The 55,795-nt window shown below is 64.6% G+C and carries 55 protein-coding genes, 2 tRNA genes and 1 riboswitch (2 of these 58 only partly in view); of the genes, 31 read left to right on the top strand and 26 right to left on the bottom strand.

Features of this window, described 5'->3' with window-relative positions; all coding sequences use genetic code 11:
* Positions 1–267, top strand: partial view of a TetR/AcrR family transcriptional regulator gene (locus IG197_RS25225; protein WP_067960605.1) — the 3' portion only. Its footprint begins 387 nt before the window's first position; only the last 267 of its 654 coding nucleotides appear in the window; the start codon falls outside the window, past its left edge; the stop codon is at positions 265–267.
* A gap of 26 nt (positions 268–293) precedes the next feature.
* Positions 294–1,313 carry a ketol-acid reductoisomerase gene (gene ilvC / locus IG197_RS25230; protein WP_192315629.1) on the top strand — a complete coding sequence of 340 codons (1,020 nt, stop codon included), beginning with the start codon at positions 294–296 and terminating at the stop codon, positions 1,311–1,313.
* Positions 1,314–1,523: 210 nt separating this feature from the next.
* Here ilvC and IG197_RS25235 read toward each other — a convergent pair whose 3' ends face one another.
* Complete coding sequence (locus IG197_RS25235) at positions 1,524–1,829, bottom strand: PilZ domain-containing protein (protein ID WP_154383862.1); 306 nt, start codon at positions 1,827–1,829, stop codon at positions 1,524–1,526.
* A gap of 155 nt (positions 1,830–1,984) precedes the next feature.
* Positions 1,985–2,503: a BA14K family protein gene (locus tag IG197_RS25240; protein WP_192315631.1), complete on the bottom strand. Its 519-nt coding sequence runs from the start codon at positions 2,501–2,503 to the stop codon at positions 1,985–1,987.
* A gap of 164 nt (positions 2,504–2,667) precedes the next feature.
* Here IG197_RS25240 and IG197_RS25245 point away from each other — a divergent pair, with 164 nt between their 5' ends.
* From IG197_RS25245 to IG197_RS25255, 3 genes are all read left to right on the top strand, one after another.
* Positions 2,668–3,780: an endonuclease/exonuclease/phosphatase family protein gene (locus tag IG197_RS25245; protein WP_067960614.1), complete on the top strand. Its 1,113-nt coding sequence runs from the start codon at positions 2,668–2,670 to the stop codon at positions 3,778–3,780.
* Positions 3,781–3,789: 9 nt separating this feature from the next.
* Positions 3,790–4,503, top strand: coding sequence for a hypothetical protein (locus tag IG197_RS25250; protein ID WP_067960618.1), 714 nt, complete (start codon positions 3,790–3,792; stop codon positions 4,501–4,503).
* A gap of 98 nt (positions 4,504–4,601) precedes the next feature.
* Entirely contained in the window at positions 4,602–5,051 is a 450-nt protein-coding gene (locus tag IG197_RS25255) for a cupin domain-containing protein (protein WP_192315633.1), read from the top strand.
* 6 nt (positions 5,052–5,057) lie between these two features.
* On the opposite strand, the gene IG197_RS25260 is transcribed toward IG197_RS25255, so the two are convergent.
* From IG197_RS25260 to IG197_RS25270, 3 genes are read right to left on the bottom strand one after another with little or no spacing between them, the layout of a single operon-like run.
* Positions 5,058–6,269, bottom strand: a complete 1,212-nt coding sequence (locus IG197_RS25260; RefSeq protein WP_192315635.1) for an ABC transporter permease — start codon at positions 6,267–6,269, stop codon at positions 5,058–5,060.
* Positions 6,270–6,272: 3 nt separating this feature from the next.
* Positions 6,273–6,977, bottom strand: a complete 705-nt coding sequence (locus tag IG197_RS25265; protein WP_210328476.1) for an ABC transporter ATP-binding protein — start codon at positions 6,975–6,977, stop codon at positions 6,273–6,275.
* A 22-nt stretch (positions 6,978–6,999) separates the two neighbouring features.
* Complete coding sequence (locus IG197_RS25270; RefSeq protein WP_192315636.1) at positions 7,000–8,298, bottom strand: efflux RND transporter periplasmic adaptor subunit; 1,299 nt, start codon at positions 8,296–8,298, stop codon at positions 7,000–7,002.
* A 186-nt stretch (positions 8,299–8,484) separates the two neighbouring features.
* Here IG197_RS25270 and IG197_RS25275 point away from each other — a divergent pair, with 186 nt between their 5' ends.
* The 3 genes from IG197_RS25275 to IG197_RS25285 all read left to right on the top strand — a co-directional run bounded on the left by IG197_RS25275 (position 8,485) and on the right by IG197_RS25285 (position 9,863).
* On the top strand, positions 8,485–9,399 hold the full coding sequence (locus IG197_RS25275) for a PhzF family phenazine biosynthesis protein (RefSeq protein WP_067960631.1): 915 nt from the start codon (positions 8,485–8,487) through the stop codon (positions 9,397–9,399).
* Between the two features lie 102 nt (positions 9,400–9,501).
* Positions 9,502–9,577 (top strand) — tRNA-Lys (locus IG197_RS25280).
* Between the two features lie 210 nt (positions 9,578–9,787).
* Positions 9,788–9,863 (top strand) — tRNA-Lys (locus tag IG197_RS25285).
* 77 nt (positions 9,864–9,940) lie between these two features.
* Here the strand turns inward: IG197_RS25285 and IG197_RS25290 are convergent.
* Positions 9,941–10,426 carry a hypothetical protein gene (locus IG197_RS25290; RefSeq protein WP_067960634.1) on the bottom strand — a complete coding sequence of 162 codons (486 nt, stop codon included), beginning with the start codon at positions 10,424–10,426 and terminating at the stop codon, positions 9,941–9,943.
* Between the two features lie 238 nt (positions 10,427–10,664).
* On the opposite strand from IG197_RS25290, the gene IG197_RS25295 reads away from it, so the two are divergent.
* The 4 genes from IG197_RS25295 to IG197_RS25310 all read left to right on the top strand — a co-directional run bounded on the left by IG197_RS25295 (position 10,665) and on the right by IG197_RS25310 (position 14,759).
* A complete protein-coding gene (locus IG197_RS25295) occupies positions 10,665–12,719 on the top strand; it encodes an AI-2E family transporter (protein ID WP_154383869.1) in 2,055 nt (684 codons plus the stop codon).
* A gap of 214 nt (positions 12,720–12,933) precedes the next feature.
* Positions 12,934–13,206, top strand: a complete 273-nt coding sequence (locus IG197_RS25300) for a glycine zipper domain-containing protein (protein ID WP_067960641.1) — start codon at positions 12,934–12,936, stop codon at positions 13,204–13,206.
* A gap of 335 nt (positions 13,207–13,541) precedes the next feature.
* Complete coding sequence (locus IG197_RS25305; protein ID WP_157097064.1) at positions 13,542–13,694, top strand: hypothetical protein; 153 nt, start codon at positions 13,542–13,544, stop codon at positions 13,692–13,694.
* Between the two features lie 129 nt (positions 13,695–13,823).
* Positions 13,824–14,759, top strand: coding sequence for an LLM class flavin-dependent oxidoreductase (locus tag IG197_RS25310; protein WP_192315638.1), 936 nt, complete (start codon positions 13,824–13,826; stop codon positions 14,757–14,759).
* Positions 14,760–14,768: 9 nt separating this feature from the next.
* Here the strand turns inward: IG197_RS25310 and IG197_RS25315 are convergent, their stop codons facing one another.
* From IG197_RS25315 to cobA, 9 genes are all read right to left on the bottom strand, one after another.
* The gene (locus tag IG197_RS25315; RefSeq protein ID WP_067960647.1) at positions 14,769–15,218 is read right to left on the bottom strand and encodes an Rrf2 family transcriptional regulator; all 450 of its coding nucleotides are present in this window, start codon (positions 15,216–15,218) and stop codon (positions 14,769–14,771) included.
* A 183-nt stretch (positions 15,219–15,401) separates the two neighbouring features.
* Positions 15,402–16,424, bottom strand: a complete 1,023-nt coding sequence (locus IG197_RS25320; RefSeq protein WP_067960650.1) for a sulfate/molybdate ABC transporter ATP-binding protein — start codon at positions 16,422–16,424, stop codon at positions 15,402–15,404.
* Positions 16,421–17,329, bottom strand: coding sequence for a sulfate ABC transporter permease subunit CysW (gene cysW, locus IG197_RS25325; protein ID WP_192315639.1), 909 nt, complete (start codon positions 17,327–17,329; stop codon positions 16,421–16,423). The genes IG197_RS25320 and cysW overlap by 4 nt, the downstream gene beginning before the upstream one ends.
* A gap of 1 nt (position 17,330) precedes the next feature.
* Positions 17,331–18,152, bottom strand: a complete 822-nt coding sequence (gene cysT / locus IG197_RS25330) for a sulfate ABC transporter permease subunit CysT (protein WP_192315640.1) — start codon at positions 18,150–18,152, stop codon at positions 17,331–17,333.
* A gap of 181 nt (positions 18,153–18,333) precedes the next feature.
* Positions 18,334–19,320 (bottom strand): thiosulfate ABC transporter substrate-binding protein CysP, encoded by a 987-nt coding sequence (cysP, locus tag IG197_RS25335; protein WP_192315641.1) that lies wholly within the window; start codon positions 19,318–19,320, stop codon positions 18,334–18,336.
* Between the two features lie 191 nt (positions 19,321–19,511).
* Positions 19,512–20,522, bottom strand: a complete 1,011-nt coding sequence (cobT, locus tag IG197_RS25340) for a nicotinate-nucleotide--dimethylbenzimidazole phosphoribosyltransferase (protein WP_192315642.1) — start codon at positions 20,520–20,522, stop codon at positions 19,512–19,514.
* 24 nt (positions 20,523–20,546) lie between these two features.
* Positions 20,547–21,302, bottom strand: a complete 756-nt coding sequence (locus IG197_RS25345; protein ID WP_192315643.1) for an adenosylcobinamide-GDP ribazoletransferase — start codon at positions 21,300–21,302, stop codon at positions 20,547–20,549.
* Positions 21,303–21,306: 4 nt separating this feature from the next.
* Positions 21,307–22,620 (bottom strand): cobyrinate a,c-diamide synthase, encoded by a 1,314-nt coding sequence (locus IG197_RS25350; protein ID WP_192315644.1) that lies wholly within the window; start codon positions 22,618–22,620, stop codon positions 21,307–21,309.
* Positions 22,617–23,402, bottom strand: a complete 786-nt coding sequence (cobA, locus tag IG197_RS25355) for a uroporphyrinogen-III C-methyltransferase (RefSeq protein ID WP_192315645.1) — start codon at positions 23,400–23,402, stop codon at positions 22,617–22,619. The genes IG197_RS25350 and cobA overlap by 4 nt, the downstream gene beginning before the upstream one ends.
* 53 nt (positions 23,403–23,455) lie before the next feature.
* Between cobA and IG197_RS25360 the strand changes: the two genes are divergently transcribed.
* On the top strand, positions 23,456–24,571 hold the full coding sequence (locus IG197_RS25360; protein ID WP_246765243.1) for a cobalt-precorrin-5B (C(1))-methyltransferase: 1,116 nt from the start codon (positions 23,456–23,458) through the stop codon (positions 24,569–24,571).
* Here the strand turns inward: IG197_RS25360 and cobM are convergent.
* From cobM to cbiE, 3 genes are read right to left on the bottom strand one after another with little or no spacing between them, the layout of a single operon-like run.
* Entirely contained in the window at positions 24,538–25,302 is a 765-nt protein-coding gene (cobM, locus tag IG197_RS25365; protein ID WP_192315646.1) for a precorrin-4 C(11)-methyltransferase, read from the bottom strand. The genes IG197_RS25360 and cobM overlap by 34 nt on opposite strands.
* Positions 25,299–25,685, bottom strand: coding sequence for a cobalamin biosynthesis protein (locus IG197_RS25370; RefSeq protein ID WP_192315647.1), 387 nt, complete (start codon positions 25,683–25,685; stop codon positions 25,299–25,301). The genes cobM and IG197_RS25370 overlap by 4 nt, the downstream gene beginning before the upstream one ends.
* A complete protein-coding gene (gene cbiE / locus IG197_RS25375) occupies positions 25,682–26,914 on the bottom strand; it encodes a precorrin-6y C5,15-methyltransferase (decarboxylating) subunit CbiE (RefSeq protein WP_192315649.1) in 1,233 nt (410 codons plus the stop codon). Before cbiE ends, IG197_RS25370 begins: the two co-directional genes overlap by 4 nt.
* Before the next feature lies 1 nt (position 26,915).
* On the opposite strand from cbiE, the gene IG197_RS25380 reads away from it, so the two are divergent.
* Positions 26,916–27,683, top strand: coding sequence for a cobalt-precorrin-6A reductase (locus IG197_RS25380; protein WP_182573528.1), 768 nt, complete (start codon positions 26,916–26,918; stop codon positions 27,681–27,683).
* On the opposite strand, the gene IG197_RS25385 is transcribed toward IG197_RS25380, so the two are convergent.
* The 8 genes from IG197_RS25385 to IG197_RS25420 all read right to left on the bottom strand — a co-directional run bounded on the left by IG197_RS25385 (position 27,647) and on the right by IG197_RS25420 (position 37,685).
* Positions 27,647–28,411 carry a precorrin-3B C(17)-methyltransferase gene (locus IG197_RS25385; protein ID WP_154383879.1) on the bottom strand — a complete coding sequence of 255 codons (765 nt, stop codon included), beginning with the start codon at positions 28,409–28,411 and terminating at the stop codon, positions 27,647–27,649. The two genes, IG197_RS25380 and IG197_RS25385, sit on opposite strands and share 37 nt — an antisense overlap.
* Positions 28,408–29,160 (bottom strand): precorrin-2 C(20)-methyltransferase, encoded by a 753-nt coding sequence (locus tag IG197_RS25390; protein WP_182573479.1) that lies wholly within the window; start codon positions 29,158–29,160, stop codon positions 28,408–28,410. Before IG197_RS25390 ends, IG197_RS25385 begins: the two co-directional genes overlap by 4 nt.
* Complete coding sequence (locus tag IG197_RS25395; RefSeq protein WP_192315650.1) at positions 29,157–29,789, bottom strand: precorrin-8X methylmutase; 633 nt, start codon at positions 29,787–29,789, stop codon at positions 29,157–29,159. Before IG197_RS25395 ends, IG197_RS25390 begins: the two co-directional genes overlap by 4 nt.
* Before the next feature lie 2 nt (positions 29,790–29,791).
* Positions 29,792–31,309 (bottom strand): precorrin-3B synthase, encoded by a 1,518-nt coding sequence (gene cobG / locus IG197_RS25400; RefSeq protein WP_192315652.1) that lies wholly within the window; start codon positions 31,307–31,309, stop codon positions 29,792–29,794.
* On the bottom strand, positions 31,306–34,740 hold the full coding sequence (cobN, locus tag IG197_RS25405) for a cobaltochelatase subunit CobN (RefSeq protein WP_192315654.1): 3,435 nt from the start codon (positions 34,738–34,740) through the stop codon (positions 31,306–31,308). The genes cobG and cobN overlap by 4 nt, the downstream gene beginning before the upstream one ends.
* A 14-nt stretch (positions 34,741–34,754) precedes the next feature.
* Positions 34,755–35,792 carry a cobalamin biosynthesis protein CobW gene (cobW, locus tag IG197_RS25410; RefSeq protein ID WP_192315656.1) on the bottom strand — a complete coding sequence of 346 codons (1,038 nt, stop codon included), beginning with the start codon at positions 35,790–35,792 and terminating at the stop codon, positions 34,755–34,757.
* Complete coding sequence (locus IG197_RS25415) at positions 35,789–36,223, bottom strand: DUF1636 family protein (protein ID WP_192315658.1); 435 nt, start codon at positions 36,221–36,223, stop codon at positions 35,789–35,791. The genes cobW and IG197_RS25415 overlap by 4 nt, the downstream gene beginning before the upstream one ends.
* A gap of 36 nt (positions 36,224–36,259) precedes the next feature.
* Positions 36,260–36,463, bottom strand: a riboswitch (cobalamin riboswitch).
* Entirely contained in the window at positions 36,459–37,685 is a 1,227-nt protein-coding gene (locus tag IG197_RS25420) for a winged helix-turn-helix domain-containing protein (RefSeq protein WP_192315660.1), read from the bottom strand. It overlaps the preceding riboswitch by 5 nt.
* A gap of 343 nt (positions 37,686–38,028) precedes the next feature.
* Here IG197_RS25420 and IG197_RS25425 point away from each other — a divergent pair, with 343 nt between their 5' ends.
* The 17 genes from IG197_RS25425 to IG197_RS25505 all read left to right on the top strand — a co-directional run.
* Positions 38,029–38,394 carry an NADH-quinone oxidoreductase subunit A gene (locus IG197_RS25425; RefSeq protein WP_067960700.1) on the top strand — a complete coding sequence of 122 codons (366 nt, stop codon included), beginning with the start codon at positions 38,029–38,031 and terminating at the stop codon, positions 38,392–38,394.
* Entirely contained in the window at positions 38,385–38,966 is a 582-nt protein-coding gene (locus tag IG197_RS25430; RefSeq protein ID WP_067960703.1) for an NADH-quinone oxidoreductase subunit B family protein, read from the top strand. The genes IG197_RS25425 and IG197_RS25430 overlap by 10 nt, the downstream gene beginning before the upstream one ends.
* A gap of 6 nt (positions 38,967–38,972) precedes the next feature.
* Positions 38,973–39,578 carry an NADH-quinone oxidoreductase subunit C gene (locus IG197_RS25435; RefSeq protein ID WP_192315662.1) on the top strand — a complete coding sequence of 202 codons (606 nt, stop codon included), beginning with the start codon at positions 38,973–38,975 and terminating at the stop codon, positions 39,576–39,578.
* Between the two features lie 9 nt (positions 39,579–39,587).
* The gene (locus tag IG197_RS25440; RefSeq protein ID WP_067960709.1) at positions 39,588–40,778 is read left to right on the top strand and encodes an NADH-quinone oxidoreductase subunit D; all 1,191 of its coding nucleotides are present in this window, start codon (positions 39,588–39,590) and stop codon (positions 40,776–40,778) included.
* Complete coding sequence (locus IG197_RS25445) at positions 40,779–41,903, top strand: NADH-quinone oxidoreductase subunit E (RefSeq protein ID WP_182573474.1); 1,125 nt, start codon at positions 40,779–40,781, stop codon at positions 41,901–41,903.
* Positions 41,904–41,914: 11 nt separating this feature from the next.
* Positions 41,915–43,222: an NADH-quinone oxidoreductase subunit NuoF gene (gene nuoF / locus IG197_RS25450; protein ID WP_192315664.1), complete on the top strand. Its 1,308-nt coding sequence runs from the start codon at positions 41,915–41,917 to the stop codon at positions 43,220–43,222.
* Positions 43,223–43,308: 86 nt separating this feature from the next.
* A complete protein-coding gene (locus IG197_RS25455; protein ID WP_246765244.1) occupies positions 43,309–44,010 on the top strand; it encodes an NADH-ubiquinone dehydrogenase in 702 nt (233 codons plus the stop codon).
* Positions 44,011–44,097: 87 nt separating this feature from the next.
* The gene (nuoG, locus tag IG197_RS25460; RefSeq protein ID WP_192315665.1) at positions 44,098–46,179 is read left to right on the top strand and encodes an NADH-quinone oxidoreductase subunit NuoG; all 2,082 of its coding nucleotides are present in this window, start codon (positions 44,098–44,100) and stop codon (positions 46,177–46,179) included.
* A gap of 8 nt (positions 46,180–46,187) precedes the next feature.
* On the top strand, positions 46,188–47,231 hold the full coding sequence (gene nuoH / locus IG197_RS25465) for an NADH-quinone oxidoreductase subunit NuoH (RefSeq protein ID WP_067960748.1): 1,044 nt from the start codon (positions 46,188–46,190) through the stop codon (positions 47,229–47,231).
* Complete coding sequence (nuoI, locus tag IG197_RS25470) at positions 47,231–47,722, top strand: NADH-quinone oxidoreductase subunit NuoI (protein ID WP_055970601.1); 492 nt, start codon at positions 47,231–47,233, stop codon at positions 47,720–47,722. Before nuoH ends, nuoI begins: the two co-directional genes overlap by 1 nt.
* Positions 47,723–47,851: 129 nt before the next feature.
* Positions 47,852–48,472 (top strand): NADH-quinone oxidoreductase subunit J, encoded by a 621-nt coding sequence (locus IG197_RS25475; RefSeq protein ID WP_067960751.1) that lies wholly within the window; start codon positions 47,852–47,854, stop codon positions 48,470–48,472.
* 2 nt (positions 48,473–48,474) lie between these two features.
* On the top strand, positions 48,475–48,783 hold the full coding sequence (gene nuoK, locus IG197_RS25480; RefSeq protein ID WP_067960754.1) for an NADH-quinone oxidoreductase subunit NuoK: 309 nt from the start codon (positions 48,475–48,477) through the stop codon (positions 48,781–48,783).
* 10 nt (positions 48,784–48,793) lie between these two features.
* Positions 48,794–50,782: an NADH-quinone oxidoreductase subunit L gene (nuoL, locus tag IG197_RS25485; protein WP_067966356.1), complete on the top strand. Its 1,989-nt coding sequence runs from the start codon at positions 48,794–48,796 to the stop codon at positions 50,780–50,782.
* On the top strand, positions 50,782–52,287 hold the full coding sequence (locus IG197_RS25490; protein ID WP_067960757.1) for an NADH-quinone oxidoreductase subunit M: 1,506 nt from the start codon (positions 50,782–50,784) through the stop codon (positions 52,285–52,287). The genes nuoL and IG197_RS25490 overlap by 1 nt, the downstream gene beginning before the upstream one ends.
* Positions 52,288–52,304: 17 nt before the next feature.
* Positions 52,305–53,741, top strand: a complete 1,437-nt coding sequence (gene nuoN / locus IG197_RS25495) for an NADH-quinone oxidoreductase subunit NuoN (RefSeq protein WP_192315667.1) — start codon at positions 52,305–52,307, stop codon at positions 53,739–53,741.
* Between the two features lie 4 nt (positions 53,742–53,745).
* Positions 53,746–54,573, top strand: coding sequence for a biotin--[acetyl-CoA-carboxylase] ligase (locus tag IG197_RS25500; RefSeq protein WP_192315669.1), 828 nt, complete (start codon positions 53,746–53,748; stop codon positions 54,571–54,573).
* Between the two features lie 22 nt (positions 54,574–54,595).
* A protein-coding gene (locus tag IG197_RS25505; RefSeq protein WP_192315671.1) for a ribonuclease J crosses the window boundary here: on the top strand, positions 54,596–55,795 show its 5' portion. Its footprint extends 471 nt past the window's final position; only the first 1,200 of its 1,671 coding nucleotides appear in the window; the start codon lies at positions 54,596–54,598; the stop codon falls past the right edge of the window.

A 55,795-nucleotide genomic window follows, 5' to 3' on the forward strand; every position in this document is an offset into this window, starting at 1 on the left:
ATTGTGCTGGAGCGCGGCCGCTTTGCGCTGGGGCGCAGGCTGAAGCCGGTGCTGGAAGCGGGGCGCGAGGCGGGCCTGCTCGAATTCGACGATGCCGAGACGGCATTCCGGACATTCTTTGGGCTGGTCGCCCGCGACGTGCAGATCCGTCTGCTGCTCGGCGACCGGCTGGAATTGACTGAGGCGGGGATCGACGGCGACGCCGTGCGCGCAACGCAGCAGTTTCTTGCTCTTCATGGAGCGAAAACCGGGCCAAAGGCCCTCTGACTTAAAAACCGGGAAGGAACCCACCAATGCGTGTCTATTACGATCGCGATGCCGATCTCAACCTGATCAAGGGCAAGAAGGTCGCCATCATCGGCTACGGCAGCCAGGGCCGCGCGCATGCGCTGAACCTCAAGGATTCGGGCGCGAAGGAACTGGTTGTTGGTCTGAAGGCTGGCTCTGCGACCGCCAAGAAGGTCGAGGCCGACGGCCTCAAGGTCATGACGGTTGCTGAAGCCGCCAAGTGGGCCGACCTGATGATGATGGCGACGCCTGACGAGCTGCAGGCCGACATCTACCGCGACGAGATCGCTCCGAACATTCGTGATGGTGCAGCGATCGCCTTCGCCCACGGCCTCAACGTGCATTTCGGCCTGATCGAGCCGAAGTCGACCGTCGACGTCATTATGGTCGCGCCGAAGGGCCCGGGCCACACCGTGCGCGGCGAATACCAGAAGGGCGGCGGCGTGCCGTGCCTGGTTGCCGTGCACCAGGACGCTTCGGGCAACGCGCTCGATCTCGGCCTGTCCTATGCATGCGGCGTCGGCGGCGGCCGGTCGGGCATCATCGAGACCAACTTCAAGGAAGAGTGTGAAACCGATCTGTTCGGCGAGCAGGTCGTCCTCTGCGGCGGCCTTGTCGAGCTGATCCGCGCCGGCTTCGAGACGCTGGTCGAGGGCGGCTACGCTCCCGAGATGGCCTATTTCGAGTGCCTGCACGAAGTGAAGCTGATCGTCGACCTGATCTATGAAGGCGGCATCGCCAACATGAACTACTCGATCTCGAACACCGCAGAGTGGGGCGAGTACGTGACCGGCCCGCGCATCATCACCGAAGAGACCAAGGCCGAGATGAAGCGCGTCCTCAAGGACATCCAGACCGGCAAGTTCACCTCCGACTGGATGCAGGAATACCGTTCGGGCGCCGCTCGCTTCAAGGGCATCCGCCGCATGAACGACAGCCACCAGATCGAGGAAGTCGGCTCGAAGCTGCGCGCGATGATGCCGTGGATCGGCAAGAACAAGCTGGTCGACAAGGCGAAGAACTGAGACGATCCAGGTCTCCTTCGTTGCGCGTCCTCGGGCTACGCCCTGCGGGCGCGCGGAGATCGCCAAGAACAAGCTGGTCGACGAGGCCAAGAACTAGGAAGTCCGCGTCACCCTGCCGGCCCCAGGCTCGGCAGGGCGATTGGCTCGAAAATCAAAAAGAGGCTGGTGGAGCAATCTGCCGGCCTTTTTTATCGACTGGGAATCGGGGGTTCAGCCGTAATGCCAGTGCGGCTTGGGTTCGGTGCCTTCGAACTGGACGCCGAGGCGGTCGGCCTTGCGCCAGCGCACGATGCAGCGATAAGCGATGCCGTCGACGGGGACATAGAGCAGGAACTGGTCGGGGACGCGGCTTTCCGCGGGGATTTTGATCTCGGCGCCGTTCGTATGCATGTTGCGGATAGTGCAGCGGGTTTCCGAATTGGTGATGCCGGTCAGAATCGCAGCGCCCTTGAGGACGCGGTTGCGTCGCTCCCGGCGCAGTTCGTTTTCGGCAATCTCGGCGTTGTCTGCCGTCATGTAATTTCAACCCAGAATAGAAATCCTCCCGGTATTCTTGGTTCTACACATGATACGTAAACAACAGCTTGTAGCTGTTGTTTATTAGCCTGAAGTCATATTTGAAGCAAAACGGCGCCGCAGGTGCGACGCCGTCTCCGTTGTTTCGGCTTGGCCTAGCTATAGGGCGACCAGCACTGCCGGCGCGGACCGTTATAAGGCTGGAAGGTGTTGTCCCAGGCCCGATACGAACGATAGCGGTCGTAGCACCACTGGACGTGCGCCGAGCCTCCGCCACGATAGATGCGGCGCGGCTGGACATAGCGTGGCTGGTAGTAGCGCGGTTCGTAGTAGCGGTAGGCCGGGATGCCGAAGTTCAGATAGATGCCGGTGCCGAAATGGCGGCGGTGCGGGCGGTGGCGCCAGCGCCAGTCGTCACGCCAACGGTCGCCGCGCCAGTTGTTGTGGCGCCAACCGTCGCCACGCCAACCATCGCGCCGGCCATCACGGCGGCCATAGCATCCGCTTCCGGGCGGGCAGAAATGGCTCTGGGCGAGGATGATATTCTGCGTCGCCTGCGGAACAATTGAGGGCATCTGGCCCAGGCTGGCTGGCGAACCCGACGCAGCCAGCGGCAGGCCGGTGACGAGACCGAGCGCGACGAGCCCGGAACGTGCAAGGGATGAGAGGTTCATGATCGTCTCCTGAGTCCGAATCCCAAAGGCTCCATGCCCCCAAATTTCGATGGAGATCAGGCATATTCCGCCTTTCAGCCTGAACGGGAAATGAACGCCGAGTTCCCGTGGGCTTGTGGGCTGGGCTCTTGTGTTTGGGCCAACATGAAGGCAATGCTCGGCGCATGTCGCTGCGCCTTGCCACCTTCAATGTCGAGAACCTGATGAACAGGTTCGACTATTCCGGCTACCGCAACCAGCTCAACGAGGACCGGACACTTGCCCTGTTCGAAATCCATAGCGAGGCTGAGTATCGGCTGCTTGAGCAGGCGCGCGCGATCGCGCACGCCGACGACATGCGCCAGCTGACGGCCTTGGCCATCGCCGAGACCCGCGCCGACATCATCTGCCTGCAGGAAGTCGACAACATCGAAGCGCTGAAGGCCTTCGAATACGGCTATCTGTTCAAGATGGTGGGGCAAGGCTACCAGCACAAATACACCACTTCTGGGAATGATTCGCGCGGCATCGACGTTGCGGTGATGATGCGGGCTGAGACCGCGCATGGCGAACCGATCGAGTTCGTGCGCATGACCAGCCATGCCCATGTCACCTTCGAGGAGCTCGGGCTGCATACGCCGGAACTCGCCAGTCTCGGCCAGGAGCCGTTCGAGCGCATCTTCCGGCGCGACTGCCTGGAGATCGACGTCAAGATCGGCGGCAAGCCGCTGACCATCTATTCGGTGCACTTCAAGTCGATGGGCTCGCCGCGCAACGGGCTGAACGGCCGTGACGCGACGATGCCGATCCGTGTCGCCGAGGCCAAGGCCGTCCGGCGGATCATCGAGGACCGTTTCGGCAAGGACCATGCAGCCGACAAGCGCTGGGTGATCTGCGGCGACATGAACGACTATCGCGAGCGGCTGGTGATCTCGGGCGATGCCTATCAGGGCTACGGCTTCACGCCGGTTCAGGAGACGGCGTCCTGCCTCGACGTGTTCCTCGCCGATGGTTTTGCCGAAAACGTTGTCGCGCGGCGACAGGAGATGGACCGCTGGACACTCTATCACACGCGTGGACCGCTGGAACGGCATCTGTGCCAGCTCGACTACATCCTGCTTTCGCCGTCGCTGGCACGGACGAACGAGCAGGCGGTGCCCGACATCGTGCGGCGCGGCCAGCCCTGGCGCACCATCTTCCCGCCGGGGCAAGAGGTGGACCGTTATCCGCGCGCCGGCTGGGACCGGCCGAAGGCCTCCGACCACTGCCCGGTTGCGGTGACGTTGAGCATTACCTGAGAGATTTCCTTGGCATTCGACATTCCACGCAACCAGATCCTGCCGGTCGACGTCGTCGACGTGCGCCTCGATGCCGAGCCGCACCCGTTCGAGCGCGACAATGCCGAGGCGATCTTGGCCAACTGGGCGGCTGAAAAGGCACTGACGCCGGCGATGTTCGACGGCACGGTGGTCCTCCTGTCGGAGCTTGCCTATGGCGACAACCGGCTCGTGGGTCGCTGCCACGCCGTCCGCTTCTCGACCTTCATGCTGTGGCGAAAGCTGAAACCGCTCACCAGTGCCGAACATTCCTTCGCGCACGCCATGCTGATCTCCAGCGACAATGCGCTGGTGGCGATCCGCATGGGCGCGCATACGGTCAATGCGGGAAAGGTCTATTTCGCCGCCGGCTCGTTCGAGCCGGAAGACTTTTGTGATGGGCTCGTCGACCTCGACTACAACATGGCGCGCGAGGTTCGCGAGGAGACCGGGCTCGAGCTTGGCGAGGCCCGCGGCGAAGAACGCTGTTATGCGCTGTCTGGGGACACCGGCACGGCGATCGTGCGCTGCTACCATCTCACTGAGACCGCCGACGAGGTGGCCGCGCGCATCGAGCGCTTTGTGGCGGCCGATGCGGAGCCCGAGATCGAAGGGCCTGTCATCATCCGCGGCATGGACGACCTGCCCGACAATTTGATGCCGCATATGCCCGCGCTGGTGGAATGGCATTTTTCACGCGGCTGACGCCACCAGCCGTCGCCGACCTGCCGAAGCCCTTGCGGGCCGCATGCCGCTGGGTCACAAGTTGCCGCAGACCTTGTGCGGCATTTCGGGGGGATTCGATGGCCAGCTTTCCAGCACGTGCAAGTATTTTCGCCGGCGCCATTGCGCTGGCTCTGTTCCAGAGCGCCAGTGCCCATGCTCTCGACGACACGCCTGCTGCCAAGGTTGTCGTGACGCCGCTGGCGTCGACGACGGTGACCGCGAACGGACAGCCGATCGTGCTGCCGCAGAAGAACGTGCAGGTGCTGGTCTCCTCCTTCGAGATCCCGCCCGGGGCGTCGCTGCCGGTGCACATGCACCCGTCGGCGCGCTACGCCTATGTGCTCGAGGGCCAACTGCAGGTGACCAATGCCGAAACCGGCAAGAGCACCAGCTACAAGACGGGCGACTTCATCATCGAGATGCTCGGCACGTGGCATCAGGGCGCCAATGTCGGTGCCGAGCCGGTCAAGCTGCTTGTCATCGACCAGGTCGAGGAAGGCACGGCAAACACGCTGCTGAAGAAGTAGCTTCGGCTATTCGTGCCTGAGCGCCTCGATCGGATCGAGGCGCGCGCCGCGCAGCGCTGGGAAGAAACCGAACACCATGCCGATCAACGCCGAGAAGCCGACGGCAAGCAGCACGACCGCCAGACTCGGCGCAAACGGGATGGATAGCGCCAGCGAGGCGACGCCCGCCAGCGTCAGGCCGATGGCGATGCCGATCAGCCCGCCGAGCAGTGACAGCACGGTTGCCTCGACCAGGAACTGGATCAGGATGTGCTTTTCATGCGCGCCGATGGCGAGGCGTATGCCGATCTCGCGGGTGCGTTCGGTGACCGACACCAGCATGATGTTCATGATGCCGATGCCGCCGACGAGCAGGCTGACGCCGGCGACAGCGCCGAGCATGCCGGTCATCGTGGCGGTGGCGCTGGCCATCGCATCGGCGATCTGGGTCATGTCGCGGACGGAAAAATCGTCCTCGCGGTCGGCGGTGACGCGCCTGACGTCGCGCATGATGTCCTCGATCCGCGTCTGGACGACCGAGGTCGGCGTCACGTCATCGGCGGCGACATAGATGTTGTCGATGTCGCGGTTGCCGGCGATGCGGTGTTGGAACGCCTGAAGCGGCATCAGCACGACATTGTCCTGGTCCTGGCCGAAGCCGGAATAACCCTTCGGCGCGAGCCGGCCGATGACTTTGCAACTGACGCGGCCGACGCGGATGGCGGCGCCGTCGGGATCGCCGGCGCCAAAGAACTGCTGGCGCAAGGTTTCGCCGATCAGGCAGACATTGACGCCGCCGCGCACCTCGGACTCGCTGAACGGCCGGCCCGAAGCGACCTTCCAGTCGCGGGCGTCGAGATAGGCGTTGTCGGTGCCGGTGATGGACGAGGTCAGGCTTTCGGTGCCGAAGACGACGCGCACCTGCTTCTGCGACGCCGGCGAGACGGCACGTACGCCTTCGAGATGGGCGGTGAGGGCTGCGACCTCCTTGTCGCCGAGCTGGCGGATGGTCTGCTGCGGGCCTGAGCCGGGGGCGGCGGGACGGCCGGCGCGGACGATCAGAAGGTTGCTGCCGAGCTGCGAGATGTCGGCCTTGACCTTCTCGGTGGTGCCGCTGCCGATTGTCAGCATGGCGATGACGGCGGCGACGCCGATGACGATGCCAAGCAGCGTCAGGAACGAGCGCAGCGCGTTGCGGCGGACAGAGCGGAGGGCGAGGCGGACGGTCTCCCAGATCATGACTTATGCTGCCTCCAGCTTTCTGGTGTCGGAGGCGACGTGGCCATCGCGGAAGGCGATGGTGCGTCCGGCATAGGCGGCGATATCGGCCTCGTGGGTGACCATGACGATGGTGAGCCCGGCCTCCTCGTTGAGGCGGGTCAGCAGCTCCATGATCTCGTGGCTGCGGGCAGTGTCGAGATTGCCCGTCGGCTCGTCGGCGACAAGAAGGGTGGGCCGAGTGACAATGGCGCGCGCGATCGCCACGCGCTGCTGCTGACCGCCGGAGAGTTCGGCCGGCGTGTGGTGCTCACGGCCCTCGAGGCCAACCTCGGCAAGGGCCTGCATGGCCAGCGCGCGGCGCTCATGCGCGGCTGCGCCGCGATAGATCAACGGCAGCTCGACGTTCTCCACAGCCGTGGTGCGCGGCAGCAGGTTGTAGCCCTGGAAGACGAAGCCGATGTAGAGATTGCGCAAGACGGCCCGGCGGTTGCGGTCGAGCCGGCCGGCGTCTGTGCCCATGAAGGCGTAGCGCCCTGAGGTGGGCGTATCGAGGCAGCCGATAATGTTCATCGCTGTCGACTTGCCGGAACCGGACGGGCCCATGATGGCGACGAACTCGCCTTGCGCGATGGCGAGATCGATGCCGGCGAGGGCACGCACCTCGGCTTCGCCCTGGCCGTAGGTCTTCCAGACCTTGTCGAAGAGGATGAGCGGCGCGGTGGTTATCACAGGGGTTTCCACGACCAGCTCAATTGGCCCTTGCGGACGACGAGGCGGTGATGACCGCATCACCGACCGCAAGCCCGGAGACGATCTCGGTGCGATCGCCGTCGGTGGAGCCGGTCTTGACCCTGACCGCGACCGGCGCGCCGTTCTTGAGCACATAGATCGTGCGCAGGCCATCTGTAGGCGTCGAGGCTGGACGGCTGCGATCGGTCGGGCCGCGATTGGAACGGCCGAGGAACAGGTTCTGCAGGCTGAATCCGCTGCTGCGGGCAACAGGTGCCGGGCGGTAACGGAAGGCGGTGGCTGGCACTGTCAGCACATCCTTGGCCTCCCGGGTGACGATCGACACCGTCGCCGTCATGCCCGGGCGCAGCAGCAGCTCGTCATTGGCGACTTCGAGCCAGGCGTTGTAGGTGACCACGCCGTCTGTGGTAACAGCGGCATAGGCTATGTCGCGGATCGTCGCCTTGAAGCTGCGGTCGGGAAAGGCATCGACGGCAAAGCGGGCGTTCTGACCCTTCGCCACCGAACCGATGTCGGCCTCGTCGACCGCCGCCTTGAGCTCCATCTGGGACAGGTCAGCGGCGAGCACGAACAGCACCGGCGCCTGCATGGAGGACGCCACCGTCTGGCCCGGATTGACCGAGCGCGTCAGCACGACGCCGTCGATGGGGGCATAAATCGTGCTCTTGGCGAGGTCGGCCTGCTGCAGCTTGAGGTCAGCCTCCGAGATAGCGAGGTTGGCTTCGGCCATGTCGAGCGCGCTCTGCGCCCGATCGCGCTCGGCGGTGGCTGCTTCCAGCGCCTGGGTGGTGGCCATGCCGCGTTTTGCCAGTTCCTGCGCGCGGGTGAGCGCCTGGGCATTCTGCGACAAGGTGGTGCGCGTGTCTTCGACCTTGGCGGCGGCAGCCTTGGCGGACGCCTGGGCACGCTCGATCTGGGCGGAAAGCCGCGTCGTGTCGAGGGAGGCGAGCACGTCGCCTTTCTTGACCTGCTGGTTTTCGACCACCGCGACCGAGCGGACGACACCCGACAATTCGCTCGAAATGTCGACCTGGGTGAGCGGCTGCAGATTGCCCGTCGCCGACACCTCGATGGTCAGGTCGCCTGTCTCGGCGGCCTGGGTGGTGTAGACAAGCTTCTGGGAAGGCGTTGCGAACCAGGAATAGCCGGCATAGGCGCAAGCCGCAGCGACCAGCGCCACCAGCAGCCACAGCCAGCCACGGCGGCGGCGCGTGGCACGGCCGTTGCCGTCGAGGCCGAGGGCTGCCTCTATCGATGGCGTGCTCGCCGATTGCGGGCGATTTGTCAGCTGGTCCAAGCCAGACCCTTTCGATGGTCCCAGAAAATCCGCCTAGAGCCTGCTCTAAGCTGGTTCGATCGAGCATGATCTTGTCTGAAACCGGGATGCCAGTTTGACGATCATGCTTTAAAATCACAGATCGGCTGAGTGGTCCCGAAATTCAAATTAAATTTCGCTCATGTTGCCGGCGCAGAAGGAGCAAACATGACGGGCGGACGCAAGTATTTTGTCTATGACGTCTTCACCGAAAACAGGCTTGCCGGCAACCCACTCGCTGTGGTCGTCGATGCCAAGGGGTTGAGCACGGCGCAGATGCAGGCCATCGCCAGGGAGTTCAACCTGTCGGAGACCTCATTCGTGCTGCCGCCCGAAAGCCCGAAGCACAAGGCACGGGTGCGCATATTCACGCCTGACTACGAGATGCCGTTTGCCGGTCACCCGACCGTCGGCACGGCGATCGCGCTGACCGAGATGGCGCAAGGTAATGATCTTGCCGGCATTTTTGTCCTCGAAGAGAATATCGGCCTGGTGCGCTGTGCCGTGAACAAGGTCGGCGACAGCCTGTTTGCCGAATTCGACCTGCCGAAACTGCCCGAGCCGATGCCGCTGGCCGCCAGCACCGATGCGGTTGCCGCAGCCCTTGGACTGGCGCCACACGAGATCGGCTTTGAAAACCATCGTGTATCGCTGTGGTCTGCGGGCGTTCCCTACATCACCGTGCCGGTGGCGGACACCAAGGTTGCGGCGAGAATTCGATTCGACAACGAGGCCTGGTTCACCTTTTCGCCACGCAAGAACGACTCGGCGGTGGCCAGCGCCTATGTCTATTGTCGCGAGACTGTGGGGCACGAAAACGCATTCCACGCGAGGATGATCGTTCCCGGCAGCCCATCCTACGAAGATCCGGCGACAGGTTCGGCGGCTGCCGCCTTTGCGGGGGCGATCATGGAGTTCGACAGGCCGACCGATGGGGCGCAGCGATTCTGGATCGAACAGGGCATCGAGATGGGGCGACCGTCCAGGATCAGGCTGGAGCTCGAGATCTCGGGCGGCAAGCTGGCTTCCGCGCGCATCGGCGGACACGCGGTGAGGGTGGCCGAGGGCGTTCTGCTGGTTTGACCCAGCTATTTTTGCCGACTGAAAGAAAAAGCGGCCGGTGGGGTGGACAGGCGAAAATGCCTTGGCTATATGCCGGCCACGGTCGGTTCACCGGTCGCGAGTGGGTGCGTAGCTCAGTTGGTAGAGCAGCTGACTCTTAATCAGCGGGTCACAGGTTCGATCCCTGTCGCACCCACCACTTCTTTCCCTTAGCCGCCGAATACTAGAACGCCGCGCATATAATTGCGCGGGCGGATGGTCGATCTCCTTGTCCGGATGCAATGCCGCCAGGCTTTGCACAGGCAATCGCGTACCACTGCCGATTGCTGCATCTTTCTTGGCGAACATGGGTGGACAGCAACGGATGGTGTGGCTATATGCGGCCACGGTCGGTTCACCGGTCGCGAGTGGGTGCGTAGCTCAGTTGGTAGAGCAGCTGACTCTTAATCAGCGGGTCACAGGTTCGATCCCTGTCGCACCCACCACTTCTTCTCCAAAGATCTCAAACCGCTGTGACTGTTGCTTCAATTGGGGTCCTATTTCTGGTCGGCCCTGCGCTGCCTCAAATTCGGAACGACCAGAACAGGCAGGCAAGCGTTGCCACGCCGAAGAGGGCGAAGAAGAGGCTGCGCAGCAGGACGTTACGGCGCAGTTCGTTCATTGCGAGATGGCAGCCGACAATGATGGCGACGAACAGGTAGCGCCAGTCGAGCAGGGCCCAAGGCGCACTGGCCTGGCCGAATACCCAGCGCGCCGCGAGGCAGCCGACGATGGTGGCGAACAGGGCGATGACGATCCAGTGGATGGTGTCGGCGGCATTGACCAGGACGATACTCGCCGCCTTGAGCGGCAGGATCATCATCAGCATCGCGGCAAGGAAGTAGATCGCCGCCAGCGGAATGAAGCTATCGGCGCTGGCGATGCCGTCGAGGCGCTGCACGCCGATGACGCCGAAGGGATAGCCGTGCCGCGCAACGGCGAGGCTGAGTGCCGTCAGTGCGGCCGCCAGCACGGCAACGAGGGCAAATGAGGCTGCGGCCTTGTTCATGGCGGACCTGTCGGTAGCGAATCGGACTGCATCTTGCCTAGCGTGCCGGATTCAGCATTGCCAATGCGCAAATGTCCGTCGGGCGCGGGGCAGCCAGTTGGCAAGCACGTTTCGCTCCGACCTGAGCATTTGCCCCGGCGATCCGAGCTCCGCCCCTCGCAGGCACTTGCGCCCTTGGCATGAACGTTCCGCTGATGGCCGGCGCTTCTTCTGGCGGCAGACTTGCGGGCCATTGCAAATGCGGCCCATCTGCCGCGACTATGCGGCACGACATGACAGCGTGCTCGTGACGTCTCCTGTCACGAATGGTTGCTCGTCATCAGCGCGAAGCGGTTTCAGGGCCAGGAGGTTGCAGGTGGTGGAGGCAATTCCGAAAACTCGAGGCCTCGGTTCTGGACAGCCACCGTTGCTTCAGCCGCAGTCCAGGACGGCGCTGCCGCCGTTCGCGGCCACAGCAGCTGTCGTTGCGATCCTGTATTTTGCCCGCGATGTGTTCCTGCCGCTTGCGATCGCGGTGCTGTTGACCTTCGCGCTTGCGCCGATCGCCAGCTGGCTCAGGCGGTTCGGTGTTCCCAGGCTGGTTTCGGTGATTGCCTGCGTGCTGGCCGCCTTCGGCGTGGTCGCGGTGTTCAGCTTCGTGGTGGTTTCGCAGATCGGCGAGGTCGCGCAGAACGTACCGACCTATCAGTCGAACATCCTCAACAAGGTGCGCGCGCTCAAGGAAAGCGGCAGCGGAGAGGGGATCATCGACAGGCTGAGCGGGGTCATCGAGCGCGTTGGCCAGGAGATCGATAAGCCCGAAGACAATCTCGCGCCCGCGGCCCATCCATCCCGGCCGGACCCGCTGCTGGTCGAGATCTTCACACCGCAAAAGCCGATCGAAACGCTGATGAACCTGATCACGCCGCTGATCGGACCGCTGGCGACGGCTGGCCTCGTCATCGTCGTCGTCATCTTCATGCTGCTGGAGCGCGAGGATTTGCGCGACCGGTTCATTCGCCTCGTCGGTTATGGCGACCTGCACCGGACGACCGAAGCGCTGCAGGATGCCGGGCGAAGGGTCGGTCAGTACCTTTTGATGCAGCTGGTGGTGAATGTCGCCTATGGCGTTCCGATTGGCATGGGCCTCTGGCTGCTCGGCATTCCGAATGCGATTCTGTGGGGCCTGCTCGCCATCGTGCTGCGCTTCGTGCCCTATATCGGGCCGGCGATCGCAATGATCCTGCCGCTGTTCCTGGCGATTGCGGTTGCCCCCGGTTGGTCGCTCGTGCTGTGGGCTGCGGCACTGTTCATCGCCATGGAACTGGTCATCAACAATGTGCTCGAGCCCTGGCTGTATGGCTCGAGAACCGGCCTTTCGCCGCTCGCCATCATCGTCGCCGCGATCTTCTGGACCTGGTTGTGGGGACCGGTCGGACTGGTCCTGTCGACGCCGCTGACCGTCTGCCTGGTGGTGCTCGGAAAACACGTGCCACAGTTCGAGTTCCTTGAAGTTCTGTTCGGCAACGAACCGGTGCTCGACCCCAAGGAGCGGCTATACCAGCGCCTTCTGGCAGGAGATCCTGATGAGGCGACCGATCACGCCGAAGAGATGCTCGAGACTGAATATCTCGTCGACTTCTACGGCAATGTCGCCATTCCGGCCCTGCTGCTTGGCGAATTCGACCGGGCGCGCGGTGCCCTGACCGACGAGCAGCGGACGCGCGTCGCCGCCAGTGCCGTGGTGCTGGTGGCCAACTTGAACGAAATCGCCGGCGAAGAAGCGGATGAAGAGGACGACGCGCCCGAGGATGTGACGCAGGACGATGGCGAGCCGGCCGACGAACTGCCCGACGGTGCGGGGAAGGCGGTGCTGTGCATTGGCGGGCGCGGCGAGCTCGACAACGCGGCCGCGGCCATGCTGGCGCAGGTGCTGACGGTGCAGGGCGCGACTGTTGCCACGGCGAACCATGCCGATGTCGAACCGTCCAGCATCAGAAGCCTGCCGCTCGAAGGCGTGCATACAGCCGTGATCGGCTTCCTGAATGCCGATTCGCTTCACCATGGCCGCTTTCTGGTGCGGCGTCTGAAACGTGCCAAGCCATCGCTCAGGGTAGGGGTGGTGCTGTGGACCGACGGTGCTGCCGGGGATGCCGACAAGCTTGCCGGCGACCTCAACGCCGACTTTGCGGCGTTCAACATGGCCGGCGCCACCATCGGCGCCCTGACTGACGCGCCCGCGGTACCGCTCAAGGCCGCCAAACGGAAGGTCCGGCGTCCGTCACAGGCGGGGCGGAAGAGCAAGACGGCATAGGTCAGCGTAATTCGACGGGCTGGAAGCGGCTCGTTTCGAAGCCGGTTCATCGCGGCAGTTGCGGATCGGAGCTGCCCGAATGCTGCCCGATTGCCTTGGCATGCCTTGGGTTGAAGGGACTTAGTGGTCCACGCGCTGGAGAGGCGCGATGGATCGTTTTTCGCCGCCGCGCATTGTAGGCGAGGCGGGGACACATTTTCGGGAGTTATTGGTGATGATGAAACTCGTATTGAGTCTTGCACTTCTGGTGCCGCTGGCAGCCTGCTCGCAGACCGAACAGGGTGCAGCCATTGGCGGTCTTGGCGGCGCGGCGATCGGCAGTGCCGTTGCCGCACCCGGAAACCGGGCTGAAGGCGCGCTCGTCGGTGGCGCCGTCGGTGCCGTTGCCGGCGCCCTGATCGGCCGGGCCAACGAGCCGAACCGCTGCCGCTATCGCGACCGCTATGGTCGCACCTATCTGGCAGAATGCCCGCGCGGCTATTACTGAGCCGGCTAGCCGTATTTCGTCCGGTCCCGAAGGCGCCAACAGTGCCTTCGGGACATTTTTTTTGCCTCCCTCCTGTCGTCGAATTCGGCCCAAAACTGTAATCTTTTGGCGACTGGATTTCGGCTATCCATCTGTTATGTAATGATGTTTTTGAGTTCATGCGTCCTGCCGCAGCGGCGCTTCAGCGCTCAACCGGTAGTCGGCAGATCATTCTCGCAAGAGAAAAATTGCTCCCGCCCAGCTGTGGCAGGGCAAAGCCGTTCCACAATCTCGCCAAAATTAGCAATCGACAAAGTCTATTAATTTTATAGACTAACGGCATGATGGAGATTGCGATGGCACAGACCCAGTATCTCTCGAACAGCCGCGTCGGCGAGACGGCAGCTGCGGCCGGCAGGCCTGCCAGCATTGCGCAGATCGCGTCGTATCTGTTCTTCACGGTGTCGTTCGGCTTTACCGCGGCCGTCGTCGTCGGTCTGGTCCACTAGGGCCACCCCGTGCCCGGAGGCGGGCGCGCCATATCATCTCAACCCAACTGAAGAAGGTTTTCCAGAGTAGCGCGTGAACCGGCGCGGGCGGCGCCAATAACTGTTCCTGACAAGATGAAGGAGTTTGCGATGCAGATCGACTTCACCCATTGCCCGGGCGGCGTTGCCGACAAGGACGAACTTCACTCTTCCTTCTTTTCAGACACGGCGGTTGCCGTGCAGAGGCTGCGCCAGCTCGAAAGGGCGGGCTTCGACCGCGTTCTCATCGACGACATGGGCGGCCTGCTTGCCAATATGGACCTGGCGTCGCTTGCGCTGCGCAGCACGCAGTCGATCGGTGTGCTCGTCTCGCACTGGCCTGGAATCGTGGCGCCGGTGGTGGCTGCCCGACAGTTTGCGGCCTTCGACCAGATCGGCTCTGGCCGGCTGGCATTGCGGGTGCCGCCAAGCCGCGACCTGCGCGAGACCAATGACGACAGCGGTCTCGTCGCCACGCTGGGGCGCACCGACGAATATCTGATGCTGCTCAAGCGGCTGTGGAGCAATGCGCAGCCCTTCGACCATGAGGGCCTGTTCTACCGCATCCATGGCGGTTTCGTGCCGATGAAGGCAGCCGAAGGCGCAGTGATCCGGCTGCAACTCGGCGGATTGTCTGGCACGGCGCTCAAGATCGCGGGCCGGCACGCCGACAGGTTCGAGCTGCCGGTGGGTGGCTTCGACGACACGTTGCGGCTGATCGAACGCGTGAGGGTTGCTGCCGAACCGTTCGGTCGGGCCCAGCGCATCCGCTTCTCCTTGCCGGTGCATGTCGGGCATGTGCAAGCTGGCGAGGGCGGTCAGCAGGATTGGCAGCTGACGGGTGAACCGGAGCGCGTCGTTTCTGTGCTGGCTGGCTTTGTCGAACTCGGAGTGAGCGATTTCATCGTCCACGGGCTCGACGATGCCGATGCGGTTGAGGCCTTCGGGCGTCAGGTCATACCGGCATTGCGCAAGGCATTTCGCCGCCATGATCCCGCGCCGACCCATTTGCGCAAGCGGCCGGTGGTGCTGCGCCGCATTGTCTGACCGGCACGGTCAGGCGTGGTTCAGGGCGTCGCTCAGAATGTCGTCATTGGCAGCGTCGCGCACCTGTGCGAGGCTGCGATTGTCGAGCACGCCGGCAATCGCCTGGCGAACTTCGAGCATCATGTGCCTGATCTGGCAGGTCGCCTCGTCGCAGTCGTCGCAGGGCTGGTACTGGGTCCGGCTGGCGCAAGGGATCGGTGCCAGCGGGCCGTCGAGCACACGCACGACATGGCCGATCTTGATCTCGGCGGCAGGCTTGGCGAGGCGGTAGCCGCCGTCCTTGCCCTTGCGACTCTGGACGAAACCGGCATTGCGGAGTTCGCCTAGGATCGCGTCGAGGAATTTTTTCGGAATCTTGTTGGTGGTCGCGATGTCGCCGACGAAAGCGAGCTGGCCGGCAGGCAGTTGGGATAGGTGAACGAGGGCCTTGAGGCCGTATTTGCCTTTTTTAGTCAGCATGGCGAACGCGTGTCATCGGCTTCCTGCTGCCAGTCGCAGCGTGAGGTTGCTTGCCGAGGATAACGATTCGTCCCCATCGCATTCCGGCCTTCACCAGAGATAAATTCCACAGACTTGATATACAAGCCGAAACGCGTTGATTTTCCGTAAGTTTTGCGGTTTTTGACCCCATTCGCGGCAGAATCAGCCTGCCGCATAGACCCTGGCGCGTTCGATGGTGATGATGCCCTGCTCGCGGGCACTGACCTGGGTTTCAGGCGCGACGTCGAGTTCGACGGCTTCGCCCGTTGCCGTCAGCGCCAGAATGCGCCGTCCGGCAGGCCGGTCGATGACGCGGGCGACGGTTGCAGGGATGCCGGCGCCGCTGCTGCTCCAGCCGAGATCGCTCGGGCGCAGGAAGATTTCGACCGGGCCGTCAGCGAAGCCGGGGGCGGGGATCTGTGCCTCGCCAAGGCGGGCTATGCCGCCGGCCACGGCTGCGGAAATGCGGTTGGTGTCACCGAGGAAGTTCATGACGAAGGCGGATGCGGGGTTGCGGCAGACCTCTTCGGGCGTGCCCTGCTGGACGATCTGGCCCTTGTCGAGGATGACGACGCGGTCGGCGAGGTCGAGCGCTTCCTCCTGGTCGTGGGTGACGAACAAAGTGGTGATGCCGAGCTCCTGATGGATCTCGCGCAGCCAGCGGCGCAGGTCGCGGCGGACATTGGCGTCAAGCGCACCGAAAGGTTCGTCGAGCAAGAGTACCTTGGGATCGACGGCGAGCGCTCGCGCAAGGGCGACGCGCTGGCGCTGTCCGCCTGAAATCTGGCCGGGGAAACGTTCGGCCAGGCCTTCGAGCTGGACGAGGCGCAGCAGGTCGGCGACGCGAGCATCGATGGCAGTCTTGTCGCGGCGCTGCTTCGAAACCTTCATGCCGAAGGCGATATTCTCGGCGACCGTCATATGCGGGAACAGCGCATAGTGCTGGAAGACGAAACCGACGCCACGGTCGCGCACCGGAATGTCGGTGGCATCCTCGGCGCCGAAATAGATGTGGCCGGCGTCGGCATATTCGAGGCCGGCGACCATGCGCAGGATGGTGGTCTTGCCCGAGCCGGAAGGTCCGAGCAGGGCCACCAGTTCGCCGCTCTCGATTTCGAGCGAGACGCCATGGACGGCGCGGAAGGTCTCGAACGTCTTCACGACGTTGTCGAGGCGGATTTTCATGACGGAACCTCAGCGGAAGCGGTCTTGGGTGCGGCTACGGGGGCTGCAAGTGCGGGGCGACGACGGGCGCGGCCGGCGCCCTGGCGCTCGAGCAGCACCTTGGCAACGAGGGTGACGACGGCGAGCAGGGCCAGGATCGAGGCCGCGGCGAAAGCGCCCGCGGTCTGGTAGTCGTGGTAGAGCAGTTCGATATGCAGCGGCAGCGTGTTGGTCTGGCCGCGGATATTGCCTGACACCACCGACACGGCACCGAACTCACCCATGACGCGCGCATTGCACAGCACCACGCCATAGAGCAGCGCCCAGCGGATGTTGGGCAGGGTGACCGAGAAGAAGGTGCGCCAGCCCGACGCGCCGAGCGATGTCGCGGCTTCTTCCAGATCGCGCCCTTGCGCCTGCATCAGCGGGATCAGCTCACGGGCGACGAAGGGAGCTGTGACGAACATCGAGGCGAGCACGATGCCGGGCAGGGCGAACAGGATCTTGATGTCGGCCTGCTCCAGCGCCGGGCCGAACAGGCCCTGCAGGCCGTAGACGAAGAGATAGGCGACGCCGGCGACGATGGGCGAGATGGAGAACGGGATTTCGATCACCACCAGCAGGAAGCGGCGGCCCCGGAAATCGAACTTTGTAATCGCCCAGGCGGCGGCCACGCCGAAGGCGGTGTTGATGGGCACGGCGATGAGCGCGGTGACCACAGTCAGGCCGATGGCGTGCAGCGTGTCGGGATGGGCGATCGCGGCGGCATAGACCGCGATACCCTGCGAGAAGGCCTGGTAGCCGATGACGACAAGCGGCGCGACGATGACGATGGCGACCAGCGTCAGCACGATGCCGATGAGCGCGCGGCGGAAGGGCGGCGCGTCGCCGACGCGGGGCGGGCGGCCCTTGACGGAATTGCTCATCTCAGCCCCTCGCCGTGTAGCGCAGGGCACGTGCCTGTAGGATGTTGGTGATGGCGAGCATCAGGAAGGCTGTGATGAGCAGCACCGAGGCGATCGCCGCGGCGGCCTGGTAGTCGTATTCCTCGAGCCGGATGAAGGCGAGCAGCGCCGTGATCTCGGTCGACATCGGCTGGTTGCCGGCGATGAAGATGATGGCGCCGAACTCGCCCAAGCTGCGGGCGAAGGACAAGGACAGGCCGGCGAGCAGCGCGGGCGCCAGCAGCGGCAGGATCACGCGCAGGAAGATCGACCGGTCGCTGCCGCCGAGTGTTTGGGCAGCTTCCTCGAGCGCGGGATCTAGATCCTCCAGCACCGGCTGCACGGTGCGCACGATGAAGGGCAGGCTGGTGAAGGCCATGGCGACCATGATGCCGAGCGGGGTGTAGGCGACCTTGATGCCGGCCTGGGCAAGCACCGAGCCGAACCAGCCGTTTTCAGCGAACAATGTCGTCAAGGCAATGCCGGCGACCGCCGTCGGCAGCGCAAAGGGCAGGTCGACGAGCGCGTCGATGAAGCGGCGGCCGGGAAAACGGTAGCGCACCAGCACCCACGCCAGCGCCATGCCGAAGACGAGGTTGAAGACGGTGGCTGCGAGCGCCGAAAGTGCCGTCACGCGGTAGCTGGCGACCGCGCGCGGCGACGAGACGATGCGCCAGTAGTCCTCGAAGCCGAGGCTGGCCGCCTTGAACACCAGCGCGCCGAGCGGCAGCACGACGATGATCGAGACGTAGACGAGGGTTATCCCCAGTGCCAGGGGAAATCCCGGCAGAATGCGGCGCGCCACTGAAATGCCTTCCCGGATGCAACAATGTGGAAAGCCGGCATGGCCGGCTCTCCAATTCTCAACAGTATTGACTACAGCGCCGCGCGTCCTTTTCGGACGCGCAATGGACGCTGTAGCACCTTGAGTTGTGCATGATACTTTTCCGAAAATCGATATCGATTTTCGGGGTCATGCACTGAGGTCAACGCTCGCCGTAGATCTCTTCAAGCAGGCCGCCGGAACCGAAATGTTCCTTCTGGACCTTGTCCCAGCCGCCAAAGACATCTTCCACGGTGACGAGGCGAACCTCGGGGAACTGGTCCTTGAATTCGGCGGCGACCGAAGGCTCGTGGACGCGGTTGCCGTGCTGGGCGGCGATGCGCTGGCCTTCGGGCGTGTAGAGGAAGTCGAGGTAGGACTTTGCCAGATCGCCCGAGCCGCGCTTGTCGACGACCTTGTCGACGATGGCGACCGGGAATTCGGCGAGCAGGCTGACCGAGGGGATGACGCTCTCGACCTTGTCGGAACCGTATTCCTTGGCGATCGAGCGGGTCTCGGCCTCGAAGGTGATCAGCACGTCGCCGATGTTGCGCTCGACGAAGGTGGTGGTGGCGGCGCGGCCGCCGGTGTCGAACACCGGCACGTTGTCGAACAGCTTGGTCACGAACTCCTTGACCTTGGCCTCGTCACCCTTGAATGCTTCCTTGGCGTAGGCGGTTGCCGCCAGATAGGTATAGCGCGCATTGCCCGAGGTCTTCGGATTGGGGAAGACGACCTTCACGTCGTCGCGGACCAGGTCGGACCAGTCCTTGATGCCCTTGGGGTTGCCGGCGCGGACGAGGAAGGACGGCAGCGAATAGAAGGGCGAGGCCTGGTTGGCGAAATCCTTCTTCCAGTCGTCTGATACAAAGCCGTTCTTGACCAGGAACTCGATATCGGTGACCTGGTTGAAGGTGACGACGTCGGCTTCAAGTCCTTCGACGATGGCGCGTGCCTGCTTGGAGGTGCCCGCATGCGACTGGTCGAGCGTGACACCCGGATTCTTGGCGATGAAGGCGGCATTCTCGGCAGCGAACAGTTCGCGGGCGACGTCGTAAGACGCGTTGAGCAGCTTGTCGGCGGCAGACGCCTGCAGTGGGCCGGCGAGCATGGCGGCAAGTGCTACGCCGACAAGAAGGAAACGTTTCATGGGGGCATTCTCCTGAGACAAGCGGCAAATGGCTAAACTTTGCCGCAACATAGCTGCGGGCCTGTTTCAGGTAGAGGCAGAGGCGGATTGCCTCTGCGCTTGCATGAAGAATTTTCTTCTATCTTTTTGTCAAACGAAGAAATCGATTTCTAGGCTTGAGATGTACGACCGGCTTCCTGCGGAATGCCTAACTATTTGTCGGTGACACCGGCCTCGGCGAAGCTTGCCATTCTGGCGTGGCATTCCAGCGCCGAACGGACGAGATTGACGGCGAGGCAGGCGCCCGAACCTTCGCCGAGCCGCATCCCCATGTCGAGCAGCGGCGCGAGCTTCAGGGTTTCGAGCAGCTGGCGATGGCCTGCCTCGGCGGAGACATGGGCCGACTGCGTGTGGGCAAGGCCTTCCGGGTGGAGTTTTGCCAAGGGGGCAGCTGCTGCCGTGACGACGAAGCCGTCGAGCAGGACGGGCACGTTGTGGTGGCGCGCGGCCAGCGTGGCGCCGAGGATGGCGGCGAGTTCGCGGCCGCCGAGATTGGCGGCGACAGCCAGCGGATCGGCGAGCGTGGCGGCATGATGGGCGAGGCCGGCATCGATGGCGGCGAACTTGCGGGCCAGGCCGCTATCGTCGACGCCGGTGCCGCGGCCGGCCCACTGACGGCCGGTGCCGCCGAACAGGCCTGCGGCGATGGCCGCGGCGGGTGTGGTATTGCCGATGCCCATTTCGCCGAAGCAGACGAGATCGAGATCAGGCGTCACCGCGTCATAGCCGGTCGAGACGGCGGCGAGGAAATCGGCTTCGTCCATGGCCGCCGTCTGGGTGAAGTCACCCGTGGGGCGATCGAGCTCGAGCGGGATGACCGCGAGTTCGGCGCCGGCAAGGCGGGCGAGTTGGTTGATGGCAGCGCCGCCGCCGGCGAAGTTGGCGACCATCTGTACCGTCACCTCCGACGGATAGGCCGACACGCCCTGGGCGGTGACGCCATGGTTGCCGGCGAAGACGATGACCTTGACCTCGTCGAGCCTCGGCATCTCGCGGCCCTGCCAGCGGCCGAGCCAGGCGGCGATCTGTTCGAGCTTGCCGAGGCTGCCGCGCGGCTTGGTCAGCGTGTCCTGGCGGCGGGCGACGGCATCCGCTGCGGCGTCGCTGCCGGCCGGCAGGTCGAGGCAAGCTTGGCGCAATTCGTTGAGCGATTTGAGGGCCATGGCAGTGAATACTCCAAAACAGAATCAAGCAAGGATGGCGGATGCGACAAACAGCAGGGCGATTTCGGCCATTTGCTGCAGAGCGCCGATGGTGTCGCCGCTCTGGCCGCCGATCTGGGCGAGGCAGAGCTTTCTGAAGGCGAAGAAGAGGAGGGCGAGGCACAACGCCGCGACGACCGCGCCGCTGAGCCCGAGGAACAGCAGGCCTGCGGCGCCGATGGCGAGGGCGGCGATCACTGCCCCGTCGGCGACTGTGCCGACGCCGGCGGCAAGGCCGTCGGCGCGGGCCTGGGGCAGGTTCTGCATGAAGGCGGGGATCAGTGCGCGCGAGCCGACATGAGCGGCGACGAGGGCGGCGAAAACAGGGGCGGGGTCTTCGATTTCGACGATCGCGCTCCAGCGCGCCAGGATCGACAGCGCCAGCGCTGCCGCGCCATAGCTGCCGATGCAGCTGTCGCGCATGATCTCGAGCTTGCGCTCGCGTGAACGTCCGCCGCCGAAACCGTCTGATGTGTCGGACAGGCCGTCCTCATGCAGGCAACCGGTGACCAGCATGGCGGCAGCGATGGCCAGTGCGGCAGTCGGGCCTTCGGCGAGGCCGAGGGCTTGTCCGGCAGCGAAGGCGAGCCAGGCCAGGACCGCCACGACGAAGCCGACGAGCGGCGCAGTCCAGATGGCGTCGGCGAGCGAACGATCCCTGACCTCGAAATGCGGCAGCGGCAGGCGCGTGAAGAAGACGAGGCCGAGGCGGATGTCGTCGAAGATCGTCGCCGGCGTCATCGTCTCAGCCTCGCGCGATCGCGTGGAAGAAGGTGCCGGTAACATGGCCGCGCCGGCCGCCGAAGCTGCCGAGCGGCTTGCCCTGGCCATCGGCCAGTTGCCCGAGCGGCGTATCGTCGCCTGCAACAACCGTCTGGGCGTAATGGAACTCGTGCCCCCTGACGACGCTGCCCTCGGAGCCAAGCGGGCAAGGTGCCGAAAGTCTGGCCTGGCGGTAGCCGAGGTTCATCTTGCGCTTGGCGAAGCTGGTGGCATGGCCGAGCAGGCCGAGCATCGCGTGGGTGGCGCCATCGGCGTCCTCGATGGAACCGCCGAGCACCATGAAGCCACCGCACTCGCCATGGACCGGCTTGGTGTCGGCAAAACGGCGGGTGCCCGACAGGAAGGTGCCAGCTGCGGCGAGGCGGCCGGCATGGAGTTCGGGATAGCCGCCCGGCAGCCAGCAGATGTCGCAGGTGGCGTCGGGCGCCTGGTCGGCGAGCGGCGAGAACGGAACCAGCTCCGCGCCCATGGCGCGCCAGTGGGCGGCGAGGTGCGGGTAAAGGAAGGTGAAGGCGGCATCCTGGGCGAGCGCGATGCGCTGTCCGGGCGGCGGCAGGGCGAAGGATTGGTCGCCAGACATTGGCGTCAGCGGCGTCGCCAGTTCGACGATGGCATCGAGGTCGAGCGAGCGCTCGACCATGTCGGCGAGCTTTTCGATGTGGGCGAAGAGGTCAGCATGCTCTTCGGCCTGGACGAGGCCGAGATGGCGTTCTGGAATGGACAAGGTCGGGTCGCGCAGGATGGCGCCGACGACGGGCAGACCGAGCGCCTCGATGGCGTCGCCGGCAAGCTTGCGGTGACGGTCGCTGCCGAGCCTGTTGAGCACCACGCCCGCGATCCGGACGCCGGGGTCGTAGGTGGCAAAACCCTTGGCGATGGCCGCCGCTGTCTGCGACTGGCCGGAGACGTCGAGCACCAGAAGCACCGGCAGGCCGTAGAGACGGGCGAGATCGGCAGCCGCACCCGAGCGGCCTGTCTCCGCGGGGATGCCGTCGAACAGGCCCATGGCGCTTTCGAGGATCACCATCTCGGCTTCGGCCGATGCATCGGCGGCCAACGCGTTGAGCAGCGACGGTGCCATGGCCCAGCTGTCGAGATTGACGCCGGGCCGGCCGGTTGCGGCAGCGTGGAAGCCGGGATCAATGTAGTCCGGTCCCGATTTCGCGCCACGCACCTTGATGCCGCGGCGCGCCAGCGCGCGCAGCAGGCCAATCGTTACGCTGGTCTTGCCCGAGCCCGAGCGTGGGGCGCCGATGATGAGCCCACGCGCCGTCATTTCCGTCCAATCAGCTCGGCGCGCAGCGAGACAATGCCGCCGACGACGATGAGGGCCGGCGAGACGACCTTTTCGCGCTCGGCGGTGGCAACCAGTGTGCCGAGCGTGGCGGTGACCGTGCGTTCCTCCGGCGTCGAGGCGTTCTCGACAAAGGCTGCAGGCGTGTCGGTCGACAGTCCGCCGCGCAGAAGCTCCGTCACCGTCTCGGCCATGTGTGTCAGGCCCATATAGATGACGATGGGCTGGCCGGTGCGGGCAAGCGCTGCCCAGTCGGGCCGGTCGTCGCTGACGGCGGCAAAGCCGGTGGCGAGGATGATCGCGCCGTTGACGCCGCGCATGGTGGCTGGAATGCCGGCGGAGGAGAGGCCGCCGAAGGCCGAGGTGATGCCCGAGAGCACGCGCCAGGGAATGTTCTCTCGGGTCAGCACCAGCGCTTCTTCGGCACCACGCCCGAAGACGAAGGGATGGCCGCCCTTGAGCCGCACGACCTTGCGGCCTTCGCGCGCCAGCCTGACCAGCAGCGCATTGATGTCGCCCTGGGGGATCGACAGCCGGCCGCCGCGCTTGCCGACGAAGAATTTTTCCGCCTGTTCGGCAACCGCAACGATCTCGGGCGAGACCAGCGCGTCATGCACCAGCGCATCGGCCTGGGCCAGCGCCGACAGGACGTCGAGTGTCAGCAGACCGGGATCGCCGGGGCCGGAGCCGGCCAGCCATACATGGCCCGGTTCGAGCACGTGCTGCTTGTAATTCAAACGCGTGATAGCGTTTTCGAGTGTCATGCGTGTCGCTTTCGCCGATGACGCACAGGCTGTGCCAGCCTATAGATCGCGTCATGAATGAAGAAGATCGTCCGCTCAAGCGCGGCTGGACCACCGGCGCCTGCGCCACTGCCGCCACCAAGGCGGCGTGCGTGGCATTGAAGGCGGGGGCGTTTCCCGATCCGGTGGAGATCGTGCTGCCGGGCGGGCAGAACGTGGCCTTTGCGCTGGCGAGAAACGAACGCGGCGACGGCCTGGCCATGGCCGGTATCGTCAAGGATGCCGGCGACGACCCTGACGTCACGCATGGTGCGCTGGTCATGAGCACGGTGCGGCCGGGCGCTGCCGGCAGCGGTCTTGTCTACAAGGCGGGCAAGGGCGTCGGCACGGTGACGCGGCCGGGCCTGCCGATTCCGCCCGGCGAAGCCTCGATCAACCCGGTGCCGCGCAAGATGATTGCCGGCGTCGTGGCCGAGGTGCTGGGCGAAGGGGCTGATGTCGAGGTCGAGATTTCCGTCGCCGGCGGCGAGGAAATGGCGCTGAAGACGCTCAACCCGCGCCTTGGCATCTTGGGCGGCATCTCGATCCTGGGGACGACGGGCATCGTCATTCCCTATTCCTGCTCGGCCTGGATCCACTCCATCCATCGCGGCGTCGACGTGGCCCGCGCCATGGGCTTCGACCATGTGGCGGGTTCCACCGGCAACACTTCCGAGCTGGCGGTGCAGAAATTCCATGGTCTTCACGAGGTGCAGTTGATCGACATGGGCGACTTCGTCGGCGGCATGCTGAAATATATTCGCGCCCACCCGGTGGCAAAGGTCACCATTGCCGGCGGCGTCGCCAAGATGACCAAGCTGGCGCAAGGCCTGCTCGACCTGCATTCGAGCCGCGGTTCGGCCGATCTCGACGGCCTGGCAGCCGTCGCCGTCGGGGCCGGAGCAGACACCGGACTCGAAGCCCGCATCAAGGACGCGAACACCGTCGCCGAGGCCTTCATCGAGGCCAACAAGGCGGGCATCGGCATAGGTGACGCGGTCGCTGCTGCGGCCTGGCGCACGGCGGCAAGCGTGTTCGACAAGCTCGATATCGCGGTCGAAATCCTGGTCTTCAACCGCGAGGGAGAGCTGATGGGGCATGCGCCCTTCGCGGCCTCTCATAGCCCGTCGCGGCCCCTGAAGCGGCGCTGATAATAAGCGTCGTAGAGCGAGCTTTCGCGGAAATCTTGCGCTGCCAGCGACTGGCCGACGAAGATGATGGCGGTGCGCTCGATAGGGTCCTTTGCCAACTCGGCTGCTATCGTCGACAGCGTGGCCCTGACGATGCGCTCGTCCGGCCAGGAGGCGCGGAAGACGACCGCCACGGGGCAATCCGGACCGTAATGCGGTGTCAGCTCAGTCACGACGTGGTCGATGGCGTGGATCGACAGGTGGACGGCAAGCGTGGCGCCGGTGCGGCCGAAGCCGGCAAGCGTTTCGCCCGGAGGCATCTTCGAGGCGCGGCCGGAGGTGCGGGTCAGCACCAGGCTCTGGGCGACTTCGGGGATCGTCAGCTCGCGCTTCAGCGCCGCCGCTGCCGCCGCGAAGGATGGTACGCCGGGGGTCAGCGTGTAGGGAATGCCGTGCTTTTCCAGTCGCCGGATCTGTTCGGCGACCGCACTCCACACCGACAGGTCACCGGAATGCAGCCGCGCGACGTCATGCCCGGCCTTGTGGGCGGCGACATATTGCGCCTCGATCTCGTCGAGCGACATCGGTGCCGTGTCGACCAGCCGGGCGTCGGCGCGGCAATAGGTCAGAAGCTCCGGCGCAACGATGGAACCGGCATAGAGGCACACCGGGCAGGAGCCGAGCAGGCGGCTGCCGCGCACGGTGATGAGGTCTGCCGCGCCCGGGCCGGCGCCGATGAAGTGAACGGTCAAGCTGTGGCTCCAGAGGTGGCTATGGCGCAGGTGGCGGGGCCGACTGATATGCGCGGGCCAAGCAGTGCGGCATCCGCGCCGGCAGCGGCGAGCGCGGCGGCCTCCGATACGGATGGCGTGCCGGCTGCCTCCAATGAGGCTTGCGACTGGCTGGACGTACGGGATGCGGCGGCGGCGAGTGCCGCGTCGTCCATGACGAGCAGCGGCAGGTCGAGCCGGCGTGCGGCTGCAAGAATACCGGGCTCGTCACGTTTCAGGCTGGCGGTGGCCAGCGCCGAAAGTGCTGTGACGACAAGGCCGTGCGCTTCGAGCGCGGTTTCGATTGCCGAGAGAATGTCTTCGTGTGCCGCGCCTTTGCGGCAGCCGATGCCCGCGACCATCATGGCTTCACCCAGCTCCACTGCGTGACCGGCATCGCCGGCCGCCAGCCGGTCATCGAGCCAACAGGGGCGGCGCGGGAGACTTGAAGGCGCAGAAGATCGCCGCCATGCGCGGCATGGTGCGACAGCAGCAATGTTTCCATTTCGAGCGTGACGGCGTTGGCGACGAGGCGACCGCCTGATCGAAGTGCTGCGATTGCCGCATCGAAGACGCCGGCGTCCGAACCGCCGCCGCCGATGAAGATGACGTCTGGCGTCGGCAGGCCAATCAGCGCGTCAGGCGCTGCGCCCCTGACAACCGTGAGTCCGGGCACGCCGCAGGCGCCGGCATTGCGCTCGATGCGCTCGGCGCGCTCGGCATTGTGCTCGATGGCGATGGCGCGCAGCGAGGTGTGACACAGCATCCATTCGACGGATATCGAGCCGGAGCCGGCGCCGATATCCCACAGCAACTCCCCGCGGCGGGGCGCGAGGGTGGAAAGCGTGACCGCGCGGATCTCGCGCTTGGTGATCTGGCCGTCATGCTCGAACAAGTGGTCGGCGAGACCTGAGGCAAGCGGCAGGATCCGTGCCTGCGATCCGGATTCAAGCTCGAGCGCCAGGACGTTGAGCGGATTGATGTTTTCGAGGTCGAAGCCACTGGCTGTCGTGGCGCGAATGCGCTCGCTTTCTCCACCGAGCGCTTCGAGCACCGTCAAACGCGAAGCGCCGAAACCGTTGCCGGTGACAAGGGCTGCGATCTGGGCCGGCGCTTCGCCATCCGAGGTGAGTGCAATGATGCGCGCGCCCGGCTGCAGCAACGGGCGGATCAGATCGATGGCGTGGCCGTGGAGCGAAACCGTTTCGATGTCCTGCAGCGCCCAGCCCAGCCGCGAGGCGGCCAACGAGAAGGCAGATGGGGCCGGAAGGACCCGCATGTCCGCTGACGGCACGACGCGGGAAAGGGTGGCGCCGACGCCGTGCAGGAACGGGTCGCCCGAAGCCAGCACGCAGACATTTTCGCCGCGCAGGGCGACCACGTCACGCATTTCGCTGTCGAAGGGCGTCGGCCATGGGCGAGCCGCGCCCGTGATGAGCGTTGCTGCCAGCGCCAGATGACGCTTGCCGCCGAAGACGTAGGCAGCGCTTGATATTGCGCGCTTGGCCTCGTCGCCGAGACCCGCTACACCGTCCTCGCCGATGCCGACGACGGTCAGCCATTCTTGCATCGGGGCGTCGAGTTCAGCAGGCATGATGACCCACCGTATTCTGATCCTGGGCGGAACCACCGAAGCGCGGCAGCTGGCGGCCAGGCTCGCCTCCCGTGGCGATCTCGACATCTTGCTTTCGCTGGCGGGCCGGACCGAAAACCCTGTCGAGCAGCCGGTGCCGGTCCGAACCGGTGGCTTCGGCGGCGCGCAGGGGCTGGCCGATTGGCTGGCCGGGCACAAGACCGATCTCCTGATCGACGCCACGCATCCTTATGCGGCGCGCATCTCGGCCAATGCGGCGGAGGCGGCTCGGATATCGGGTGTGCCGATCTTCGCCCTGCGCCGTCCCGGCTGGGAGCCGGTCGAAGGTGACAGCTGGACGCTGGTGGAAGACGCCGAACAGGCTGTCGCCGCGCTGGGCCAGAGCTCGCGCCGCGTGTTCCTGGCGCTCGGTCGGCAGGAGGTCGCGGCCTTCGAGACAGCCCCCCAGCACGGCTATGTCATTCGCAGCGTCGATCCGATAGAGCCGCCGCTCGGCGTGGCCGACGCGACCTACATTCTGGCGCGCGGGCCGTTTCGCGAAGCGGATGAGCGGGCGTTGCTCGAGGCACACAGGATCGACGTCATCGTCGCCAAGAACAGCGGCGGGCAGGCGACCTACGGCAAGATCGCGGCAGCGCGACAACTCGGCATCGAGGTGATCCTCTTCCGCCGGCCGCAGCTTCCCGAGGTGCCGTCCGCACCTGATGTCGCTGCCATGGCCGATCTTGTGGATCATTTCGCCGCTCCGGCGGAAAAACGCGGCGTGTAGACCAGCGGGGGCTTGCCGTCGCGTTCGATCAGGCGCGTCTCGGGCGAGCCGATGACGACGCAGGTCGCCATATCGGCCTTCGCCGCATCTGCTTCGCCAAGCGTGAAGATCTCGATGCGCTCGTCGGGCCGGCCGGCGGCGCGGCCGAAGATGACGGGCGTCGTGGCAGGCAGATGCTTGCGCAGGGTTTCCAACGCGCTGCCGAGCTGCCAGGGACGGGCCTTGCTGATGGGGTTGTAGAGTGAGATGACGAAGCCTGCCTGCGCGACGGCGACAAGCCGGCGCTCGATCAAATCCCATGGCTTGAGATTGTCCGACAGATTGATGGCGCAGAAATCGTGGCCGAGCGGTGCGCCGACGCGGGCTGCCACGGCCAGCATGGCGGTGACGCCTGGAACGACCGACAACTCGATGTCGCGCCATGCCCTCGGGCCGGCCTCGATGGCCTCGCAGACGGCGGCTGCCATGGCAAAGACGCCGGGGTCGCCCCCCGAGACAACAGCAACGTGATGGCCGCTTGCCGCCATATCGAGGGCGGCGTTGGAGCGCGAGATCTCCTCGCGGTTGTCGGAGGCGACGCGGGTCTGGTCAGGGCGTAGCTCAAGCCGGTCGAGATAGGGCTTGTAGCCGAAGAAATGGCTGGCTTCCGCGACCGCGCGGCTGGCTTCCGGCGTGATCTGGTCCGGATTGCCGGGGCCGAGGCCGATGACGACGAGGGAGCCGCTCAATTGTCCGCTCCCGGCTTGCCGGCCCAACCGGGCACCAGCACGATGGCGAAATAGGGCGCCTTGTCGTCTGTCTTGTCCATCAGCTTCATGTGTTGGGTGTTGGGCATGGTGCCGCGCTCGACATACAGCGCGCGGCCGAGCTTGCCGGTCGCGTCCAGCGCCTTGCGGATCTTCGGCAGGTTGCGGCCGACCTTCATGATGACCGCAGCGTCGGTATCGGCGAGGCGGCGGGTCAGCTCGAACTCGCTCATCGTGCCGGGCAGTACCGACAACACGTCGTCGCCCTGGACGATCGGCACGCCCGTCTGCGACCAGCAGCCGGACATGGCAGTGACGCCGGGGATGACCTCGGTCGGGTAGAGATGCGACAGGCGCACATGCAGATGCATGTAGGAGCCGTAGAACAGCGGGTCGCCCTCCGACAGGATCGCAACCATACGGCCCTGATCGAGATGGGCGGCTATCGCTTGCGCCGACGCCTCGTAGAAGCCCGTAATGGCAGCGCGGTAGTCGTCGTGATCCTTGTCGATCTCGATGGTGACCGGATAGATCAGCGGCAGCTCGATCACGTCGTCGCGGAAATGTGCATCGGTGATGGTGCGGGCGTTGCCATTGGCACCGCGCTTGGCGAAATGCGCGATCACGTCAGCCTCGGCCAGCGCGCGCACGGCCTTGAGCGTCAAAAGTTCGGGATCGCCGGGCCCGGTGCCGACGCCGATGAGGCGGCCCTTTGCAGCGGGAGCGCTCATACGCCGGGCCTCGCCAGCGAGTTGAGGGCAGCGGCCGTCATGGCGCTGCCGCCGAGGCGGCCGCGGACGATGGCGTAGGGCACGCCATAGGAATTCTCTGCCAGGGCGTCCTTGGATTCGGCCGCGCCGACGAAGCCGACCGGCATGCCGATGATGGCGGCAGGCTTGGGCGCGCCGTCGCGCAGTCTCTCGAGGAGGTAGAACAGGGCTGTCGGCGCGTTGCCGATGGCGACGACCGAGCCTGCGAGCCTGTCGACCCAGAGGTCGATCGCGGCGGCCGATCGGGTGTTGCCGATCTCCCTGGCGATATCTGATGTGCGCGGGTCGCGCAGTGTGCAGATCACTTCGTTGTCGGCGGGCAAACGGGCGCGGGTGACGCCGCGCGCCACCATTTCGGCGTCGCAGAAGATCCGCGCGCCGGCCTTCAGCGCACCGCGCGCAGCGGCGACGACGTTTTCGGAGAAGACGAAATGTTCGGCCGCCTCGACCAGGCCGCAGGCATGGATCATGCGCACAGCAACGTCGGCCTCGTCTTCGGAGAAGCGCTTGAGGTCCGCCTCCGAGCGGATGATGGCGAAGGAGCGTTCGTAGATGGCCGTGCCATCATGGATATAGTCGTAGGCGGCCATGTTCATTCCTGTGCCAGAGCTTGCGCGAGGCGCTTTGCGCCCAACCGTGCGAGGCAGGCGGCGGCATTTTCGTCCGGCTTGCGCTCTTGGGCGAGCAATTTCGTGAGGCGGCCCATGCCGCGCGCGGCTTCATATCCTGCGGTGTAGGCGGCCGGAAGGCCCTTCGCCGTTCCGCCGACGACAAATACAGCACCCTTTTCGTCACCAACGATGGTGAGCGTGGCCGGTCCCGGATGGGCGCAGCCCTTGGCGCAGCCGGAGACATGCAGCGACAGCGTCGGGTCGAGGCTTTCGCCGATCTCGTGGGCAATTTCGGCGGCGACGTCGCGCGCGGCGATCATGCCCGAAGCGCAGGCCGGCGCGCCGGGGCAGGCGGCGATGCGGATGCGGGGATCGGCGGGCGAGGTGACAAGGCTGAGGGATTGGGCGGTGGTGGTGAGCGTGGCGGCGGCGGAGCGGTCGAGGCCCATGACGAGCAGGGTCCGGCCGGGCGCCGGGCGAATGCCGGTGGCGCCCGCGGCTGTCGCCGCCTGGCAGAATCTGGCCAGAGTCGAGGCCTCGATGCTGCCGAAGGGCAGGGCGATGCCGAGGGCGATCCGGGCGCCTGTGAGCGGGAGGATTCCGATGGGCGATGAATCGGTTGCGGCGGAGTGCTCAGTTTTTGAGTCAGTTGGGTAGCGATCCTTCCCACCCCCCTCTGTCCTGCCGGACATCTCCCCCGCAAAGGGGGAGATCAGGCTGCCATCGCCGCCTCCGCCCATCGACGACGCTGCATGATCAGCGCTACCGGCGGAGCTGCCAATCTTCCTACCCGTGGGGGAGATGTCAGGCAGAACAGAGGGGGGCGTGAAGGAGCGAGACGTTTCATATGCTTCAACGACAGCTCTTGTGACCTCCGGGCCAAGGTCACGCGCGCGGCCTTGCCGGCCGAGTGCCGCAATTGCCTGGAGAATGTCGAGCGTGACCGCGCATGCGGCGTCGGCATCGACTTCACCGACCAAACGCGCCGAACTCTCGTCGCCAGCAACCGACAAGCGCCAGCGCTCGGCATCCTTTGCCACCAGTCGGACGTCGCCGATGATTGCGCCGAGCCCGATCTGGCCACGCCCATCGACGACGACGGACACCTTAGGCCCCAACCGAGGCGCGAGTCCGGCCCGCTCGATCGCTGTCCGGATCGCTGCGGCCAGCCGCGTGGGATTGGTGGTCTCCCTGGAGTCGATGCCGGCGAGCGGGTTGGTGTCGACCGGCACGCCGGTGCGTACCGCGATCCCCAGCGCGTCGACTTCTTCCCCCAGCAAGCAAGCACTCTCCGCCGTCAGGCCCCTGATCTGGATACTGCCACGCGCAGTCACCTCGACGATGCCGTTGCCGTGACGCGCCGCGGTTTCACAGATTCCGATCAAGACGTTGGGCGCGATTTCTCCAGCAAGCGGGTTGAGCCGCACCAACAGGCCGTCGCCGGTCGACATCGGGGCCGAAAGGGCCGGACAAGCGCCGCGGCGGGAAAAGCCGGTCATGCCGCAACCTCGCGCGCTTCAGCCTCGGCGATGAGGGCAGCGAGATCGTCGTCGACGGAGTTGCGCAGCGGGTGCCACAGGCCGCGCCGACGGGCGGTGGCAAAACGCTCGGCGATGAATTTTGCTGCCGCCGGGTTTTCGCGCAGCATGAAGTCGCGCACGTCCTCGTTGCCGACATAGGCGTCGTGGACGGCCTCGATCAGCGCGGCCGGGATGGCGTTGGTGGTCTCGGCAAAACCGATCAGCCTGTCGACCGTCTCGGCGAATTCGGAAGCGCCGCGCGGGCCATGGCGCATCTGGCCGGCAATGAAGCGGGCATTGGTGGCGCGTGCCCTGACGACGCGGCCGACAGCTTCAGTGACCGAGCGCGGCCGCGGCTTCTGCGGATCCGAGGTGTCGAGCACGATGACGTCCGCGTGCCTGCCGAGGGCTGCGACCGCTGCTGCGAAGCCGCCGATGAAGGCGACGTCGGCGGAGCCTTCGAGAATGTCGCGGCCGGGGTCGTCGCCGGTGTGCACAAGCAGGTCGGCCTCGGCGATGCGGTCGGCAAAGGCGCCCGGCGCGGAAACGCCTTCGCCGTCGCTGCCCCCGTAGGCGTGGGAGGCAGCATGGAGATATGCGCGGCCGAGGTCCTCGCGCGCCTGCCAGTCACCGCTGGAAAGCAGGTCCTCGAGGCCGGCGCCATAGGTGCCGGGGGAGGAACCGAAGATGCGTGGCTCGACCTTGCCCGCGGCGCGCGTGCTGGCGGCGAGCGGGTTGTCGTGGTCGTCTTCGTCGCGGGTGGCAACGGCGCGCGCGGCGGCGTCGATGAGTGCGATCTGGGTTGGGAACATGTCGCGAAACAGGCCAGAAATGCGCCAGGTGACATCGACGCGCGGGCGACCGATCGCTGCCGGCGGCAGCACTTCGATGCCGGTGACGCGACCGGTGGCGGCGTCCCATTGCGGCCGACAGCCCATCAGCGCCAGGCCCTGGGCGATCTCCTCACCGCCGGTGCGCAAGGAAGCGCTGCCCCAGAGGTCGATGACGAGCGCACGCGGCCATTCGCCATGGCTCTGCAGGTAGCTGCGCATGACCTCGTCGCTGGCTGCCTTGCCGAGGTCGAAGGCCGTCGGCGTCGGCATTGTGCGCGGGTCTGACGTGAACAGGTTGCGCCCCGTCGGCAGGACGTCGGTGCGGCCACGTGCCGGAGCGCCTGCTGGGCCGGCTTTGATATGGCGGCCGTCGAGCGCGGCGATCAGGTTTTTCCGCTCGGCTTCTGCGCTGGCAAGGCGCGCTGAGTCCGGCTCGTTCTCTTCGGCGCGGCCATAGATATGCAGGCCGTCCTTGATGGCGAAATCTTTGAGGTCGCAGAGCCAGGCGTCGATGCGGCGCAGCGCTTCGTCGGGCGCGTCGGTCCCGGCGACGCCGGCCTCGGCAGCAAGGCCGGTCTGCGACGCCGTTTCGACGATGAGCTTGGCCAGGCGGTCGCGGCGACGACGGTCGAGGCCGTCTGCCTGGGCGTATTCGTCGACCAGGCGCTCGAGCTTCTGCTGGTGTTCGTCCAGGCCGGCAGCGGCGAGCGGCGGCGGCAGGTGGCCAAGCGTGATCGCTGCGATGCGACGCTTGGCCTGGGCCGCCTCGCCGGGATTGGAGACGATGAAGGGATAGACCACCGGCAGGGAGCCGATGACGATTTCGGGAAAGCAATTCCGGCTCAGTGCCACCGCCTTGCCGGGCAGCCATTCGAGCGTGCCATGGGCGCCGACATGGACGATGGCGTGGATGCCGAGCGACTTCTGCAGCCAGAGGCCGAAGGCGAGCAGCGCGTGGCGCGGCGGCAGCGTCGGGTCGTGATAGTCGACGCGGCGATCGGCCGAACGGCCGCGGTCAGGGGCGAGGGCGACGGTGACGTTGCCGAAGGTGGCGGCGCGGAAGGCGAAGTGGGGCAACGTAGAGCGCGCACTTCCGCCTGTAGCCTTCGCTTCGGGATAGCCCCACGCCGCTTCGACAGCTTTCCTCGCCTCCTCAGGCAGATCTTCGGCAAGCGTGAGATAGTCTTCGAGCGCCAGCCCTTGCCCACCAGCCTCAATCAGGTCGAGCAATGCGCGCGGCGATTGCGGAATCGATTCAACTGTGTAGCCGGCCTCCTTGAGGTCGTGCAGCATGGCGAGCACGCTTGATGGCACGTCGAGGCCGACGGCATAGCCGGTGCGACCGGGGGCGCTGGGATAGTCGGGGACGAGAATCGCCAGCTTGCGCTTTTCGGGCGGTGTCTGGCGCAGCCTGAGGTGGGCGGCTATGCGGCGGGCGACCTGCTCGACGCGATCGGACTCGGGCCGGTTGGCGAAGGCGCGGAAACCGAGGGCTGGGTCGACTTCGCTCTCCGCCTTGAACGAGATGGCGCCGGCGAGGATTCGACCGTCGAGCTCGGGCATCACCACATGCATGGCAAGATCGGCGGGCGCAAGGCCGCGCGGGCTGCCTTCCCAGGCCTCGCGGCGGGTGGTGGCGACAATGACCTGGAACACCGGCACGCGGGCGCGGTCGAACAGCGTTTCCGTGCCCGGTTCGGCGCCGGCGGCGAAGGCGGTTGCGGTGAGGATGGCCGTGGGCGCGAGCTGGTCCAGGGCTGCTTCGACGAATGCCAGGGAGGCGTTATCCTTGAGGCTTGAGACGAAAATCGGAACGGGGCGGAGGCCCTCTGCTCTCAGTGCCTCGACCAACGCATCGATAGGGGCGACGTCGGCGGCGAGCAGCATCGAACGGTAGAAGAGGATGGGGATGGCAGGAGAGCTGGAGATGCCGTGATCCTGCGCCTCCCCCTCTGTCCTGCAGGACATCTGCGCAGAGGCGCTGGTCCATCTGGCAAAAGAGGCTTCTAAATCACGGACGATGCCCCGCGCCGGATCATAAAAACCCGCCTTCGGCACTGCGACGGGTGCCGCCATGGCATTCTTGCCACCCGCCAGTCCGGCCAGCCGCGCCACCAGCGCCTTCATGTTCTCCGGGCCGCCCTCGCGGAAATAACCGAGCAGAGTGTCGAGTTCGGTGCGCGGCAGGGTCGAGGCCTCGATCAGCCTGAGATCCTCGTCGTGGCTTTCGCCCGGCAAGAGCGCCAGCGCGATGCCTTTTTCGCGCGCCATCGCGGCAAGCTGGTCGCAGCCGTAGCGCCACCAGTCGTGGCCGCCGAGAATGCGGACAAGGATGACCTTGGCGTGGCTGGCGACGCTGTCGATCCAGAGATCGACCGACATCGGATGGCGGAGGTCGCGCAGGCTTGCGAGCCGCATCGATGGCAAGTTGTCCGCATCCGCCTTCCAGGCGCCGGCGAGGCCGGCCAGATCGCTGTCGGTGAAGGACAGCGCCGCCACATCCGCAGGCTTCTGCCTGAGGTCGACAGGCTCGATCAGGTCATCGAGCGAGGCGGAGGTGGTGGTGAGGATGTGCATCCCGGCTGTCCGGTTCAGCCGACCAGGATACGCTCGATGGCCGGGCGGTCGAGACCCTTGAGGCCGATCACGACCAGGCGCGAGCGGCGGTCGTCCTCTGCGGTCCAGGCACGGTCATAATAGTGGTTGACGCGCGGTCCGACGGCCTGGATGAGCAGCCGCATCGGCTTGCCGCCGACGTCGACGAAGCCCTTCACACGCAACACGTTCTCTTCTTCGGCGGCGGTGGCGACGCGTTTCGCCAGTTCGTCCGGGTTGGCGATCGACGGGATCTCGATGACGAAGGTATCGAAGTCGTCATGCTCGTGGTCGAACGCCCCGTCGTGATGGGTCTTGCGGTTTTCGATGTCGTCCTCGACGGCGAGGCCGAGGCCGAGCAGCACCGACGGATCGACCTTGCCATGCGCCGACGGCACGATCTTGACGGCGCGTGCCAGGTGCTCGCGCACGATGGCGGTGGCGCGGGCGTGGCCGGCTTCGTCGAGCAGGTCGCTCTTGGACAGGATGATGAGATCGGCGCAGGCGACCTGATCCTCGAACACTTCCTCGACCGGGTCGTCGTGGTCGAGCGAATCGTCCGCACTGCGCTGGGCGGCGAGCGCTTCCATGTCGGAGGCAACTTTACCTGCGGCCAGCGCAGGACCGTCGACCACGGCGATGACGCCGTCGACCGTCACGCGGCTCTTGACCGTTGGCCACTGGAAGGCCTGGACCAGCGGCTTGGGCAGCGCCAGGCCCGAGGTCTCGATCAGGATGTGGTCAATCCTCGGTGTAAGCGACAGAATTTGGTCGAGGGCAGGGACAAAGTCGTCGGCGACGGTGCAACAGATGCAGCCATTGGCCAGTTCGACGATGTTTTCCTCCGGGCAGGCATCGACGCCGCAGCCCTTGAGAATCTCGCCGTCGATGCCGACATCGCCGAACTCGTTGACGATGATGGCGAGGCGCTTGCCCTTAGAGTTCTCGAGGATGTTGCGCAGCAGCGTGGTCTTGCCGGCGCCGAGAAAGCCGGTGACGACGGTGCAGGGAACGCGTTCGACGGAGGCGGTCATGTGTCTTCCTTGATGAGTGCAAGTGGTGGGATGCGCGCGACGAGGCCGCGCTTGAGGCTATCGGGACGGCCGCGCCAGGGGATCAGGCCGTCGGTCGAGGTGGCGAAGAGTCTTGCGCCGGCGACGAGATCGTCGCCCGACATGGTGTTGAGATCGCCGAAGACGTAGCTCCACGCGCCGTCGCGGATCAGGGCGGCGCTAAGGCGGCGCTTGCAGTTGCCCAGGCACTCGACGCTGCGCACGGCGATCTCGCCATCGGCGGCGAGGCGGGCGTGCTCGGCAAGCTGGGCGCCGGCGCGTGGATGGGCGTCGGAGCTGTTTTCGTCGCGGCAGGATGAGCAGACGAGGATGGTCACGTCGCATGGGCGCGCGTCGGCTGCATCGCAGGATGCGTCGGCTGATGCGACCGGAAGGTTGTCGTCGAAATCCAAATCCAGGCTCCTTGCCCGGGGCACCCGCCAGGCGATCGGATCAATGTCTGCGACGGCAGGTCTCCTGGCTTGCGGATCGTCGCCTTCGCTCGCCTTCCCGGGAAAATCCCAGTGGTCTTCGAGCTTGGCTCTTCGCTCACAGTTGCGGGGACAGCCGCGGATTTGACGCCACCGGCGCGCACCGCATTCCCTCTTAGCCTTCGCCGTTGCGGGCGAAGGACCGTCTGTGGGCGATTTAGGCTTTCGCGAGGGGTGGAGTCAACGAGGCGGAGCGACCCGCAATGTCGCTCAGGCCGGGTCCGAGATCGCCCGCGGGCGTCACCTCGATGCTTTCGAGGCCGAGCCAGTCGCGCATCTGCTGGAGTTCTTCGTAAAGTTCGGCTGCGGTTTCCGGTGGCGCACAGGGCTCTGCATAGGCGGCGTGGACGCGCAGGATACCCGCCGGTCGGTCGGCCTTCAGGTCGATGCGGGCGACGATGCGCTCGCCCAGAAGGAAGGGCAGGACGTAGTAGCCGTACTGGCGCTTCTCAGCCGGGGTGTAGATTTCGATGCGGTAGCGGAAGTCGAACAATTGCTCGGCACGGGTGCGCTCGAAGACGAGCGGATCGAAGGGCGCAAGCAGGGCGCGTGCCTGGATCTTGCGCGGAATGCGCGCATCGGCGTGGAGATAGGCCTGCCGGTCCCAGCCTTCGACGCGGACGGGAATCAGTTCGCCGGTCTCGACCAGCTCTTCGAGCCGGCCTTTCATGTCGGCTGGCGACAGGCGGAAATAGTCGCGCAGGCAGATGCCGGTGGCGATGCCATGGGCGCGGGCGGAGATTCGCAAGAGATCGCGATGCGCATCCTCGGTCTGGGGAGCTGGACGGTCGTATATGCCGGCCGGGAGCACGCGCTCAGGCAGATCGTAGAGGCGTTCGAAGCCACGCCGCGAATGGGTGGTGATGCGACCGGCCCAGAACAGCCATTCGAAGGCATGCTTTTCCTGGCTCCAGCCCCACCAGCCGCCGGAACCCTTGGCGCCCTCGATGTCGGAAGCGGCGATCGGACCGCGGTCGACCACCTGGCGAAAGATCTCTTCTATATAGGGCCTGTTGGCACGGCCGAACTTGGCAAGCCCGCCATACATCCCGTCCTCGGCCCGCGCCATGCGCCAGCGCAACAACGGAAAGGTCTCCAGCGGCAGCAGCGACGCTTCATGCGCCCAGTATTCGAACAGCATGCGCTTCTTCGGAGCCATGGCGTCGTCGAGCAGGGCCATGGGGTAGGAGCCTAGTCGCGAATAGAGCGGCATGTAGTGGGCGCGCACGACGGCGCTGACCGAGTCGATCTGCAGCAGGCCGGTGCGGTCGAGCACGCGCTGCAGGTGACGCCGCGTGATCGCGCCGGTGGGGCGCGGGTCGGCAAATCCCTGGGCCGCCAATGCGATGCGGCGGGCCGTGGCGAGTGAGAGTTTTTCCTTCATTGCGGCAAGCTATCGCAGTCTCTTGAGGAGTGACGCAAGGGCACGAGAATCGACCTTTGCTGCAAATGCTAGCAGAACTTGGGTTCCGGTCTTGTCAGGAGCGTAAACTTGAGTAGAAAACGAAGGAAATCAAAGGGGAGCCACACGCGCAGGATTTTAGGCCAGCAGTGTGCTTTGCCACGTTTTGGCCAAGGTTGGACTTGCTTCGACCGACCGGCTGCGCTAACCGTCGCCGCATTGCAGCACGACCGTTTCGTCCGGCTCGGCGAGAATCTGTCGCGCTTCCGGAAACGGACCCCGTGCTGTAAATCTGGGTGGATAGGCCACCAACGGAATTCGCAGCATGAACGCTCTCCTGAGTTCGTACCTGCCCATCGTCATTTTTATCGGTGTGGCGCTTATTGTCGGCATTGCGCTTATCGTGGCGCCTTTCCTTGTGGCCTACCGCAGTCCGGATCCGGAAAAGCTTTCAGCCTATGAGTGCGGCTTCAACTCGTTTGACGACGCCCGCATGAAGTTCGACATCCGCTTCTATCTGGTCTCCATCCTGTTCATCATCTTCGATCTCGAAGTGGCGTTCCTGTTCCCGTGGGCGGTGTCCTTCGGCGAGATCGGCATGCTCGGCTTCTGGTCGATGATGATCTTCCTGGCCGTGCTGACCATCGGCTTTGTCTATGAGTGGAAAAAGGGAGCGCTGGAATGGGATTGAACGACGCCTCCGGCACCCTGATCGCGCCGAAGCCGAAAGGCATCATCGATCCGAACACCGGCAAGCCCATCGGTTCAGACGACGCCTTCTTCGGCGAGCTGAACAACGAATTGTCCGACAAGGGTTTCCTCGTCACCTCGTCCGAAGCGCTGATTACCTGGGCGCGTACCGGTTCGCTGATGTGGATGACCTTTGGTCTGGCCTGCTGCGCCGTCGAGATGATGCACATCTCGATGCCGCGTTATGACGCCGAGCGCTTCGGCATCGCGCCGCGCGCCTCACCGCGCCAGTCGGACGTGATGATCGTCGCCGGCACGCTGACCAACAAGATGGCGCCGGCGCTGCGCAAGGTCTACGACCAGATGCCGGAACCGCGCTACGTCATCTCGATGGGCTCGTGCGCCAATGGCGGCGGCTACTATCACTATTCCTATTCGGTGGTGCGCGGCTGCGATCGCGTCGTGCCCGTCGACATCTATGTGCCCGGCTGTCCTCCGACCGCCGAAGCACTTCTCTACGGCATCCTTCTTCTCCAGAAGAAGATCCGCCGCACCGGCACGATCGAGCGGTGATCCCAGATGAGTGAAGCCCTGAACGACCTTGCCGCGTACATTGCGGAAAAGCTCGATGCGGACATCGAAGAAAGCGTCGTCGCCTATGGCGAGCTGACGCTGACGGTGAAGGCCGCCGACATCGTCGACGTGATGACCTTCCTGCGCAGCGATGTGCAGTGCCAGTTCGTCTCCTTCATCGATGCTGCCGGTGTCGACTACCCGCAGCGTCGCAAGCGTTTCGATGTCGTCTATCATCTGATGTCGCCGCGCCAGAACCTGCGCATCCGCGTCAAGGTCGCCACCGACGAGGACACGCCGGTTCCGTCGATCACCTCGGTCTATCCGGGTGCCGACTGGTTCGAGCGCGAAGCCTATGACATGTACGGCATCCTGTTTTCGGGCCATCCCGACCTGCGTCGACTTTTGACCGACTACGGTTTCGAAGGTCACCCGCTGCGCAAGGACTTTCCGCTCACCGGCTTCGTCGAGGTTCGCTACGACGACGAGCATAAGCGTGTCGTTTACGAGCCGGTCGAGCTCAAGCAGGAATTCCGCAATTTCGACTTTTTGTCTCCCTGGGAAGGCACCGAATACGTGCTGCCGGGTGACGAAAAAGCCAAGACGAATTGAGGCGCCGAAATGGCTGAAACCTCCGTCCGCAACTTCAACATCAATTTCGGCCCGCAGCATCCGGCGGCACACGGCGTGCTGCGGCTGGTGCTCGAGCTCGACGGCGAAGTCGTCGACCGCGTCGATCCGCATATCGGCCTTTTGCATCGCGGCACCGAAAAGCTGATTGAGCAGAAGACCTATCTGCAGGCCGTGCCCTATTTCGATCGCCTCGACTATGTCGCGCCGATGAACCAGGAGCATGCCTTTGCGCTCGCGGTCGAGCGCCTGCTCGGCCTCGAAGTGCCGAAGCGTGGCCAGATCATCCGCGTGCTCTATTCCGAGATCGGCCGCATCCTGTCGCACCTGCTCAACGTCACCACGCAGGCGATGGACGTCGGCGCGCTGACCCCACCGCTGTGGGGCTTCGAAGAGCGCGAAAAGCTGATGGTGTTTTATGAGCGCGCCTGCGGCGCGCGCATGCACGCGGCCTATTTCCGTCCGGGTGGTGTCCACCAGGACCTGCCGCAGAAGCTGGTCGAAGACATCGGCAAGTGGATCGATCCGTTCCTGCAGACCGTGCAGAATCTCGACGACCTTCTGACGCCGAACCGCATCTTCAAGCAGCGCAACGTCGACATCGGCGTGGTGTCGCTCGACGACGCATGGGCCTGGGGTTTCTCGGGCGTCATGGTGCGCGGTTCGGGCGCTGCCTGGGACCTGCGCAAGAGCCAGCCCTACGAATGCTATTCGGAGATGGAATTCGACATTCCGATCGGCAAGAACGGCGACTGCTACGACCGCTACCTGATCCGCATGGAAGAGATGCGCCAGTCGGCGAAGATCATGCGCCAGTGCGTCGATCTGCTGCTCGGCAAGGAAGCGACCGGTCCCGTGTCAAACGTGGACGGCAAGGTGGTTCCGCCGAAGCGCCAGGCGATGAAGCGTTCGATGGAATCGCTGATCCATCACTTCAAGCTCTACACCGAAGGCTATCGTGTGCCGGCTGGCGAGGTTTATGCAGCCGTCGAGGCGCCTAAGGGCGAATTCGGCGTCTTCCTGGTCTCCGACGGCACCAACAAGCCTTACCGCTGCAAGCTGCGCGCACCGGGCTTCGCCCATCTCCAGGCAATGGATTTCCTGTGCCGCGGCCACATGCTGGCGGATATCTCGGCCGTTCTCGGCTCCCTCGACATCGTGTTTGGTGAGGTCGACCGCTAAATGTCAGTCCGCCGTCTCGCAGAAGCCAGCGTCCAGCCAGCGTCATTCGCCTTCAACAAGGCGTTCACGGCGCAAGCCAAGACCTGGATCAAGAAGTATCCCAAGGGCCGCGAACAGTCGGCCGTCATCCCGCTGCTGATGCTGGCGCAGGAACAGGACGGCTGGGTGACCAAGGCTGCCATCGAGCATGTCGCCGACATGCTTGCCATGCCTTATATCCGTGCGCTCGAAGTCGCGACCTTCTACACGCAGTTCCAGCTCAAGCCGGTCGGCACGCGCGCCCACATCCAGGTCTGCGGCACCACGCCCTGCATGTTGCGCGGCTCGGAAGAGCTGATGGACGTCTGCCGCTCGAAGATCCATCACGACCAGTTCCACACCAACGAGGCGGGCACGCTGTCGTGGGAGGAAGTCGAGTGCCTTGGCGCCTGCGTCAACGCACCGATGGTCATGATCTTCAAGGACACCTACGAGGACCTGACGCCGGAACGCCTAGGCGAGATCATCGACCAGTTCGAGGCTGGCAAGGGCGCGCAGGTCAAGACCGGACCGCAGACCGGCCGCGTGTTTTCCGCCCCGCTGACAGGCTTGACCTCGCTGGCCGACGAGAAGGGCGTGCTCAAGACGACCCGCGACAAGGCTGCCAAGGCCGCGGCAAAGGCCGCCAAGGCCGCCGCCGTCGGAACGGCCGTTCCGCCGTCGAACGCCGCCAAGCCGAAGACCGACGCGATCGAGACCAGCCCGGCCGTCAAGTCGCCGTCGAAGGTCAAGGCAGCACCCGCAGCCGAGAAGGCAGCAAGTGTTGCAGCGCCCAAGGCAGCAGCTGCGGCCAAGCCGTCGCTCGAAGACAAGAACCGTCCGGCCGGCATCGCCAAGCCGGCTGCCGTCGACGACCTCAAGCTGATCTCGGGTGTCGGCCCGAAGATCGAGGGCACGTTGCACGAGCTCGGTATCTTCACCTTCGGTCAGGTCGCTTCCTGGAAGAAGGCCGAGCGCGATTGGGTCGACGGTTACCTGAATTTCAAGGGCCGCATCGAGCGTGATGACTGGGTCAAGCAGGCCAAGGCGCTCGCCAAGGGCGGTGTGGCCGAATACGTCCGCGTCTTCGGCAAGAAGCCGGTCTGAGGAGCAAGATCATGCTTGAAGACAAGGATCGCATCTTCACCAACATCTACGGCCGCTTCGACCAGTCGCTGGCCGGCGCGATGTCGCGTGGCGCCTGGGATGGCACCGCCGGCATCATCGAGAAGGGCCGTGAGTGGATCATCAACGAGATGAAGGCGTCGGGCCTGCGTGGCCGCGGCGGCGCCGGCTTCCCGACGGGTCTCAAGTGGTCGTTCATGCCCAAGAGCAACCCGGATGGCCGTCCGTCCTACCTCGTCGTCAACGCCGACGAATCCGAGCCGGGCACCTGCAAGGACCGCGACATCCTGCGCCATGACCCGCACACGCTGGTCGAGGGCTGCCTGCTGGCCGGTTTCGCCATGGGGGCGGTTGCGGCCTACATCTATGTGCGCGGCGAGTTCATCCGCGAGCGCGAAGCGCTGCAGCGCGCCATCGACGAGGCCTATGACGCCAAGCTGATCGGCAAGAACAACAAGAACGGCTACGACTTCGAGATCTATATCCATCACGGTGCCGGCGCCTATATCTGTGGCGAAGAAACCGCGCTGCTGGAAAGCCTCGAGGGCAAGAAGGGCCAGCCGCGCCTGAAGCCGCCGTTCCCGGCCAATGTCGGCCTCTATGGTTGCCCGACGACGGTCAACAACGTCGAGTCGATCGCCGTCGCGCCGACCATCCTGCGCCGTGGTGCGGCCTGGTTCTCCGGCATCGGCCGCCCGAACAATGTCGGCACCAAGCTGTTCATGCTGGTCGGTCACGTCAACACACCCTGCACGGTCGAAGAGGCCATGGGCATCAGCTTCCGCGAGCTGGTCGAAAAGCATGGTGGCGGCATCCGCGGCGGATGGGACAATTTGCTTGCCGTCATTCCTGGCGGCGCGTCCTGCCCATTGGTCAAGGCCGAGGACATCATCGACTGCCCGATGGATTTCGACGGCCTGCGCGAGCGCAAGTCGTCCTTCGGCACGGCTGCCGTGATCGTCATGGACAAGTCGACCGATGTCGTGAAGGCGATCGCGCGTCTCAGCTACTTCTTCAAGCATGAGAGCTGCGGCCAGTGCACGCCGTGCCGCGAAGGCACGGGCTGGATGTGGCGCGTCATGGAGCGCCTGGTGCGCGGCGAAGCGCACAAGCGCGAGATCGACATGCTGCTCGACGTCACCAAGCAGATTGAAGGTCACACGATCTGTGCGCTGGGTGATGCGGCGGCATGGCCGATCCAGGGCCTGATCCGCAACTTCCGCCCGGAAATCGAGCGGCGCATCGACGAGTTCTCGCGCAATGCGCACCGCAGCGAGCCGGTGTTGGTGGCGGCTGAGTAAGGGTTAAGTCAGAAAGTGCGGGCCAAAGGTCCGAAACAGGAAACGACGAGGCAGAGGCGAACGGCGAAGGCGACAAGGAGCTATCAATGTCGACATTTCCCTTTCCCAAGAATGCAGTGCCTGAAATGGAACGTTTGGAGCAGATGAACAGGGACTTCGTGGCGATGCTGCCCAAGGAGTTTGCCGGATCGGCGAACCTCATGGTGCATCCCGCCGCAGGTTTCGCCGCTGCTTCGGCTCTCGGCGTTGGTCTCGCCAGTCACGCCATGGGCGTCTGGATGGGAGCCGTGTCGGGCGCATCGGAAGTCGCGCAACGCCTGCTGTCGCCCTTTGCCGACTATGCCGGCGACGTGGCGAGTTTCGCGCCCGCGCGTACGAAGATCGCCAGGCGCGGGGACGATGAAACGGCGTCGCTGATCGCCGAGGTCAAGACCCTGGCGCGCAAGCTGGAGCAGGCCGAGGCGAAGCCGGCGGTTGCTGCCACGGTCGAACCGGCGGTCATCGAGACCGCTGTCTTTGAAGAAGCTCCGGTGGGGCTTCAGCCTGAGGATTTCAGGCAGCCTGCATCGATCGAAAGGCCTGAGACGCCTGACGATCTCAAGGCCATTTCGGGCATCGGCCCGAAGCTGGAGCAGGTGCTGAATGGTCTCGGTATCTGGACCTATGGCCAGATCGCCGGCTGGACGGCGGAAGAGGTGGCCTGGGCCGACGACTATCTCGGCTTCAAGGGTCGGATCGGTCGTGATGATTGGATAGGGCAGGCGGCAACGCTTGCCGGCGGCAACTGAGCCGCTTGAATTGTGGATTTCGGGGCGCAGCGCTGGCCGCGCCCCTTGCAGGACGGAATGCGGATCATCCGCGGGATTTGAGGCGCTATGGCAAAGCTTAAGGTCGACGGGAAAGAGATTTCGGTACCCGACCACTATACGCTGCTGCAGGCGGCGGAAGAGGCGGGCGCGGAAGTGCCGCGCTTCTGCTTCCATGAGCGGCTGTCGATCGCCGGCAACTGCCGCATGTGCCTTGTCGAGGTGAAGGGCGGACCGCCCAAGCCGGCGGCATCCTGCGCCATGGGCGTGCGCGACCTGCGTCCCGGCCCGAACGGCGAGACGCCCGAAATCTTCACCAACACGCCGATGGTCAAGAAGGCCCGCGAAGGCGTGATGGAATTCCTGCTGATCAACCATCCGCTCGATTGCCCGATCTGCGACCAGGGCGGCGAATGCGATCTGCAGGACCAGGCGATGGCCTTCGGCCTCGACGGCTCCCGCTACAACGAAAGCAAGCGTGCGGTCGAAGACAAGTACATCGGCCCGCTGGTCAAGACGATCATGACGCGCTGCATCCACTGCACGCGCTGCGTCCGCTTCACCACCGAAGTTGCCGGCATCTCCGAGCTCGGCCTGATCGGCCGTGGCGAGGACGCCGAGATCACCACCTATCTCGAGCAGGCGATGACCTCCGAGCTGCAGGGCAACGTCATCGACCTGTGCCCGGTCGGCGCGCTGACCTCCAAGCCCTACGCCTTCCAGGCACGTCCGTGGGAGCTGACCAAGACTGAATCCATCGACGTGATGGACGCCGTCGGCTCGGCCATCCGCGTCGACACGCGTGGCCGCGAAGTGATGCGCATCATGCCACGCATCAACGAGCAGGTGAACGAGGAGTGGATCTCCGACAAGACCCGCTTCATCTGGGACGGCCTGCGCACGCAGCGCCTTGACCGGCCTTACGCCCGCAAGGGTGGCAAGCTCGCTCCGGTGAGCTGGCCAGAGGCGTTCACGGCGATCAAGGATGCCGTCGCCAAGACCTCGGCCGAGCGCATCGGCGCGATCGCCGGCGATCTGGCAACCGTCGAGGAAATGTATGCACTCAAGCAACTGATCGCCTCGCTCGGCTCGAAGAACATCGACTGCCGCCAGGATGGTGCAGCGCTCGATCCGTCGCTCGGCCGCGCCAGCTATATCTTCAACCCGACCATCGAAGGCATCGAGCAGGCCGACGCCATCCTGATCATCGGCGCCAACCCGCGCTTCGAGGCTTCGGTACTCAATGCACGTATCCGCAAGCATTGGCGTGCAGCCAATGTGCCGGTCGGCGTCATCGGCGAGATCGGCGACACCCGCTACGACTACGAACAGCTCGGCTCAGGCCCGGATACGCTCAAGGATCTGGCCGAAGGCAATGGCAAGTTCTTCTCGGTGCTGAAGAAGGCCTCGCACCCGCTGATCATCGTTGGCCAGGGCGCTATTGCGCGCTCCGATGGTGCTGCCGTGCTCGGCCAGGCGGCGAAGCTCGCGACTGCTGTCAAGGCGAGCCGCCCGGACTGGAACGGCTTTGCCGTGCTGCATACCGCAGCTGCCCGCGTTGGCGGCCTCGACGTCGGCTTCGTGCCGGGCGAGGGCGGCAAGAACGTCGCCGGCATGCTCAGCGACAGCGACGTGCTGTTCCTGCTCGGCGCCGACGAACTCGATCTGGCCAAGGCAGCGAACGCATTCGTGATCTACATCGGCACCCATGGCGATACCGGTGCGCACCGCGCCGACGTCATCCTGCCGGCTGCCGCCTACACCGAAAAGTCGGGCACCTATGTCAACACCGAAGGCCGCGTCCAGCAGACCAGCCGTGCCGGCTTCGCGCCGGGCGAGGCCAAGGAAGACTGGGCGATCCTGCGCGCGCTGTCTGACGTGCTTGGCCACAAGCTGCCCTTCGATTCGCTGCAGCAGCTGCGTGCCAAGCTGTATCAGGAATTCCCGCACCTGCGCCGCATCGACGCGATCGACGCCGGCGACAACGATGACATCGCCAAGGTCGCCAAGCTTGGTGGCCGGCTGAACAAAGGCGCCTTCACCTCGGCGGTGAAGGACTTCTACCTCACCAACCCGATCGCTCGCGCGTCGGCGGTGATGGCCGAATGTTCGGCATTGGCCAAGAACGGCTTCAAGCAGGCGGCGGAGTAAAGGCTGTCATGGATACCTTTTTCTCCTTCTACGTCCTGCCGGCGTTGATCATCCTCTTGAAGTCGGTCGTCCTGATCGTCGTCCTGCTGATCTTCGTCGCCTACATCCTCTATGCCGACCGCAAGATCTGGGCCGCCGTCCAGTTGCGCCGCGGGCCGAACGTCGTCGGCCCCTGGGGCCTGCTGCAGGCCTTCGCCGATCTTTTGAAGTTCGTCTTCAAAGAGCCGATCATTCCGTCGGGCTCCAACAAGGGCGTGTTCCTGCTCGCGCCCGTCGTCTCGGCGGTGCTGGCGATCTCGGCCTGGGCGGTGATCCCGGTCAGCGAAGGCTGGGCGATCGCCAACGTCAATGTCGGCATCCTCTATGTCTTCGCCATCTCCTCGCTCGAGGTCTATGGCGTGATTATGGGCGGCTGGGCCTCGAACTCGAAATATCCGTTCCTCGGCGCGCTGCGTTCGGCGGCGCAGATGGTGTCCTATGAAGTCTCCATCGGCTTCGTCATCGTCTGCGTGCTGCTCACCGTCGGCTCACTGAATCTCACCGACATCGTCCTGTCGCAGGGCGACGGCATCGGCACGCGCCTTGGCCTGCCGAATACCTTCCTCGACTGGAACTGGCTCGTCCTGTTCCCGATGTTCGTGATCTTCTTCATTTCGGCGCTGGCCGAGACCAACCGTCCGCCCTTCGATCTGGTCGAAGCCGAGTCGGAACTCGTCGCCGGTCACATGATCGAATATTCGTCGACGCCGTTCCTGCTGTTCTTCCTCGGCGAGTATGTCGCAATCGTGCTGATGTGCGCGCTGACGACGATCCTGTTCCTCGGCGGATGGCTGCCGCCGTTCGACTTCGCACCCTTCACCTGGGTTCCCGGCGTGATCTGGTTCGTGCTCAAGGTCTGCATGGTGTTCTTCATGTTCGCCATGGTGAAGTCCTTCGTGCCGCGCTACCGCTACGACCAGCTGATGCGCCTGGGCTGGAAGGTGTTCCTGCCGATCTCGCTGGCGATGGTCGTCATCACCGCCGCCGTCCTCAAGCTTACCGGAGCTGCATGATGTCCGCTCTCGCACAAGCCGCCAAATCGCTGCTGCTGCAGGACTTCGTCGGCGCCTTCTTCCTGTCGATGCGCCAGTTCTTCGCGCCCAAGGCGACGCTGAACTATCCGCATGAAAAGGGCCCGGTCAGCCCGCGCTTCCGTGGCGAGCATGCGCTGCGCCGCTATCCCAACGGCGAAGAGCGCTGCATCGCCTGCAAGCTGTGCGAGGCGATCTGCCCGGCACAGGCGATCACCATCGAAGCCGGCCCGCGCCGCAACGACGGCACCCGCCGCACGGTGCGTTACGACATCGACATGGTGAAGTGCATCTATTGCGGCTTCTGCCAGGAAGCCTGCCCGGTCGACGCCATCGTCGAGGGGCCGAACTTCGAATTCGCGACGGAAACGCGCGAGGAGCTGTACTACGACAAGGACAAGCTGCTTGCGAATGGCGACCGGTGGGAGCGCGAAATCGCGCGCAACATCGCTATGGATTCGCCGTATCGCTGATGCCTGAACAATGGACGGGCCCAATCGGCTCGTCTAAGGAACGCGCGGCCTGCTTCGGAGGCGGAGCGAGGACGTGAACAGGGCAGGGCGCACAAGGCGCGCTGCCCGAAAGGAAACCCGGGGGAACCCATGCTCAACGGACTTGAAGCGGTATTTTTCTACCTCTTCGCCTTCATCGCGGTGGCGTCGGCCTTCATGGTCATTTCGGCGCGCAACCCGGTTCACTCGGTGCTCTACCTGATCCTGACGTTCTTCAACGCGGCGGGCCTGTTCCTTTTGACCGGCGCCGAGTTCCTGGCGATGATCCTCCTCGTCGTTTATGTCGGCGCGGTGGCGGTGCTGTTCCTGTTCGTCGTCATGATGCTCGACGTCGACTTCGCCGAGCTGAAATCGGGCGCGCTGCAATATGCGCCGATCGGCGCGCTTGTCGGCCTGATCCTCGCTGCCGAACTGATCGTTGTCACCGGCGGCTACGCCTTCGCGCCGAAACTGGCGACAGCCGTTGCGCAGCCGACGCCCGATATCGCGACGCGCCACAACACGGCAGCGCTCGGCGACATTCTGTACACAGACTACATCTATTTCTTCCAGATCGCCGGCCTCGTGCTTTTGGTCGCCATGATCGGCGCCATCGTGCTGACGCTGCGCCACAAGCCGAACGTCAAGCGCCAGGACATCTCGGCCCAGGTCGCCCGTACCCCGGCGACCGCGATCGAGGTCAAGAAGGTCGAGACAGGCAAGGGAATCTGACCATGGTTGTCGGCATCGCTCATTATCTGACGCTTTCGGCGGTCCTGTTCACGCTCGGCGTGTTCGGTATCTTCCTGAACCGCAAGAACGTCATCGTCATCCTGATGTCGGTCGAGCTGATCCTGCTCGCGGTCAATATCAACTTCGTGGCGTTCTCGGCCCAGCTCGGCGATCTCGTCGGCCAGGTGTTCGCGCTGTTCGTGCTCACGGTTGCCGCCGCCGAAGCGGCGATCGGACTTGCAATCCTCGTCGTCTTCTTCCGCAACCGCGGCTCCATCGCGGTCGAAGACGTGAACATGATGAAGGGCTGATCGGCCAATGATATACCACTTCATCGTCTTTCTTCCGCTTCTCGGCTTCCTGATCGCCGGCCTGCTCGGCCGTTCGATCGGCGCGAAAGCGTCCGAATACGTCACCTCAGGCTTCCTGGTGATATCGGCGGTCCTGTCCTGGATCGCCTTCGTGACAGTGGCCCTGGGCGACGTCGAAGCCTTCACCGTGCCGGTGCTGCGTTTCCTGGACGTCGGCGGACTGCAGGCCGACTGGGCTCTGCGCATCGATACGCTGACCGCCGTCATGCTGGTGGTGGTCAACACGGTGTCGGCGCTGGTCCACATCTACTCGATCGGCTACATGCACCACGATCCGCATCGGCCGCGCTTCTTTGCCTATCTGTCGCTGTTCACCTTCGCCATGCTGATGCTGGTGACGTCTGACAACCTCGTCCAGATGTTTTTTGGCTGGGAAGGGGTGGGCCTTGCGTCCTACCTGCTGATCGGTTTCTGGTACAAGAAGCCGTCGGCGAACGCTGCCGCGATCAAGGCCTTCGTTGTCAACCGCGTCGGCGACTTCGGCTTCCTGCTCGGCATTTTCGGCCTCTACGTCCTGTTCGGCTCGGTCGAATTCAGCACCATCTTTGCCAGCGCTGCCTCCTACCTGCCGGCTGAAGGCGCCGCCGAACACGGTGGCACCGTGCTGAACTTCCTCGGCTACGCGCTGGACAAGCATAGTGCATTGACCATCGTCTGCCTGCTGCTGTTCATGGGCGCCATGGGCAAGTCGGCGCAGGTGCCGCTGCACACCTGGCTGCCCGACGCCATGGAAGGCCCGACGCCTGTGTCGGCACTGATCCACGCGGCGACCATGGTCACCGCCGGTGTGTTCATGCTGGCGCGTCTGTCGCCGGTCTTCGAACTGTCGCACACCGCGCTCACCGTCGTCACCTTCATCGGCGCGATCACGGCGATCTTCGCGGCAACCGTTGGCCTGGTGCAAAACGACATCAAGCGCGTCATCGCCTATTCGACCTGCTCGCAGCTCGGCTACATGTTCGTTGCGCTCGGAATGGGCTTCTACTCGGCGGCGATCTTCCACCTGTTCACGCATGCCTTCTTCAAGGCGCTGCTGTTCCTGGGATCGGGCTCGGTGATCCATGCCGTCTCCGACGAGCAGGACATGCGCAAGATGGGCGGCCTCCGCAAGCTGATCCCGACCACCTACTGGATGATGGTCATCGGCACGCTGGCGCTGACCGGCGTCGGCATCCCGGCGACGATCATCGGCACGGCAGGCTTCTTCTCCAAGGATGCCATCATCGAAGGCGCATTCGTCGGCCACAATGCGGTCGCGGGCTTCGCTTTCGCCATGCTGGTTATCGCTGCCTGCTTCACCAGCTTCTACTCGTGGCGCCTGATTTTCATGACCTTCCACGGCAAGCCGCGCGCCACCGCCGACGTCATGCACCATGTGCATGAATCGCCGCCGGTCATGTTGGTGCCGCTGTTTGTCCTGGCTGTCGGTGCGCTGTTGGCGGGCGTCGTCTTCCACGACCAGTTTATCGGCGAAGCCTACAACGAGTTCTGGAAGGGCGCGCTGTTCACGCTCGACACCAACCACATCCTGCACGATTTCCACGGCGTGCCGATGTGGGTGAAGCTGGCACCGTTCGCGGCGATGATCGGCGGGTTCGCCATGGCCTACCTGTTCTACATCCGGTCGCCGGAGATGCCGAAGGTCCTGGCCGAACGCCATCGCGGGCTCTACGCCTTCCTGCTCAACAAGTGGTACTTCGACGAGTTGTACGACTTCCTGTTCGTGCGCCCGGCCAAGTGGCTCGGCAGCTTCCTCTGGAAGAAGGGCGACGGCTGGTTGATCGACGGCTTCGGTGCCGACGGCATCTCGGCGCGCGTCGTTGACGTTACCAACCGCGTCGTCAAGCTGCAGACCGGTTACCTCTATCACTACGCATTCGCCATGCTGATCGGCGTGGCGGCCCTCGTTACCTGGATGATGCTCGGGAGCTCCTTCTGATGTCTGGCGTTCCCATTCTATCGCTGGTCACCTTTCTGCCGCTGGTCGGCGCGCTCCTGATCCTGCTGATCAGGGACGATGGTGACGCTGCGCGCCGCAATATCCGCAACGTCGCGCTTCTGACGACAGTGTTCACCTTCGCGGTGTCGTTGCTGATCTGGATCTATTTCGACAATGCGGAAGCTGGTTTCCAGTTCGTCGAGAAGGCCGCCTGGCTCGACTCCGGCATCTCTTACCACATGGGCGTGGACGGCATTTCGATGCTGTTCGTCATCCTGACGACCTTCCTGATGCCACTGTGCATCCTGGCGAGCTGGGAGTCGGTGGAGAAGCGCGTCAAGGAATACATGATTGCGTTCCTGATCCTGGAAACGCTGATGATTGGCGTGTTCTGCGCACTGGATATCGTGCTGTTCTACGTCTTCTTCGAAGCTGGCCTGATCCCGATGTTCATCATCATCGGTGTCTGGGGCGGCAAGCGTCGCGTCTATGCCAGCTTCAAATTCTTCCTGTTCACACTGCTCGGCTCGGTGCTGATGCTGCTCGCCGTCATGGCGATGTTCTGGCAGGCCGGCACGACCGACATCCCGACGCTGCTGGCTTATGACTTCCCGGCCAACATGCAGACATGGCTGTGGCTGGCGTTCTTTGCCTCGTTTGCGGTGAAGATGCCGATGTGGCCCGTTCATACCTGGCTGCCGGACGCCCACGTCGAGGCGCCGACGGCGGGCTCGGTCATCCTGGCGGGCATCCTGCTGAAGATGGGCGGTTACGGCTTCCTGCGCTTCTCGCTGCCGATGTTCCCGCTGGCGTCCGAATTCTTCGCCCCGCTGGTGTTTGCGATGTCGGCAATCGCCATCGTCTACACCTCGCTGGTGGCGCTGATGCAGGAAGACATCAAGAAGCTGATCGCCTACTCGTCGGTTGCCCACATGGGCTACGTGACCATGGGCATCTTCGCGATGAACGAAGCCGGCGTGCAGGGTGCGATCTTCCAGATGCTCAGCCACGGCCTGGTCTCAGGAGCGCTGTTCCTCTGCGTCGGCGTCGTCTATGACCGCATGCATACCCGCGAGATCGCGGCTTATGGCGGCCTGGTCAACAACATGCCGAAATATGCGGTGGCCTTCCTGATCTTCACCATGGCCAATGTCGGTCTGCCCGGCACTTCCGGCTTCGTCGGCGAGTTTCTGACGCTGTTCGGTGTCTTCCAGGTCAACACCTGGGTGGCGCTGATTGCGGCAACCGGCGTGATCCTGTCGGCGGCCTATGCACTGTGGCTCTACCGCCGCGTCGTGTTCGGCGCGCTGACCAAGGAAAGCCTGAAGGGTCTGTTCGACCTGTCGGGTCGCGAGAAGGTGGTGCTCTATCCGCTGATCATCCTGGTCATCTTCTACGGCGTCTATCCGGCGCCGGTGTTCGACGCCACGACCGCTTCGGTCAAGGCGCTGATCAACAACGTAACCGTATCGATCGACGCCGCGCAGACCGCGGCGGCGAACTGACAGGGGTTTTGCGAACCATGACGCCCGAACTCCTTTCGAGCCTCTCGCTCTCCGCTCCGGAGCTGATCATCGCCCTGGGCGCTCTGGCGCTTCTGATGATCGGCGTGTTCTCCGGCGAGCGCGCCAACTCGACCGTGACCGGTCTGGCCGTAGCCCTGCTGGTGGCGGCTGGCGCCTGGATGCTGGTGTTCGGCCATGACGGCGCGGGCTACGGCACGGCCTTCGTTTCTGATGCCTTCGCGCGCTTCATGAAATTCCTGACGCTGCTCGGTGCCGCGGTAACGCTGATCATGTCGGTTGGTTTCGCTAAGGCCGAGAAATTCGACAAGTTCGAGTTCCCGGTGCTGGTGCTGCTGGCGACGCTCGGCATGCTCTTGATGATCTCGGCCAACGACATGCTGGCGCTCTATCTCGGCCTCGAGCTGCAGTCGCTGGCGCTCTACGTCATTGCCGCGATCAACCGCGACAACGTGCGATCGACCGAAGCTGGCCTCAAGTACTTCGTCCTCGGCGCGCTGTCGTCGGGCATGCTGCTCTACGGCATCAGCCTCGTCTACGGCTACACCGGTCACACCTCGTTCGAGGCGATTGCCGCGGCCCTGACCGGTGGCGAGCGCCAGCTCGGCCTGGTCTTCGGCCTGGTCTTCGTGCTTGCCGGCCTGTGCTTCAAGATATCGGCGGTGCCGTTCCACATGTGGACACCCGACGTCTATGAAGGCGCGCCGACGCCGGTCACGGCATTCTTCGCCGCTGCTCCGAAGATGGCGGCGATGGCGCTGATCGTGCGTGTCACCATGGGCGCGTTCGAGCCGATCGGTACCGACTGGCAGCAGATTATCGTCTTCGTCTCGATCGCCTCGATGGCGCTCGGCGCCTTCGCCGCGATCGGCCAGAAGAACATCAAGCGCCTGATGGCCTATTCGTCGATCGGCCACATGGGCTACGCGCTTGTCGGCCTTGCCGCCAACAGTGAAGCCGGCGTGCGCGGCGTGGTCATCTACATGCTGATCTACCTGGTGATGACGCTCGGCACCTTCGCCTTCATCCTCGCCATGCGGCGCAAGGACGGCAATGTCGAGCAGATCTCAGATCTCGCAGGCCTTTCGTCGACCAATCCTGTCATGGCGACGATCCTGACCATCCTGATGTTCTCGCTGGCCGGCATCCCGCCGCTCGCGGGCTTCTGGGGGAAGTGGTACGTCTTCCTCGCCGCGATCAACGCCAATCTCTACGCGCTGGCGGTCATCGGCGTGCTGGCTTCTGTGGTCGGTGCGTTCTACTATCTGCGCATCATCAAGATCATGTGGTTCGATGAGCCGGTTGGCGGTTTCCAGCCGATGGCGAGCGAGCTTCGGCTCGTGCTCGGCTTGTCGGGTGCGTTCGTGCTGTTCTACGTGCTGATCGGCGGCCCGATCGGGCAGATGGCGGAAGCTGCTGCCAAGACCTTCTTCTGACGGTATGGGGTTCCAGCTCGCACCGACAGCAACTGCCGACGGTTTCCGCCTCGAAGCCCATGACGCCGTGGGCTCGACCAACGCACTGGCGCTGGAACGGGCGATGGCCGGCGACCCTGGAAAACTCTGGGTCGTTTCGAAGAAACAGGAAAGCGGGCGTGGTCGACGTGGCCGCGCCTGGGCGACGCCGGAAGGCAATCTCGCAGCGACCCTGCTCAAGGTTCTCGACCACGACCTGCAATATGCGGCGACGCTTGGCTTCGTCGCCGGATTGGCGCTTGCCGATGCACTCGACGCAGTTGCGCCGAATGCGCGCTTTTCGGTCGGCGTCGACGGCGGCAGCGGGCAGGGCGTCAAGCGTTTCGAGCTGAAATGGCCGAACGACGTCTTGGCTTCCGGCGCCAAGCTTGCCGGCATCCTGCTTGAATCGACATTGCTCGGGCAAGGCAGGCTGGCGATCGCCATAGGCATCGGCGTCAATGTCGTGGCGCATCCGACCGACGTGCCTTATCCCGCGACCTCGCTCGCCAGCCTGGGGGCTGGCGTCGATGCCGAGACCCTGTTCCTGGCGCTTTCCGATGCCTGGAGCGAGAACGAACGCATCTGGGCCGGCGGCAGGGGACTGGCGGCGATCCGCAAGCGCTGGCTTGCACGCGCGGCCGGCCTCGGCAGCGAAGTCGCGGTGCGGATCGAGGGAAATGTGGTGCGCGGCGTCTTCGAGACCATCGACGAGGATTGCCGCTTCGTGATCCGTGACACTAAAGGTGAGACGGTAAAGATCGCCGCCGGCGACGTGCATTTCGGCGCGGTTGCTTCGGCCGGCGCGGCCTGACAGGCCTGAAAGGATTTCTGGTATGGCTAAAGCGGAAAAAGCCGAGCTCGTATTCGTGCCGCTGGGCGGTGTCGGCGAGATCGGCATGAACTTCGCTCTCTATGGCTTCGGCCCGGCGAACAAGCGTGAATGGATCATCATCGACGTCGGCGTGACGTTCCCCGATGCGACGCTGCCCGGCGTCGACCTTGTGCTGCCCGACACGCGCTTCATCGAGGAGCAGCTGGAAAACCTCCGCGGCATCATCATCACGCATGCGCATGAAGACCATTACGGTGCGCTGCTCGACACCTGGCCGAAGCTGAAGGCACCTGTGTGGATGACACCATTCGCCGCCGGCCTGCTGGAAGCCAAGCGCCAGTCGGAGCAGGGTGCGCCGAAGATCCCGGTGACTGTCTATCGTGCCGGCGAAAAATTCACCGTCGGTCCGTTCGAGATCGAGGCGATCGCTGTCAGCCATTCGATCCCGGAGCCCGTGTCGCTGGCAATCACCTCGCCCGCCGGCACCGTGATCCACACCGGCGACTGGAAGATCGATCCCGCGCCCGAAATCGGCCCGATGACCGACGAGGCTCGCTTCCGCGCCTATGGCGACAAGGGCGTGCTGGCACTCGTCTGCGATTCGACCAATGCGCTGCGCGAGGGCGACTCGCCGTCCGAGCAGCAGGTCGGGCAGGGGCTGCGCAAGGTCATCGAGGAAGCCAAGGGCCGTGTCGCGGTCACGACCTTCTCGTCCAATGTCGGTCGCATCCGCTCGATCGCGGAAGCCGCGCGCGATGCCGGTCGACAGGTTCTCGTCATGGGCCGTTCGCTCAAGCGCGTCATCGACGTGTCGAGCGAACTCGGCTACATGGATGGGCTGCCCGAGTTCGTATCCGAAGAGGATTACGGCTACATTCCGCGCGAAAATCTCGTCGTCATCTGTACCGGCAGCCAGGGCGAGCCGCGCGCAGCACTCGCCAAGCTGGCGCGTGACGAGATGAAGTCGGTGGCGCTTTCGCCCGGCGACACCGTGGTGTTTTCCTCGCGCACCATTCCTGGTAACGAGAAGGCGATCCTCGAGATCAAGAACCTGCTCATCGACCAAGGCATCAAGATCATCGAGGACGGTGACGCGCTGGTCCACGTCTCCGGCCATCCACGCCGCTCGGAACTCAAACGCATGTATGAGTGGGTTCGCCCGCGCATCGGCGTGCCGGTGCATGGCGAGGCCGCCCACCTT

It is taken from the genome of Aminobacter sp. SR38 (assembly GCF_014843375.1).
Lineage (GTDB): Bacteria > Pseudomonadota > Alphaproteobacteria > Rhizobiales > Rhizobiaceae > Aminobacter > Aminobacter ciceronei.

Coding starts and splice junctions, on each gene's coding strand:
- ilvC (WP_192315629.1), top strand. CDS start 294: ATGCGTGTCTATTACGATCGCGATGCCGATCTCAACCTGATCAAGGGC.
- IG197_RS25235 (WP_154383862.1), bottom strand. CDS start 1,829: ATGACGGCAGACAACGCCGAGATTGCCGAAAACGAACTGCGCCGGGAG.
- IG197_RS25240 (WP_192315631.1), bottom strand. CDS start 2,503: ATGAACCTCTCATCCCTTGCACGTTCCGGGCTCGTCGCGCTCGGTCTC.
- IG197_RS25245 (WP_067960614.1), top strand. CDS start 2,668: ATGTCGCTGCGCCTTGCCACCTTCAATGTCGAGAACCTGATGAACAGG.
- IG197_RS25255 (WP_192315633.1), top strand. CDS start 4,602: ATGGCCAGCTTTCCAGCACGTGCAAGTATTTTCGCCGGCGCCATTGCG.
- IG197_RS25260 (WP_192315635.1), bottom strand. CDS start 6,269: ATGATCTGGGAGACCGTCCGCCTCGCCCTCCGCTCTGTCCGCCGCAAC.
- IG197_RS25275 (WP_067960631.1), top strand. CDS start 8,485: ATGACGGGCGGACGCAAGTATTTTGTCTATGACGTCTTCACCGAAAAC.
- IG197_RS25290 (WP_067960634.1), bottom strand. CDS start 10,426: ATGAACAAGGCCGCAGCCTCATTTGCCCTCGTTGCCGTGCTGGCGGCC.
- IG197_RS25295 (WP_154383869.1), top strand. CDS start 10,665: ATGCGGCCCATCTGCCGCGACTATGCGGCACGACATGACAGCGTGCTC.
- IG197_RS25300 (WP_067960641.1), top strand. CDS start 12,934: ATGATGAAACTCGTATTGAGTCTTGCACTTCTGGTGCCGCTGGCAGCC.
- IG197_RS25305 (WP_157097064.1), top strand. CDS start 13,542: ATGGCACAGACCCAGTATCTCTCGAACAGCCGCGTCGGCGAGACGGCA.
- IG197_RS25310 (WP_192315638.1), top strand. CDS start 13,824: ATGCAGATCGACTTCACCCATTGCCCGGGCGGCGTTGCCGACAAGGAC.
- IG197_RS25315 (WP_067960647.1), bottom strand. CDS start 15,218: ATGCTGACTAAAAAAGGCAAATACGGCCTCAAGGCCCTCGTTCACCTA.
- IG197_RS25320 (WP_067960650.1), bottom strand. CDS start 16,424: ATGAAAATCCGCCTCGACAACGTCGTGAAGACGTTCGAGACCTTCCGC.
- cysW (WP_192315639.1), bottom strand. CDS start 17,329: ATGAGCAATTCCGTCAAGGGCCGCCCGCCCCGCGTCGGCGACGCGCCG.
- cysP (WP_192315641.1), bottom strand. CDS start 19,320: ATGAAACGTTTCCTTCTTGTCGGCGTAGCACTTGCCGCCATGCTCGCC.
- cobT (WP_192315642.1), bottom strand. CDS start 20,522: ATGGCCCTCAAATCGCTCAACGAATTGCGCCAAGCTTGCCTCGACCTG.
- IG197_RS25345 (WP_192315643.1), bottom strand. CDS start 21,302: ATGACGCCGGCGACGATCTTCGACGACATCCGCCTCGGCCTCGTCTTC.
- IG197_RS25350 (WP_192315644.1), bottom strand. CDS start 22,620: ATGACGGCGCGTGGGCTCATCATCGGCGCCCCACGCTCGGGCTCGGGC.
- cobA (WP_192315645.1), bottom strand. CDS start 23,402: ATGACACTCGAAAACGCTATCACGCGTTTGAATTACAAGCAGCACGTG.
- IG197_RS25360 (WP_246765243.1), top strand. CDS start 23,456: ATGAATGAAGAAGATCGTCCGCTCAAGCGCGGCTGGACCACCGGCGCC.
- IG197_RS25370 (WP_192315647.1), bottom strand. CDS start 25,685: ATGATGGTCGCGGGCATCGGCTGCCGCAAAGGCGCGGCACACGAAGAC.
- cbiE (WP_192315649.1), bottom strand. CDS start 26,914: ATGCCTGCTGAACTCGACGCCCCGATGCAAGAATGGCTGACCGTCGTC.
- IG197_RS25380 (WP_182573528.1), top strand. CDS start 26,916: ATGACCCACCGTATTCTGATCCTGGGCGGAACCACCGAAGCGCGGCAG.
- IG197_RS25390 (WP_182573479.1), bottom strand. CDS start 29,160: ATGAGCGCTCCCGCTGCAAAGGGCCGCCTCATCGGCGTCGGCACCGGG.
- IG197_RS25395 (WP_192315650.1), bottom strand. CDS start 29,789: ATGGCCGCCTACGACTATATCCATGATGGCACGGCCATCTACGAACGC.
- cobG (WP_192315652.1), bottom strand. CDS start 31,309: ATGACCGGCTTTTCCCGCCGCGGCGCTTGTCCGGCCCTTTCGGCCCCG.
- cobN (WP_192315654.1), bottom strand. CDS start 34,740: ATGCACATCCTCACCACCACCTCCGCCTCGCTCGATGACCTGATCGAG.
- cobW (WP_192315656.1), bottom strand. CDS start 35,792: ATGACCGCCTCCGTCGAACGCGTTCCCTGCACCGTCGTCACCGGCTTT.
- IG197_RS25420 (WP_192315660.1), bottom strand. CDS start 37,685: ATGAAGGAAAAACTCTCACTCGCCACGGCCCGCCGCATCGCATTGGCG.
- IG197_RS25425 (WP_067960700.1), top strand. CDS start 38,029: ATGAACGCTCTCCTGAGTTCGTACCTGCCCATCGTCATTTTTATCGGT.
- IG197_RS25430 (WP_067960703.1), top strand. CDS start 38,385: ATGGGATTGAACGACGCCTCCGGCACCCTGATCGCGCCGAAGCCGAAA.
- IG197_RS25435 (WP_192315662.1), top strand. CDS start 38,973: ATGAGTGAAGCCCTGAACGACCTTGCCGCGTACATTGCGGAAAAGCTC.
- IG197_RS25440 (WP_067960709.1), top strand. CDS start 39,588: ATGGCTGAAACCTCCGTCCGCAACTTCAACATCAATTTCGGCCCGCAG.
- IG197_RS25445 (WP_182573474.1), top strand. CDS start 40,779: ATGTCAGTCCGCCGTCTCGCAGAAGCCAGCGTCCAGCCAGCGTCATTC.
- nuoF (WP_192315664.1), top strand. CDS start 41,915: ATGCTTGAAGACAAGGATCGCATCTTCACCAACATCTACGGCCGCTTC.
- IG197_RS25455 (WP_246765244.1), top strand. CDS start 43,309: ATGTCGACATTTCCCTTTCCCAAGAATGCAGTGCCTGAAATGGAACGT.
- nuoG (WP_192315665.1), top strand. CDS start 44,098: ATGGCAAAGCTTAAGGTCGACGGGAAAGAGATTTCGGTACCCGACCAC.
- nuoH (WP_067960748.1), top strand. CDS start 46,188: ATGGATACCTTTTTCTCCTTCTACGTCCTGCCGGCGTTGATCATCCTC.
- nuoI (WP_055970601.1), top strand. CDS start 47,231: ATGTCCGCTCTCGCACAAGCCGCCAAATCGCTGCTGCTGCAGGACTTC.
- IG197_RS25475 (WP_067960751.1), top strand. CDS start 47,852: ATGCTCAACGGACTTGAAGCGGTATTTTTCTACCTCTTCGCCTTCATC.
- nuoK (WP_067960754.1), top strand. CDS start 48,475: ATGGTTGTCGGCATCGCTCATTATCTGACGCTTTCGGCGGTCCTGTTC.
- IG197_RS25490 (WP_067960757.1), top strand. CDS start 50,782: ATGTCTGGCGTTCCCATTCTATCGCTGGTCACCTTTCTGCCGCTGGTC.
- nuoN (WP_192315667.1), top strand. CDS start 52,305: ATGACGCCCGAACTCCTTTCGAGCCTCTCGCTCTCCGCTCCGGAGCTG.
- IG197_RS25500 (WP_192315669.1), top strand. CDS start 53,746: ATGGGGTTCCAGCTCGCACCGACAGCAACTGCCGACGGTTTCCGCCTC.